The sequence below is a fragment of the Nocardioides sp. Root122 genome (assembly GCF_001425025.1).
In the GTDB taxonomy this organism is placed as follows: domain Bacteria; phylum Actinomycetota; class Actinomycetes; order Propionibacteriales; family Nocardioidaceae; genus Nocardioides.
Map to the genome: position 1 here is coordinate 1 of NZ_LMDE01000004.1, position 54685 is coordinate 54685.

Annotated in this window: 63 protein-coding genes (1 of these 63 cut by a window edge); 49 read left to right on the plus strand and 14 right to left on the minus strand. The window is 71.1% G+C overall.

Annotation, left to right across the window (positions count from 1 at the left end):
* Positions 1 to 137: 137 nt before the first annotated feature.
* Entirely contained in the window at positions 138 to 902 is a 765-nt protein-coding gene (gene trmB / locus ASC64_RS05690) for a tRNA (guanosine(46)-N7)-methyltransferase TrmB (protein ID WP_056906584.1), read from the plus strand.
* Here trmB and ASC64_RS05695 read toward each other — a convergent pair.
* Together ASC64_RS05695 and ASC64_RS05700 are read right to left on the minus strand one after the other, a co-directional pair.
* Positions 855 to 1241 carry a hypothetical protein gene (locus ASC64_RS05695; RefSeq protein WP_056906585.1) on the minus strand — a complete coding sequence of 129 codons (387 nt, stop codon included), beginning with the start codon at positions 1239 to 1241 and terminating at the stop codon, positions 855 to 857. The genes trmB and ASC64_RS05695 overlap by 48 nt on opposite strands.
* A gap of 39 nt (positions 1242 to 1280) precedes the next feature.
* On the minus strand, positions 1281 to 1991 hold the full coding sequence (locus tag ASC64_RS05700) for a tetratricopeptide repeat protein (RefSeq protein WP_056906586.1): 711 nt from the start codon (positions 1989 to 1991) through the stop codon (positions 1281 to 1283).
* A gap of 53 nt (positions 1992 to 2044) precedes the next feature.
* Between ASC64_RS05700 and ASC64_RS05705 the strand changes: the two genes are divergently transcribed.
* The 26 genes from ASC64_RS05705 (at position 2045) to ASC64_RS05830 (ending at position 17172) form a co-directional block, all read left to right on the plus strand.
* Positions 2045 to 2839, plus strand: coding sequence for an alpha/beta hydrolase family protein (locus ASC64_RS05705; protein ID WP_156385043.1), 795 nt, complete (start codon positions 2045 to 2047; stop codon positions 2837 to 2839).
* A gap of 376 nt (positions 2840 to 3215) precedes the next feature.
* Positions 3216 to 3524, plus strand: coding sequence for a 30S ribosomal protein S10 (gene rpsJ, locus ASC64_RS05710; protein WP_008360994.1), 309 nt, complete (start codon positions 3216 to 3218; stop codon positions 3522 to 3524).
* An 8-nt stretch (positions 3525 to 3532) separates the two neighbouring features.
* Positions 3533 to 4198 (plus strand): 50S ribosomal protein L3, encoded by a 666-nt coding sequence (gene rplC, locus ASC64_RS05715; protein WP_056906588.1) that lies wholly within the window; start codon positions 3533 to 3535, stop codon positions 4196 to 4198.
* 2 nt (positions 4199 to 4200) lie between these two features.
* Positions 4201 to 5091 (plus strand): 50S ribosomal protein L4, sunset domain variant, encoded by an 891-nt coding sequence (gene rplD, locus ASC64_RS05720; protein WP_056906589.1) that lies wholly within the window; start codon positions 4201 to 4203, stop codon positions 5089 to 5091.
* The gene (gene rplW / locus ASC64_RS05725) at positions 5088 to 5393 is read left to right on the plus strand and encodes a 50S ribosomal protein L23 (protein WP_056906590.1); all 306 of its coding nucleotides are present in this window, start codon (positions 5088 to 5090) and stop codon (positions 5391 to 5393) included. The genes rplD and rplW overlap by 4 nt, the downstream gene beginning before the upstream one ends.
* A 24-nt stretch (positions 5394 to 5417) precedes the next feature.
* Positions 5418 to 6254 carry a 50S ribosomal protein L2 gene (gene rplB / locus ASC64_RS05730; RefSeq protein WP_056906591.1) on the plus strand — a complete coding sequence of 279 codons (837 nt, stop codon included), beginning with the start codon at positions 5418 to 5420 and terminating at the stop codon, positions 6252 to 6254.
* A gap of 5 nt (positions 6255 to 6259) precedes the next feature.
* Positions 6260 to 6541: a 30S ribosomal protein S19 gene (gene rpsS, locus ASC64_RS05735; protein ID WP_056906592.1), complete on the plus strand. Its 282-nt coding sequence runs from the start codon at positions 6260 to 6262 to the stop codon at positions 6539 to 6541.
* Positions 6538 to 6972 (plus strand): 50S ribosomal protein L22, encoded by a 435-nt coding sequence (gene rplV, locus ASC64_RS05740; RefSeq protein ID WP_056906593.1) that lies wholly within the window; start codon positions 6538 to 6540, stop codon positions 6970 to 6972. Before rpsS ends, rplV begins: the two co-directional genes overlap by 4 nt.
* The gene (rpsC, locus tag ASC64_RS05745) at positions 6972 to 7787 is read left to right on the plus strand and encodes a 30S ribosomal protein S3 (RefSeq protein WP_056906594.1); all 816 of its coding nucleotides are present in this window, start codon (positions 6972 to 6974) and stop codon (positions 7785 to 7787) included. Before rplV ends, rpsC begins: the two co-directional genes overlap by 1 nt.
* Before the next feature lie 4 nt (positions 7788 to 7791).
* Complete coding sequence (gene rplP / locus ASC64_RS05750) at positions 7792 to 8211, plus strand: 50S ribosomal protein L16 (protein WP_056906595.1); 420 nt, start codon at positions 7792 to 7794, stop codon at positions 8209 to 8211.
* Complete coding sequence (rpmC, locus tag ASC64_RS05755; RefSeq protein ID WP_056906596.1) at positions 8211 to 8456, plus strand: 50S ribosomal protein L29; 246 nt, start codon at positions 8211 to 8213, stop codon at positions 8454 to 8456. The genes rplP and rpmC overlap by 1 nt, the downstream gene beginning before the upstream one ends.
* Entirely contained in the window at positions 8453 to 8722 is a 270-nt protein-coding gene (gene rpsQ / locus ASC64_RS05760) for a 30S ribosomal protein S17 (RefSeq protein WP_056906597.1), read from the plus strand. Before rpmC ends, rpsQ begins: the two co-directional genes overlap by 4 nt.
* Before the next feature lie 102 nt (positions 8723 to 8824).
* The gene (gene rplN / locus ASC64_RS05765) at positions 8825 to 9193 is read left to right on the plus strand and encodes a 50S ribosomal protein L14 (protein WP_056599693.1); all 369 of its coding nucleotides are present in this window, start codon (positions 8825 to 8827) and stop codon (positions 9191 to 9193) included.
* Between the two features lie 3 nt (positions 9194 to 9196).
* Positions 9197 to 9550: a 50S ribosomal protein L24 gene (gene rplX / locus ASC64_RS05770; RefSeq protein ID WP_056906598.1), complete on the plus strand. Its 354-nt coding sequence runs from the start codon at positions 9197 to 9199 to the stop codon at positions 9548 to 9550.
* A gap of 1 nt (position 9551) precedes the next feature.
* Entirely contained in the window at positions 9552 to 10115 is a 564-nt protein-coding gene (gene rplE, locus ASC64_RS05775) for a 50S ribosomal protein L5 (protein ID WP_056906599.1), read from the plus strand.
* Position 10116: 1 nt separating this feature from the next.
* Complete coding sequence (locus ASC64_RS05780; protein WP_011757321.1) at positions 10117 to 10302, plus strand: type Z 30S ribosomal protein S14; 186 nt, start codon at positions 10117 to 10119, stop codon at positions 10300 to 10302.
* Positions 10303 to 10371: 69 nt separating this feature from the next.
* The gene (rpsH, locus tag ASC64_RS05785) at positions 10372 to 10791 is read left to right on the plus strand and encodes a 30S ribosomal protein S8 (RefSeq protein WP_056599706.1); all 420 of its coding nucleotides are present in this window, start codon (positions 10372 to 10374) and stop codon (positions 10789 to 10791) included.
* Between the two features lie 34 nt (positions 10792 to 10825).
* On the plus strand, positions 10826 to 11368 hold the full coding sequence (gene rplF / locus ASC64_RS05790; protein ID WP_056906600.1) for a 50S ribosomal protein L6: 543 nt from the start codon (positions 10826 to 10828) through the stop codon (positions 11366 to 11368).
* Between the two features lies 1 nt (position 11369).
* Positions 11370 to 11753 carry a 50S ribosomal protein L18 gene (gene rplR, locus ASC64_RS05795; protein ID WP_056906601.1) on the plus strand — a complete coding sequence of 128 codons (384 nt, stop codon included), beginning with the start codon at positions 11370 to 11372 and terminating at the stop codon, positions 11751 to 11753.
* 46 nt (positions 11754 to 11799) lie between these two features.
* Positions 11800 to 12420: a 30S ribosomal protein S5 gene (gene rpsE / locus ASC64_RS05800; protein WP_056906602.1), complete on the plus strand. Its 621-nt coding sequence runs from the start codon at positions 11800 to 11802 to the stop codon at positions 12418 to 12420.
* Positions 12420 to 12602, plus strand: a complete 183-nt coding sequence (rpmD, locus tag ASC64_RS05805; RefSeq protein ID WP_056906603.1) for a 50S ribosomal protein L30 — start codon at positions 12420 to 12422, stop codon at positions 12600 to 12602. The genes rpsE and rpmD overlap by 1 nt, the downstream gene beginning before the upstream one ends.
* Before the next feature lies 1 nt (position 12603).
* Positions 12604 to 13044 carry a 50S ribosomal protein L15 gene (gene rplO, locus ASC64_RS05810; protein WP_056906604.1) on the plus strand — a complete coding sequence of 147 codons (441 nt, stop codon included), beginning with the start codon at positions 12604 to 12606 and terminating at the stop codon, positions 13042 to 13044.
* Positions 13045 to 13236: 192 nt separating this feature from the next.
* Complete coding sequence (secY, locus tag ASC64_RS05815) at positions 13237 to 14532, plus strand: preprotein translocase subunit SecY (RefSeq protein WP_056906605.1); 1296 nt, start codon at positions 13237 to 13239, stop codon at positions 14530 to 14532.
* Positions 14532 to 15107 carry an adenylate kinase gene (locus ASC64_RS05820; protein WP_056906606.1) on the plus strand — a complete coding sequence of 192 codons (576 nt, stop codon included), beginning with the start codon at positions 14532 to 14534 and terminating at the stop codon, positions 15105 to 15107. The genes secY and ASC64_RS05820 overlap by 1 nt, the downstream gene beginning before the upstream one ends.
* A gap of 8 nt (positions 15108 to 15115) precedes the next feature.
* Positions 15116 to 15940, plus strand: coding sequence for a type I methionyl aminopeptidase (gene map / locus ASC64_RS05825; protein ID WP_056906607.1), 825 nt, complete (start codon positions 15116 to 15118; stop codon positions 15938 to 15940).
* Between the two features lie 206 nt (positions 15941 to 16146).
* The gene (locus ASC64_RS05830) at positions 16147 to 17172 is read left to right on the plus strand and encodes a TerC family protein (RefSeq protein WP_056906608.1); all 1026 of its coding nucleotides are present in this window, start codon (positions 16147 to 16149) and stop codon (positions 17170 to 17172) included.
* Between the two features lie 18 nt (positions 17173 to 17190).
* On the opposite strand, the gene ASC64_RS05835 is transcribed toward ASC64_RS05830, so the two are convergent.
* From ASC64_RS05835 to ASC64_RS05845, 3 genes are read right to left on the minus strand one after another with little or no spacing between them, the layout of a single operon-like run.
* Complete coding sequence (locus ASC64_RS05835; RefSeq protein WP_056906609.1) at positions 17191 to 17898, minus strand: HNH endonuclease family protein; 708 nt, start codon at positions 17896 to 17898, stop codon at positions 17191 to 17193.
* Positions 17886 to 19292, minus strand: a complete 1407-nt coding sequence (locus tag ASC64_RS05840; RefSeq protein ID WP_056906610.1) for a serine/threonine-protein kinase — start codon at positions 19290 to 19292, stop codon at positions 17886 to 17888. The genes ASC64_RS05835 and ASC64_RS05840 overlap by 13 nt, the downstream gene beginning before the upstream one ends.
* Positions 19289 to 20428, minus strand: coding sequence for an FHA domain-containing protein (locus ASC64_RS05845; RefSeq protein ID WP_156385044.1), 1140 nt, complete (start codon positions 20426 to 20428; stop codon positions 19289 to 19291). The genes ASC64_RS05840 and ASC64_RS05845 overlap by 4 nt, the downstream gene beginning before the upstream one ends.
* A gap of 192 nt (positions 20429 to 20620) precedes the next feature.
* On the opposite strand from ASC64_RS05845, the gene ASC64_RS05850 reads away from it, so the two are divergent.
* The 11 genes from ASC64_RS05850 to rplQ all read left to right on the plus strand — a co-directional run bounded on the left by ASC64_RS05850 (position 20621) and on the right by rplQ (position 35656).
* A complete protein-coding gene (locus tag ASC64_RS05850; RefSeq protein WP_156385045.1) occupies positions 20621 to 26881 on the plus strand; it encodes an Ig-like domain-containing protein in 6261 nt (2086 codons plus the stop codon).
* A 49-nt stretch (positions 26882 to 26930) separates the two neighbouring features.
* Positions 26931 to 27902 carry an AAA family ATPase gene (locus ASC64_RS05855; RefSeq protein ID WP_056906613.1) on the plus strand — a complete coding sequence of 324 codons (972 nt, stop codon included), beginning with the start codon at positions 26931 to 26933 and terminating at the stop codon, positions 27900 to 27902.
* A 33-nt stretch (positions 27903 to 27935) separates the two neighbouring features.
* Positions 27936 to 29087: a DUF58 domain-containing protein gene (locus ASC64_RS05860; protein WP_156385046.1), complete on the plus strand. Its 1152-nt coding sequence runs from the start codon at positions 27936 to 27938 to the stop codon at positions 29085 to 29087.
* On the plus strand, positions 29084 to 31579 hold the full coding sequence (locus ASC64_RS05865; protein ID WP_156385047.1) for a transglutaminase-like domain-containing protein: 2496 nt from the start codon (positions 29084 to 29086) through the stop codon (positions 31577 to 31579). The genes ASC64_RS05860 and ASC64_RS05865 overlap by 4 nt, the downstream gene beginning before the upstream one ends.
* Before the next feature lie 205 nt (positions 31580 to 31784).
* On the plus strand, positions 31785 to 32006 hold the full coding sequence (gene infA, locus ASC64_RS05870) for a translation initiation factor IF-1 (RefSeq protein ID WP_056599768.1): 222 nt from the start codon (positions 31785 to 31787) through the stop codon (positions 32004 to 32006).
* A 31-nt stretch (positions 32007 to 32037) separates the two neighbouring features.
* Positions 32038 to 32151 carry a 50S ribosomal protein L36 gene (gene rpmJ, locus ASC64_RS05875; protein WP_004008316.1) on the plus strand — a complete coding sequence of 38 codons (114 nt, stop codon included), beginning with the start codon at positions 32038 to 32040 and terminating at the stop codon, positions 32149 to 32151.
* Between the two features lie 192 nt (positions 32152 to 32343).
* Positions 32344 to 32718, plus strand: a complete 375-nt coding sequence (rpsM, locus tag ASC64_RS05880) for a 30S ribosomal protein S13 (RefSeq protein ID WP_056599771.1) — start codon at positions 32344 to 32346, stop codon at positions 32716 to 32718.
* Positions 32719 to 32782: 64 nt separating this feature from the next.
* On the plus strand, positions 32783 to 33178 hold the full coding sequence (rpsK, locus tag ASC64_RS05885; protein ID WP_056906616.1) for a 30S ribosomal protein S11: 396 nt from the start codon (positions 32783 to 32785) through the stop codon (positions 33176 to 33178).
* A 28-nt stretch (positions 33179 to 33206) separates the two neighbouring features.
* Positions 33207 to 33815, plus strand: a complete 609-nt coding sequence (gene rpsD / locus ASC64_RS05890; protein ID WP_056906617.1) for a 30S ribosomal protein S4 — start codon at positions 33207 to 33209, stop codon at positions 33813 to 33815.
* A 122-nt stretch (positions 33816 to 33937) separates the two neighbouring features.
* Entirely contained in the window at positions 33938 to 34954 is a 1017-nt protein-coding gene (locus ASC64_RS05895) for a DNA-directed RNA polymerase subunit alpha (RefSeq protein ID WP_056599781.1), read from the plus strand.
* 99 nt (positions 34955 to 35053) lie between these two features.
* A complete protein-coding gene (rplQ, locus tag ASC64_RS05900) occupies positions 35054 to 35656 on the plus strand; it encodes a 50S ribosomal protein L17 (protein WP_056906618.1) in 603 nt (200 codons plus the stop codon).
* 53 nt (positions 35657 to 35709) lie between these two features.
* Here rplQ and ASC64_RS05905 read toward each other — a convergent pair whose 3' ends face one another.
* The 7 genes from ASC64_RS05905 to ASC64_RS22970 all read right to left on the minus strand — a co-directional run bounded on the left by ASC64_RS05905 (position 35710) and on the right by ASC64_RS22970 (position 40905).
* On the minus strand, positions 35710 to 36666 hold the full coding sequence (locus ASC64_RS05905; protein WP_056906619.1) for a ketopantoate reductase family protein: 957 nt from the start codon (positions 36664 to 36666) through the stop codon (positions 35710 to 35712).
* Positions 36667 to 36714: 48 nt separating this feature from the next.
* Positions 36715 to 37314, minus strand: a complete 600-nt coding sequence (locus tag ASC64_RS05910) for a dihydrofolate reductase family protein (RefSeq protein WP_056906620.1) — start codon at positions 37312 to 37314, stop codon at positions 36715 to 36717.
* Positions 37311 to 37889, minus strand: coding sequence for a TIGR03086 family metal-binding protein (locus ASC64_RS05915; RefSeq protein ID WP_056906621.1), 579 nt, complete (start codon positions 37887 to 37889; stop codon positions 37311 to 37313). The genes ASC64_RS05910 and ASC64_RS05915 overlap by 4 nt, the downstream gene beginning before the upstream one ends.
* Complete coding sequence (locus ASC64_RS05920) at positions 37889 to 38410, minus strand: SRPBCC domain-containing protein (RefSeq protein WP_056906622.1); 522 nt, start codon at positions 38408 to 38410, stop codon at positions 37889 to 37891. Before ASC64_RS05920 ends, ASC64_RS05915 begins: the two co-directional genes overlap by 1 nt.
* On the minus strand, positions 38407 to 38772 hold the full coding sequence (locus ASC64_RS05925; RefSeq protein WP_056906623.1) for an ArsR/SmtB family transcription factor: 366 nt from the start codon (positions 38770 to 38772) through the stop codon (positions 38407 to 38409). Before ASC64_RS05925 ends, ASC64_RS05920 begins: the two co-directional genes overlap by 4 nt.
* A 79-nt stretch (positions 38773 to 38851) precedes the next feature.
* Positions 38852 to 39886 (minus strand): thrombospondin type 3 repeat-containing protein, encoded by a 1035-nt coding sequence (locus ASC64_RS05930; RefSeq protein WP_156385048.1) that lies wholly within the window; start codon positions 39884 to 39886, stop codon positions 38852 to 38854.
* Positions 39883 to 40905, minus strand: a complete 1023-nt coding sequence (locus ASC64_RS22970; RefSeq protein ID WP_056906625.1) for a thrombospondin type 3 repeat-containing protein — start codon at positions 40903 to 40905, stop codon at positions 39883 to 39885. The genes ASC64_RS05930 and ASC64_RS22970 overlap by 4 nt, the downstream gene beginning before the upstream one ends.
* 82 nt (positions 40906 to 40987) lie before the next feature.
* On the opposite strand from ASC64_RS22970, the gene truA reads away from it, so the two are divergent.
* Both truA and ASC64_RS05945 read left to right on the plus strand, forming a co-directional pair.
* Complete coding sequence (gene truA, locus ASC64_RS05940) at positions 40988 to 41824, plus strand: tRNA pseudouridine(38-40) synthase TruA (RefSeq protein WP_056906626.1); 837 nt, start codon at positions 40988 to 40990, stop codon at positions 41822 to 41824.
* Positions 41817 to 42416: a class I SAM-dependent methyltransferase gene (locus ASC64_RS05945; RefSeq protein WP_056906627.1), complete on the plus strand. Its 600-nt coding sequence runs from the start codon at positions 41817 to 41819 to the stop codon at positions 42414 to 42416. The genes truA and ASC64_RS05945 overlap by 8 nt, the downstream gene beginning before the upstream one ends.
* Here ASC64_RS05945 and ASC64_RS05950 read toward each other — a convergent pair.
* Together ASC64_RS05950 and ASC64_RS05955 are read right to left on the minus strand one after the other, a co-directional pair.
* Positions 42413 to 43333, minus strand: coding sequence for a phosphotransferase (locus ASC64_RS05950; RefSeq protein WP_056906628.1), 921 nt, complete (start codon positions 43331 to 43333; stop codon positions 42413 to 42415). The genes ASC64_RS05945 and ASC64_RS05950 overlap by 4 nt on opposite strands.
* 53 nt (positions 43334 to 43386) lie before the next feature.
* Complete coding sequence (locus tag ASC64_RS05955) at positions 43387 to 44649, minus strand: cytochrome P450 (protein ID WP_056906629.1); 1263 nt, start codon at positions 44647 to 44649, stop codon at positions 43387 to 43389.
* Between the two features lie 124 nt (positions 44650 to 44773).
* Here ASC64_RS05955 and mgrA point away from each other — a divergent pair, with 124 nt between their 5' ends.
* The 9 genes from mgrA to ASC64_RS06000 all read left to right on the plus strand — a co-directional run.
* Positions 44774 to 45808, plus strand: coding sequence for an L-glyceraldehyde 3-phosphate reductase (gene mgrA / locus ASC64_RS05960; protein ID WP_056906630.1), 1035 nt, complete (start codon positions 44774 to 44776; stop codon positions 45806 to 45808).
* Positions 45805 to 47181: an FAD-dependent oxidoreductase gene (locus ASC64_RS05965; RefSeq protein WP_056906631.1), complete on the plus strand. Its 1377-nt coding sequence runs from the start codon at positions 45805 to 45807 to the stop codon at positions 47179 to 47181. Before mgrA ends, ASC64_RS05965 begins: the two co-directional genes overlap by 4 nt.
* 113 nt (positions 47182 to 47294) lie before the next feature.
* The gene (locus tag ASC64_RS05970) at positions 47295 to 48401 is read left to right on the plus strand and encodes a hypothetical protein (RefSeq protein WP_156385050.1); all 1107 of its coding nucleotides are present in this window, start codon (positions 47295 to 47297) and stop codon (positions 48399 to 48401) included.
* Between the two features lie 111 nt (positions 48402 to 48512).
* A complete protein-coding gene (locus ASC64_RS05975) occupies positions 48513 to 49250 on the plus strand; it encodes a hypothetical protein (protein WP_056906633.1) in 738 nt (245 codons plus the stop codon).
* A gap of 68 nt (positions 49251 to 49318) precedes the next feature.
* On the plus strand, positions 49319 to 51007 hold the full coding sequence (locus tag ASC64_RS05980; RefSeq protein WP_056906634.1) for an ABC-F family ATP-binding cassette domain-containing protein: 1689 nt from the start codon (positions 49319 to 49321) through the stop codon (positions 51005 to 51007).
* On the plus strand, positions 51004 to 52041 hold the full coding sequence (locus ASC64_RS05985) for a GNAT family N-acetyltransferase (RefSeq protein WP_056906635.1): 1038 nt from the start codon (positions 51004 to 51006) through the stop codon (positions 52039 to 52041). The genes ASC64_RS05980 and ASC64_RS05985 overlap by 4 nt, the downstream gene beginning before the upstream one ends.
* 101 nt (positions 52042 to 52142) lie before the next feature.
* Positions 52143 to 52733: a 2-oxoacid:acceptor oxidoreductase family protein gene (locus tag ASC64_RS05990; protein WP_056906636.1), complete on the plus strand. Its 591-nt coding sequence runs from the start codon at positions 52143 to 52145 to the stop codon at positions 52731 to 52733.
* On the plus strand, positions 52717 to 53979 hold the full coding sequence (locus ASC64_RS05995) for a transketolase C-terminal domain-containing protein (RefSeq protein ID WP_056906692.1): 1263 nt from the start codon (positions 52717 to 52719) through the stop codon (positions 53977 to 53979). The genes ASC64_RS05990 and ASC64_RS05995 overlap by 17 nt, the downstream gene beginning before the upstream one ends.
* Positions 53980 to 53987: 8 nt before the next feature.
* On the plus strand, positions 53988 to 54685 hold the 5' portion of the coding sequence (locus ASC64_RS06000; RefSeq protein ID WP_056906637.1) for a thiamine pyrophosphate-dependent enzyme. It continues 304 nt past the right edge of the window; the window shows 698 of its 1002 coding nt (coding positions 1-698); its start codon is at positions 53988 to 53990; its stop codon lies beyond the right edge, outside the window.

Consider the following 54685-nt stretch of genomic DNA (forward strand, 5'->3'; position numbering starts at 1 on the left):
CCAGCGCTTGACGATCCATAGGAGCGTCGAGCGAGCAAGCGCGACGAGCGAAGCGAGGCAGGTTGGGAGCGAGGAGGGAAGACGACGTCTTCAGGGGCGCCGAACACGCGCGAGCGGAGCGAGCGCAAAATGGCACTGTGAACGACGTCGTACGGCCTGCTCGCCCGCACCTCAAGCTGACCGAGGACGGGCGCCGCATGCGCGAGGTGCTGACGTACTCGCGTCGCGGCAGCCGGTTCACGCCGCGGCAGGCGGAGGCGTGGGCCGCCCACCACGCCGACTGGGTGATCCCCGACGAGGCCGTCGACCGCCCCGGCTTCGACCTCGCCGAGTGGTTCGGCCGGGAGGCGCCGCTGATCGTGGAGATCGGTCCTGGCATCGGCGAGGCGACGGCGGCCCTGGCGGCTGCCCGTCCCGACCACGACATCCTCGCGCTCGAGGTCTGGCGTCCCGGCATCGCCGACTCCCTCGGGCGGGTCGCGGAGGCCGGCGCCGACAACGTGCGGTTCTGCGCGGTGGACGCGGTCTGGTCGCTGGAGCACCTGGTCGCACCAGGGAGCCTGAGCGAGATCTGGACCTTCTTCCCCGACCCGTGGCGCAAGACCAAGCACCACAAGCGCCGCCTGGTGAACCCCGCCAACGCCGCGCTCGCGTCCTCGCGCCTGGTGCCCGGCGGCGCCTGGCGGCTGGCCACCGACTGGGAGCACTACGCCCAGCAGATGATCAGCGTGCTCGACGCCGAGCCGACCCTGGAGGGTGGACGGGTGGAGCGCTGGGACGAGCGCCCGATGACCCGCTTCGAGCGCAAGGGCCGCGACGTGGGCCGCGACATCACCGACCTGCTCTACCGCCGCTCAGTCGAGGGCCAGCCCCGCCTCGCGCAGGAGGTGCTCGAGCCGTAGTCGCTCGGCGTCGCGGTCGGTCCCCTCCGGCATCCCGCTCAGCGCGTTGGGCACCGCCAGGGCGCGCGCGGCCTCGCCGAGCAGGTCGTCGTACGCCATCGTGGTGCCGCGCCGGCGCGCCATCGTCGTGCCGGGAGCGGGGGCCAGCACCTGCGGACGCAGGCGGCGCAGCGACCGCGCGACGTCCTCGATCGCAGGTCCGGTCGGCCCGTCCGGGTGCGGAGCCACCCGGTCACGGACCCGACGCCAGGCCCGCTCGAGCTCGCGCTGGCACAGGAAGAGGCCGAACGCGATGCCGAGCATCAGCGTGCAGACGACGACAGCGACCACGCCGGCCATGCTCCGACGGTAGGTCCGTCGCTCGGGGGAGGCAAGGGGCTACCCGAGGAGCCCGAGCTCCTCGTCGACGTAGGGGTCGTGCTCCCCGGCGGCCTCCAGCTCCGCCTTCAGGGCACGCTGCATGGCCCGGGCCTCCTCGACCCGGCCGAGGTGGCGCAGCGACCACGCCACCATCCAGCGCGCCACCCGCATGCGCGACACGTCGCCGATGCGTCGACGTGCCTCGAGGGCGTCCTCGAAGGCGACCAGTGCCGCGGCGTGCTCACCGGCGTCGGCGTGCGCCATGCCGATGTTGTTGAGCAGGGAGGCGTCCCAGTCCCGGGCGGCGGGGTCGCTCGCGGACCGGGCTCGCTCGAGTGCGGCCTCGTGCGCCGCCATCCGGTCGGCCGGGTCGACCACCAGCGCGACCATGTGCAGCGCGTCGACCTCGAGCTCCTCGAGGCCGGCGGTGCGGGCCTCGGCCGCGGCCTCGTGGAAGAGGGGCAGCGCGGCGCCACCGTCGCCCGACGAGCGGAGCAGGCGTCCCCGTTCCAGGGCGACCCGCACCCGGGCGTCAGCGTCGGTGGGGGAGAGGCCGTCGAGGACGGCGTGCCCGTCGGCGTACTTCTCCTGGAGCCCCAGCGCGCGGGCGACCTGGGTGAGCGCCCGGCTCGCCACCGGCTCGTCCGACTCCTCGGCCAGCGCGCGGAAGCGCTGCTCGCTCCCCGCCGGGTCGTCGAAGTCCCACAGGGTGCGCAGCACGGTCGACATGCGCGAGAGCGTAGGACCTCGACCACTGCGCCCGCGCTTCCTATCCTCGTGCCGTGCGAGCGACCGGACGTGGGGGAGCGTGGGTGGCCGCGCTCGTCCTCGCGGCGACGGGCTGCTCGGCGGGGGAGCAGGAGCCGCCCCGGGGCGGTTCCGCGCCGGACCCGACCGCCGCGCTGCGCGAGCGCTGCCTCTCCGCCATCCCGGAGGACGCCGACCTCGAGGCCCTCACCCTCCCCGGCGCGAGCGGCGGGGACGTCGAGGCCGCCCGCATCGGTCCGCAGGAGAGTGCGACCGTCGCCGTCCTGCTGCCGCAGATCGGCGGCATGTGCGGCTGGGGTCGCTGGGCCCACGCCGCCGCGGAGGACGCGGGGATCACCTCCCTGCTGCTCAACCCGTGCGGCTACGGCGACACGGCGTGCACGGCGGAGGCCGACGCGGACCCGCTCAACGAGGTGGCCGCGGCGACACGGCTCGCCCGCCGGGACCTCGGGGCGGACCGCGTGGTCCTCCTCGGGACGTCGATGGGCGGCTCGTTGACGGTGATCGCCGCCGCGGCCGGCGCCGAGGTCGACGCGTGGGCGGACGTCAGCGGTCCGTCGTCGTGGGACGGTGTCGAGCTCGCCACGCTGGCCGACGACCTCCCCCGGACCGGGCTCGTGGTGATGGCGCCCAGCGACGGCAGGGCCGCCTTCGTCGACGCCCGCGCGCTCGCCCGGGCTGCTGGCGTACGCTTCCTCCCGGGCCGGTCGGGGCACGGCTGGGAGCTGCTCGTCGACCCGGTCGGCGGGTCCGTGACCCGCCTCGGACGGCGTCTGATGGCCTTCGCCACGGGTCGGCCGGGGGAGTGACCCACCCCGGAGCGGGCCGCCCGTGGTTCCGATTTGGCGTGGGCGCATCGGGTCTGTCAAGATGTTCCGGTTGCTCCGGCGGGTCGCCGGGGTGCGGCACACATCTTGACTTCTGAATCGCGTCTCCTTGATCGAGCCAGTCGTCTGCGTGCGTTGCACCGGGTCACATGGTGATCGGAGACCCGACCAGATCCGACAACCGTCGGGTGCCACCCAGAGCATCACCGCCTCCCTTCGGGGTCGTGTTGAGAGTCATCAGCGCGACACGCCCGACCGCGGGGGTCGGAGGGTGGAGGAGAAACAGGCGGCGCTCGCCCACCAGGGGCTGAGAGCCGAAACCAGACCAGGCGTACGAGATCGAAGAGGACAGGGACCTATGGCGGGACAGAAGATCCGCATCAGGCTCAAGGCCTATGACCACGAGGTGATCGACACCTCGGCGCGGAAGATCGTGGACACCGTCACCCGTACGGGTGCGAAGGTCGCCGGCCCTGTGCCGCTGCCGACCGAGAAGAACGTGTACTGCGTCATCCGTTCGCCCCACAAGTACAAGGACTCCCGCGAGCACTTCGAGATGCGCACCCACAAGCGCCTGATCGACATCATCGACCCGACGCCGAAGACCGTCGACTCGCTGATGCGTCTCGACCTGCCTGCCGGTGTCGACATCGAGATCAAGCTCTGAGGCGCGACATGGCTAAGACTTTCGAACGCAACGTGAAGGGCCTGCTGGGCACCAAGCTCGGCATGACCCAGCTCTGGGACGAGAACAACCAGGTCGTCCCCGTGACCGTGATCGCCGCGAGCACCAACGTGGTCACCCAGGTCCGCCAGCCCGAGGTGGACGGCTACAACGCCATCCAGGTCGGCTTCGGCGAGATCGAGGCCCGCAAGGTGAACTCGCCCGACGCCGGTCACTTCACCAAGGCCGGGGTCACCCCCCGCCGCCACCTCGTCGAGATCCGCACCGCGGACGCTGCCGCCTACACCGTGGGCCAGGAGCTCGGCGTCGACACCTTCGCCGCCGGCGAGGAGATCGACGTCACGGGCACCAGCAAGGGCAAGGGTTTCGCCGGTGTCATGAAGCGTCACGGCTTCCACGGTGTCTCCGCCTCGCACGGCGCGCACCGCAACCACCGCAAGCCGGGCTCCATCGGCGCCTGCGCCACCCCGGGTCGCGTGTTCAAGGGCACCCGCATGGCGGGCCGCATGGGCAACGACACGGTGACCACCCAGAACCTGACGGTGCACGCCGTCGACGCCGACAAGGGCCTGATCCTCCTGAAGGGTGCCGTTCCCGGCCCCAAGGGTGGTCTCGTGGTCCTTCGCTCGGCCGCCAAGAAGACGCAGGAGGCCTGAGCATGGCTGTCAAGACCGTCAAGGTCGACCTCCCCGCCGAGATCTTCGACGTCGAGGTCAACATCCCCCTGATCCACCAGGTCGTCGTGGCCCAGCAGGCTGCTGCGCGTCAGGGCACGCACGCCACCAAGACCCGCGGCGAGGTCCGCGGCGGTGGCCGCAAGCCCTACAAGCAGAAGGGCACCGGCCGCGCCCGTCAGGGCTCGACCCGCGCTCCGCAGTTCGCCGGCGGTGGCACCGTCCACGGCCCGCAGCCGCGCAGCTACGACCAGCGCACCCCCAAGAAGATGAAGGCCGCCGCCCTGCGCGGTGCCCTCTCCGACCGGGCCCGCAACGACCGCGTCCACGTGGTCGACGCCCTGGTGTCGGGTGACAAGCCCTCCACCAAGGCCGCACTGGCCGCGCTGACCTCGCTGACCGACCGCGTGGGCTACCTCGTGGTGCTCGAGCGCACCGATGCGATCACCTGGCTCTCGCTGCGCAACGCGCCCGAGGTCCACATCGTCGCCGTCGACCAGCTCAACACCTACGACGTGCTCAACGCCGACGACGTGGTCTTCACCCAGGGTGCCTACGACGCCTTCGTGAACGGCACCAGCGTCGGTGGCGCCTCCGCCGCCCCGGCCGCCAAGGTCGAGAAGACCTCCACGGTCGAGGAGACCCCGGCCCAGGCCGACGACTCCGCCGACGAGCCGGTCCTCCCCGAGGGCGCCAAGGCGCCGCTCAAGAGCGGCAAGAACCCGAAGGGCTACGAGGTCCTCGGCCAGCAGGCCGGCACCTACCTCGTCGAGGGCGACGCCGGCTACGACGTCACCGCCGGTGACTTCTGGTTCAAGTCCGTCGAGGACGCCGAGGCTGCCGGCCTCACCCGTGCCAAGGAGGACGACAAGTGAGCACCCTGCACAAGGACCACCGCGACATCCTGATCGCCCCGGTCGTGTCGGAGAAGAGCTACGGCCTGCTCGACGCCAACAAGTACACCTTCATCGTCCACCCGGACGCCAACAAGACCGAGATCAAGATCGCGGTCGAGAAGGTCTTCGACGTCAAGGTCACCTCGGTCAACACGATCAACCGCCAGGGCAAGACGCGTCGCACCCGCTACGGCATGGGCAAGCGTCCCAACACCAAGCGCGCGATCGTCAGCCTCGCCGAGGGTCACCGCATCGACATCTTCGGAGGTCCGGTCTCCTGACCGGGCTCCTGAATAGGAACTGATATGGCTATCCGCAAGTACAAGCCGACCACTCCGGGCCGTCGTGGCTCGTCCGTGGCCGACTTCGTCGAGATCACCCGGACCACGCCGGAGAAGTCGCTGACGCGCCCGCTGCCCAAGAAGGGCGGCCGCAACAACCAGGGACGCATCACCACGCGTCACCAGGGTGGCGGTCACAAGCGCGCCTACCGCGTCATCGACTTCCGTCGCTACGACAAGGACGGCGTGCCGGCCAAGGTCGCTCACATCGAGTACGACCCCAACCGCACCGCTCGCATCGCGCTGCTGCACTACGCCGACGGCGAGAAGCGCTACATCGTCGCGCCGAAGGACCTGACCCAGGGCACCGCCGTGGAGTCCGGCCCCAACGCCGACATCAAGCCCGGCAACAACCTGCCGCTGCGCAACATCCCGGTCGGTACGACCATCCACTGCGTGGAGCTGCGTCCCGGCGGCGGGGCGAAGCTCGCCCGGTCCGCCGGCAACTCCGCCCAGCTGGTCGCCCGTGAGGGCAGCCGCGCCACGCTGCGCCTGCCGTCGGGCGAGATGCGCTTCGTCGACGTGCGCTGCCGCGCCACCGTCGGCGAGGTCGGCAACGCCGAGCAGTCGAACATCAACTGGGGCAAGGCCGGCCGCATGCGCTGGAAGGGCAAGCGCCCGACCGTCCGCGGTGTCGTCATGAACCCGGTGGACCACCCGCACGGTGGTGGTGAGGGCAAGACCTCCGGTGGTCGCCACCCGGTCTCCCCCTGGGGCAAGCCCGAGGGCCGTACGCGCAAGCGCAAGGCCAGCGACTCCCAGATCATCCGTCGTCGCAAGTCCGGCAAGGGTAGGAAGTAACCGACATGCCTCGTAGCCTCAAGAAGGGCCCCTTCGTGGACGGCCACCTCCAGAAGAAGGTGGACGCCGAGAACGAGAAGGGCTCGCACAACGTCATCAAGACCTGGTCCCGCCGGTCGATGATCGTGCCCGACATGATCGGCCACACCATCGCCGTGCACGACGGTCGCAAGCACGTCCCCGTCTTCGTGACCGACTCGATGGTCGGCCACAAGCTCGGGGAGTTCGCCCCGACCCGCACCTACCGCGGGCACGTGAAGGAAGACCGGAAGGGACGCCGTCGATGAGCACCACCGAGCGCAGCCGCACCAGTGCGCGCCGCGAGTCGCTGCTCGGCGACCAGCCGGGCGCGTTCGCCAGCGCACGCTACGTGCGGATCACCCCGATGAAGGCCCGCCGTGTCGTCGACATGGTCCGCGGCCTCCAGGTCGACGAGGCCCTGACCCTGCTGCAGTTCGCGCCGCAGGCCGCCTCCGAGACCGTCTACAAGGTGCTGGAGAGCGCCGTCGCCAACGCCGAGACCACCGAGGGGCTCAACCGGGCCGACCTGGTGCTCAGCGTCGCGATGGTCGACGAGGGTCCCACGATGAAGCGCTGGCGCCCGCGTGCCCAGGGCCGCGCGACCCGTATCAACAAGCGCACCAGCCACATCACCCTCGCGGTGCAGCCGGCCGACGCGCTGACCACCAAGCAGGGCAAGAACGGAAAGGGTGCCTGATGGGCCAGAAGATCAACCCGAACGGCTTCCGCCTGGGCATCTCCACCGACCACAAGAGCCGTTGGTACGCCGACAAGCTCTACAAGTCGTACGTCGGTGAGGACGTCGCCATCCGCAAGCTGCTCTCCAAGGGCATGGAGCGGGCTGGCATCTCCAAGGTGGAGATCGAGCGCACCCGTGACCGCGTCCGTGTGGACATCCACACCGCGCGTCCCGGCATCGTCATCGGTCGCCGCGGCGCCGAGGCCGACCGCATCCGCGGCGAGCTCGAGAAGCTCACCGGCAAGCAGGTGCAGCTGAACATCCTCGAGGTCAAGAACCCCGAGATCGACGCGCAGCTGGTCGCCCAGGGCGTCGCCGAGCAGCTCTCGGGCCGCGTGCAGTTCCGCCGCGCGATGCGCAAGGCGATGCAGACCTCGATGCGCTCGGGTGCCAAGGGCATCCGGATCCAGTGCTCGGGTCGTCTCAACGGCGCCGAGATGTCGCGCACGGAGTTCTACCGCGAGGGCCGCGTGCCCCTGCACACGCTCCGCGCCGACATCGACTACGGCTTCTACGAGGCCCGCACGACCTTCGGTCGCATCGGCGTGAAGGTCTGGATCTACAAGGGCGAGGTCGCCGGCACCCGTGCCGAGCGCCAGGCCCAGCAGGCTGCCCGCGCCGGTGCTCCCGGTCGCGGCGGTCGTCCCAACACCCGTGGCGGTGACCGTCCGAGCCGTGGCTCGCGCGGCGACCGCGCTCCTCGCACCGAGGGCGCTGAGACTTCAGCGGCTCCGGTTGCCGAGGCGGCACCGAGCACCGGACAGGAGGCCTGACCTCATGTTGATGCCCCGTCGCGTCAAGCACCGCAAGCAGCACCACCCCAAGCGCCGTGGTACTGCGAAGGGCGGCACCTCGCTGGCCTTCGGTGACTTCGGCATCCAGGCGGTCGAGGGTCACTACGTGACCAACCGACAGATCGAGTCGGCCCGTATCGCCATGACCCGTCACATCAAGCGTGGTGGAAAGGTGTGGATCAACATCTACCCCGACCGTCCGCTGACCAAGAAGCCGGCCGAGACCCGCATGGGTTCCGGCAAGGGCTCCCCCGAGTGGTGGGTGGCCAACGTCAAGCCCGGCCGCGTCATGTTCGAACTCTCCGGTGTCGACGAGGTGACTGCTCGTGAGGCCATGCGCCGCGCGATGCACAAGCTCCCGATGAAGTGCCGGTTCATCTCCCGTGAGGCCGGTGAATTCTGATGGCTACCAAGCTGAACGCCCACGAGCTCGACGAGCTCAACGCCACCGACCTGGAGGCGAAGCTCCGCGAGGCCAAGGAGGAGCTGTTCAACCTCCGATTCCAGGCGGCCACCGGCCAGCTGGACAGCCACGGCCGGCTCCGCACGGTCAAGAAGGACATCGCCCGTATCTACACGGTCGTCCGCGAGCGCGAGCTCGGGATCCGCAGCACCCCGGGCGCGAACAACGAAGAGGCGAAGGCATGAGCGAGAACGCAGTCGAGCGCAACCAGCGCAAGGTCCGTGAGGGCCTCGTCGTGAGCGACAAGATGGACAAGACCATCGTCGTCGCTGTCGAGGACCGCGTGAAGCACGCCCTCTACGGCAAGGTGCTGCGCAAGACCTCGCGCCTGAAGGCGCACGACGAGACCAACCAGTGCGGCATCGGCGACCGGGTCCTGATCATGGAGACCCGTCCGCTGTCCGCCACGAAGCGCTGGCGGCTCATCGAGGTCCTCGAGAAGGCCAAGTGACCTGAGGCCCATCGGCCTCGAGCTCCATTTCCACACATCAGTTCGGCCAGGCTCGCTCTCCGCTGAGAGGGCGAGAACCAGCTCGACAACCAGGAGAAACCAATGATCCAGCAGGAGTCGCGACTCAAGGTCGCCGACAACACCGGTGCGAAGGAGATCCTCTGCATCCGTGTTCTCGGTGGCTCTGGCCGTCGCTACGCCGGCATCGGTGACGTCATCGTCGCCACCGTCAAGGACGCGATCCCCGGTGGCAACGTCAAGAAGGGCGACGTCGTCAAGGCCGTGGTCGTGCGCACCGTCAAGGAGCGTCGCCGCGCCGACGGTTCCTACATCCGCTTCGACGAGAACGCCGCCGTCATCCTCAAGAACGACGGCGAGCCGCGTGGCACCCGCATCTTCGGCCCTGTCGGCCGCGAGCTGCGCGAGAAGCGCTTCATGAAGATCATCTCGCTCGCGCCGGAGGTGCTCTGAGACATGACGAAGAACATGAACATCAAGAAGGGTGACACCGTCAAGGTGATCGCCGGCAAGGACAAGGGTGCCCAGGGCAAGGTCATCTCGGTGCTCCGCGAGGAGGACCGCGTGATCGTCGAGGGTGTCAACCTCGTCAAGCGCCACACCAAGTCCGTGCAGCAGACCAACACCACCGGCGGCATCATCACCCGCGAGGCGCCCATCCACGTCTCCAACGTGATGCTCGTCGAGGACGACGGCGTCACCCGCGTCGGCTTCCGCCGCGACGAGGTCACCAAGCGCCGTCCCGACGGCTCGACCTACGCCGCCAGCCGCTCGGTCCGCGTGTCCCGCAAGACCGGCAAGGAGATCTGAGATGGCTGAGACCACCACCGAGATTCCGCGTCTGAAGGCGCGCTACCGCGAGGAGATCGTCCCCGCGCTGCGCACCGAGTTCGAGATCGCCAACATCATGCAGGTCCCCGGCCTGGTGAAGATCGTGGTCAACATGGGCGTCGGTGAGGCTGCTCGCGACTCCAAGCTGATCGAGGGCGCGATCCGCGACCTCACCGCGATCACCGGTCAGAAGCCGGCCGTCACGAAGGCCCGCAAGTCCATCGCGCAGTTCAAGCTGCGCGAGGGCATGCCGATCGGCGCGCACGTCACGCTGCGCGGTGACCGCATGTGGGAGTTCCTGGACCGCCTGCTGTCGCTGGCGCTGCCCCGCATCCGTGACTTCCGCGGCCTCTCGCCCAAGCAGTTCGACGGTCGCGGCAACTACACCTTCGGTCTCACCGAGCAGGTCATGTTCCACGAGATCAACCAGGACCGGATCGACCGGTCGCGCGGTATGGACATCACCGTCGTGACCACCGCCACCAACGACGACGAGGGTCGGGCGCTGCTCAAGCAGCTCGGCTTCCCGTTCAAGGAGAACTGACATGGCGAAGACTGCGCTCAAGGTCAAGGCCGCCCGCAAGCCGAAGTTCGCTGTCCGCGGCTACACCCGCTGCCAGCGCTGCGGTCGCCCCAAGGCCGTCTACCGCAAGTTCGGCCTGTGCCGCATCTGCCTGCGGGAGATGGCCCACCGCGGCGAGCTGCCCGGCGTCACCAAGTCCTCCTGGTAATCACCTCACACACGTTGAAGGTCCCCAGGCCGTGTGCCTGAGGAAACCACGACGAGAAAGAACCACATCATGACGATGACTGACCCGATCGCAGACATGCTCACGCGTCTGCGCAACGCCAACCAGGCGTACCACGACGTGGTGTCGATGCCTTACAGCAAGATGAAGGCCGGCCTCGCGGAGATCCTCAAGCAGGAGGGCTACATCACCTCCTACGACGTCGCCGACAACGTCGACGCCGAGGGCGAGCCCGCCGTCGGCAAGACGCTGACCGTGACGCTGAAGTACGGCCGCAACCGGGAGCGCTCGATCGCCGGCGTGCGCCGCATCAGCAAGCCCGGCCTGCGTGTCTACGCCAAGAGCACCAACCTGCCCAAGGTCCTCGGTGGACTCGGCGTCGCGATCATCTCGACGTCGCAGGGACTGTTGACCGACCGTCAGGCGAACCAGAAGGGCGTGGGCGGCGAAGTCCTCGCCTACGTCTGGTGACCCGGACCTACTGAGACCAGGAAGAGAGAGAAGCATGTCGCGCATTGGCAAGCTCCCCATCGCGGTCCCGTCCGGTGTCGACGTCGCGATCGACCAGTCGCTGGTGACCGTCAAGGGCCCCAAGGGCACCCTGTCGCACACCATCGCCGCGCCGATCACGGTCGCCAAGGGCGAGGACGGCATCCTCGAGGTGCAGCGTCCCAACGACGAGCGTGAGAGCCGCTCGCTCCACGGCCTGACCCGCACCCTCATCAACAACATGGTGGTGGGTGTCACCGAGGGCTACGAGAAGAAGCTCGAGATCGTGGGCGTGGGTTACCGCGTCCTGCCGAAGGGGCCGACCCAGCTGGAGTTCCAGCTCGGCTACTCGCACCCGATCATCTTCGACGCCCCGGAGGGCATCACCTTCACCGTCGAGGGCCCCACCAAGCTCGGTGTCGTCGGCATCGACAAGCAGCTGGTCGGCGAGGTTGCGGCCAAGATCCGCAAGCTGCGCAAGCCCGAGCCCTACAAGGGCAAGGGTGTTCGTTACGCCGGCGAGCACATCCGCCGCAAGGTCGGAAAGGCCGGTAAGTGACATGGCGATCTCGCTGAGCAACAACAAGCACACCGCGAACCGCGTCCGTGCGCGCCTGCGTCGTCAGGCGCGTGGCCGCAAGCGGATCCACGGCACTGCCGAGCGTCCGCGCCTGGTCGTGACCAAGTCGGCCAAGCACCTCTCGGTGCAGGTCGTCGACGACCTGCAGGGCGCCACGCTGGCCTACGCCTCCACCATGGAGGCCGACGTCCGTGGCACCGACGGTGACAAGACCGCCAAGGCCAAGCGCGTCGGCGAGCTCGTCGCCGAGCGGGCCAAGGCTGCGGGCATCGAGGACGTCGTCTTCGACCGCGCCGGCAACAAGTACCACGGTCGCATCGCGGCCCTCGCCGATGCCGCCCGCGAGGGCGGATTGTCCTTCTGATCGCCTCACGCGACCAGAGAGAGAACTTAGATATGGAGCACATCTCATGAGCGGAGCCCAGCGCGGACAGCGCAGCGGTGGCTCGGGCGACCGTCGCGGACGCGACAACGGTCGTGGCCAGGCCGAGAAGTCTGTCTACATCGAGCGAGTCGTGGCGATCAACCGAGTCGCCAAGGTCGTGAAGGGTGGTCGTCGCTTCAGCTTCACCGCCCTCGTGATCGTCGGTGACGGCGACGGCCTGGTCGGCGTCGGCTACGGCAAGGCCAAGGAAGTCCCCGCGGCGATCGCCAAGGGTGTCGAGGAGGCCAAGAAGCACTTCTTCAAGGTCCCCCGCATTCAGGGCACCATCCCGCACCCGGTCCAGGGCGAGAAGGCCGCGGGCGTCGTCCTGCTGCGTCCCGCCGCTCCCGGTACCGGCGTCATCGCCGGTGGCCCGGTGCGCGCCGTGCTCGAGTGCGCCGGCATCCACGACGTGCTGAGCAAGTCGCTCGGCTCGTCCAACCAGATCAACATCGTCCACGCGACCGTCGAGGCGCTGCGGATGCTCGAGGAGCCCGAGGCCGTGGCTGCTCGCCGCGGCATGCGCGTCGAGGACGTCACCCCGGCCGCGCTGCTGAAGGCGCGCGCCGAGGGCCAGCTCGAGGCGACGGCGGGGGTGCAGCAGTAATGGCACAGCTCAAGGTCCAGCAGAAGCGCGGCCTGGTCGGCATCAAGGCCAACCAGCGCGAGACGCTTCGTTCCCTCGGTCTGAAGCGGATCGGCGACGTCGTCGTGAAGGAAGACCGCCCGGAGATCCGGGGCATGATCAACACTGTCCGTCACCTGGTGACGTTCGAGGAGGTGGAGTGACATGACGCTCAAGCTGCACCACTTGCGTCCCGCTCCGGGTGCCAAGACCGCCAAGACCCGTGTGGGTCGCGGTGAGGGCTCCAAGGGCAAGACCGCCGGCCGCGGTACCAAGGGCACCAAGGCGCGCTACCAGGTCCCGGCTGCCTTCGAGGGTGGCCAGATGCCGATCCACATGCGCCTGCCCAAGCTGAAGGGCTTCAAGAACCCCTTCCGCGTGGAGTTCCAGGTCGTGAACCTCGACCGCCTCGGGGAGCTCTTCCCCGAGGGTGGCGCCGTGACCGTCGCCGACCTCGTCGCCAAGGGCGCGGTCCGCAAGGGCCAGCCCGTCAAGGTGCTGGGCCAGGGCGACATCTCGGTCCCGGTCCAGGTCAGCGTCGACGCGTTCTCGGCCTCCGCCAAGGAGAAGATCGAGGCCGCAGGCGGCACCGCGACCGTGGCGTGACGCCGCACACTCGCATCATCCGGTGAAGGCCTGGCCGCACAGTGGGAACTGTCGGCCGGGCCTTCGTCGTTAGCGGGGGAGCGGGTCGCTCCAACGACTTGTTAGGCTTCCCCGGGCCCTCCGCCGTACGACGGTGAGGGTCCCTCGTCCGCCCGCCCCACCAGGCCGGGCACCCTTACGAAAGAGGAACCAGTGCTAGGCGCCTTCGCCAACGCTTTCCGGACTCCGGACCTGCGGCGCAAGCTGCTGTTCGTCCTGCTGATCGTGACGATCTTCCGGCTCGGCTCTCAGGTGCCCACCCCGGGTGTCCACGTGGCCAACGTCCAGGCCTGCATCAGCGACCTGGAGGAGGGCGGGCTCTACAGCCTGATCAACCTCTTCTCGGGTGGTGCGCTGCTCCAGCTCACCATCTTCGCGCTGGGGATCATGCCCTACATCACGGCCTCCATCATCCTGCAGCTGCTCGTCGTGGTGATCCCGCGGCTCGAGGCTCTGAAGAAGGAGGGCCAGGCCGGCCAGGCGAAGATCACCCAGTACACCCGCTACCTCACGCTGGGCCTCGCGGTCCTGCAGGCCACCGGCATCGTGGCCCTGGCGCGCAACAAGGCCCTGCTGCAGGGCTGTGACCGCGACCTGCTGCACGACGACGGCACGATGACCTTCCTGGTCATGGTCATCACCATGACCGCCGGCACCGCGGTCATCATGTGGCTCGGCGAGCTCATCACCGACCGCGGCATCGGCAACGGCATGTCGATCCTCATCTTCACCCAGGTCGTCGCCACCTTCCCGGCGTCGCTGTGGAGCGTCCAGACCTCCAAGGGCTGGGTCGTGTTCAGCATCGTGATGATCATCGGACTGGTCCTGGTCGCAGCCGTCATCTTCATCGAGCAGGCGCAGCGCCGCATCCCGGTGCAGTACGCCAGGCGCATGGTCGGCCGCAAGATGTTCGGCGGAAACTCGACCTACATCCCGCTCAAGGTCAACCAGGCCGGCATCATCCCGGTCATCTTCGCCTCGTCGCTGCTCTACCTGCCCGCGATGGCCGTGCAGTTCAACCCGGACAGCAAGAACCCGGTCCTGGACTTCATCGGCACCTACCTCGTCGGTGGCGATCACCCGCTCTACATGCTCATGTACTTCCTGCTGATCATCTTCTTCACGTACTTCTACGTCTCGATCACCTTCAACCCAGTCGAGGTGGCGGACAACATGAAGAAGTACGGCGGCTTCATCCCCGGGATCCGGGCGGGCAAGCCGACCGAGGACTACCTGTCCTACGTCCTGTCCCGCATCACGTTCCCTGGAGCTCTCTACCTCGGCCTGATCTCGTTGGTGCCGCTCATCGCGTTCGCGATGATCCAGGCCAACCAGAACTTCCCGTTCGGCGGCACGTCGATCCTCATCATGGTGGGTGTCGCGCTCGACACGGTGAAGCAGATCGAGAGCCAGCTCCAGCAGCGCAACTACGAAGGATTCCTGCGTTAATGAGACTCATCCTCATGGGCCCGCCGGGGGCGGGCAAAGGCACCCAGGCCCGGTTCGTCGCCGACCACTTCGGCGTGCCGGCCATCTCGACCGGTGACATCTTCCGCGCCAACGTCTCCCAGGGCACCCCGCTCGGTGTCGAGGCCAAGCGCTTCATGGACGCCGGCGAGTACGTCCCGGACGAGGTCACCAACCACATGGTGCGCAACCGGATCGACGAGCCCGACGCCGCGCCGGGCTTCCTGCTCGACGGCTACCCGCGCACCCTGGCCCAGGTCACCGAGCTCGACGGGATGATCGGGTTCACCGGGCACCAGCTCGACGCAGTGGTCGTGCTGACCGTCGACCCCGAGGAGCTCGTCCAGCGCCTGCTCCAGCGCGCGCAGACCGACGGCCGCGCCGACGACACCGAGGACGTCATCCGGCGCCGCCAGGAGGTCTACGCCGAGCAGACCGAGCCGCTCATCGGGGTCTACCGCGAGCGGGGCATCCTCATCGAGGTCGACGGGATGGGCGAGGTCGACGAGGTGACGGCCCGCATCTTCGCCGCGCTCGACGAGATCCCGCAGAGCTGAGCGGCCCCATGGGCTTCCGCGACCGCGGGATCGAGATCAAGACCCCCGAGCAGATCGACCTGATGCGCGTCGCCGGACGGCTCGTGGGGGAGACCCTCGAGCTGCTCCGGCAGGCCACGGGTCCGGGCGTCACCACGCTCGAGCTCGACACCCTCGCCGAGACCCACATCCGCGACCACGGCGGCATCCCGTCGTTCAAGGGATACAGCCACCCGCCGTTCCCGGCCACGATCTGTGCCTCGGTCAACGACGAGGTCGTCCACGGCATCCCCGGACCCCGCGTCCTGGCCGAGGGCGACGTGATCTCCATCGACTGCGGCGCGATCGTCGAGGGGTGGCACGGCGACGCGGCGATCACCGTCCCGGTGGGCGAGGTCGCCGACGACGTGCGCGAGCTGCTGCGGGTGACCGAGGAGTCCCTGTGGCGCGGCATGGCCGCGGCGCGGCTCGACGGCCGGGTCACCGACATCAGCCACGCGATCGAGACCTACGTCCGCTCGCAGGGCCGCTACGGCATCCTCGAGGACTACACCGGGCACGGCATCGGCACCGAGATGCACATGCCCCCCAACGTGCCCAACTACGGCCGCCGCGGCCGCGGCCCCTCGATCGTCGAGGGCCTCGCGCTGGCGGTCGAGCCCATGGTCACCCTCGGCAGCAAGCACACCGAGCTGCTCGAGGACGAGTGGACGGTCGCGACGGTCGACAGCTCCATGTCGGCCCACTTCGAGCACACCTTCACCGTGACCCCGCAGGGTGCCTGGGTCCTCACCGCCGTCGACGGTGGCCGGGCGCGGCTCGCGGAGCTGGGCGTCCCATTCGGCGGACGCTGACGCCGATTTCACCCACCCCCCACCGGGCGTGACAGACTGGCTCGGCTGGAGGGGAGTATTTCCCCGCGGTGGTGTCGTCATCACGGTGTCCGCGCGAGCGGCGCCCGGTGCCACTGGTTCGCCCTGACGTGCGAGCGGAAGAGACCTCCGGTTTCCGTGCTGTGCGCGGACACCGAACTCATCCTCACCCCCCAAGGAGCATCAGCGTGGACGTCCCCACCTGGGTCTGGATCGCCACCGCCGTGGTGACCCTCGTCGTGTTCACCTTCGACCTCGTCGTGATCGGCCGCAAGCCGCACGAGCCGACCATGAGGGAGTGCGCGACCTACCTGTCGATCTACGTCGGGTTGGCGGTCCTGTTCGGGCTCGGCGTCTGGTACGCCGCCGGCGGCACACCCGCGCTGGAGTTCTTCTCGGGCTGGCTGGTCGAGTACTCGCTCTCCATCGACAACCTGTTCATCTTCATCATCATCATGGCCAAGTTCGCCGTGCCCCGCGAGCTGCAGCAGTACGCCCTGATGATCGGCATCGTGATGGCGCTGGTCATGCGCGCCATCTTCATCGCCGTCGGCGCCACCGCGATCAACAACTTCAGCTGGGTCTTCTACCTCTTCGGGCTGTTCCTGGTCTACACGGCGGTCAAGCTCGCCAAGGAGGGCGCCGAGGACGAGGACGACGAGTTCGAGGAGAACCGCGTCGTCGCCTTCATCGAGCGCCGCTTCCCGGCCACCTCGGAGTGGCACGGCGAGAGCCTGGTCGTGAAGCAGGGCGCCCAGCGCATGATCACCCCGATGTTCATCGTGATCATCACGCTCGGCACCACCGACCTGCTGTTCGCCCTGGACTCGATCCCGGCGATCTTCGGCATCACCAAGGAGCCCTACCTGGTGCTCACGGCCAACATCTTCGCGCTGATGGGCCTGCGCCAGCTCTACTTCCTCATCGGTGGCCTGCTCGAGCGGCTCATCTACCTGTCCTACGGCCTGGCGTTCCTGCTCGCCTTCATCGGGGTGAAGCTGATCCTGCACGCCATGCACGAGAACGAGCTGTCGTTCATCAACGGCGGCCACCACATCTCGTGGGCGCCCGACATCCCGATCTGGCTCTCCCTGGTCGTCATCCTCGCCACGCTGGCCGTGACGGCGGTGCTGTCGCTGTGGGCCTCGAGCCGCATGTCGCCCGAGGAGCAGGACGCGGCCACCGGCCCCCGCCGCGACTGGGAGGACGACTGACCCGCCGCAGCGGGTCGCTCAGCAGGACCGGGCGACGAGCCGCACGGCGTCGGCGTCGGCCGTGGTGAGGGGCAGGTCCCACGCCACGGCCACCCGGACGTACAACGTGGCGTAGGTGCAGCGGTAGCGCCGCCACGCCGGCAGCCAGTCGGCCGGCCCATCGGCCTCCTTGGCCTGGTTGGCGCTCGCCGAGACCGCGAGCAGCTCGCGGCGTACGTCGTTGGCAAACGCGGTGCGCCGTCGCGGGGTCCATGCCCAGGCGCCGCCGTGCCACGCGCGCGCCAACGGGTAGACGTGGTCGATCGAGATGACGTAGCCGTCGTCGCGCCACGTCATCCGCTCGCCGGTGTAGGGGTCGCGCAGCCGCGCCTCGTAGATCCGGCACCTCGACCCCCACCGCATCTCGATGTCCGTCATCTGCAGGAGCAGGACGTCCTCGCGGGTGGTGCAGCCGTTGTGGCCCTTCGGCCCGTCGTGGTCGTCGGTCCAGGGCTCGCCGAAGACGCAGCCGCCGGGGTCGCAGTCGCGGTCGTAGCCGGGGTGGTGCTCGATGTCGGCCACGACGCGGGCCCGGTCGAGCAGGTCGAGGACACGGGCCCCGCCCGGCGCGGGTCCGCTCACCCGGTCGAGAGCGGTCACGGCAGTGGCGGGTGCCGACAGACCGAGCGGGGCGAGCAGGCCGACCAGGCCGACCAGGATCGCGCAGCGGGCGATCAGGACACGCACTGGTTCACGGTGGGGGAGTTGTCGGAGCCACGTGTCATCCGCAGCTCGAGGCAGACGGCCTGGTCGGTGCGGACGAGGACGCTCGTCTTCTTCGTGGTGGTGTAGGCGCCGGTGTCGTCGCGGAAGTAGGTGAACGAGTCACCCTTCTCGGGCGGGACCGAGGTGTTCCACTCGAACAGCACCCCCCGGGGAGTACGACGACCGGTCAGTGTGGGCGCCTCGGTGAGCACGTCGGGCACGAGCGGCGAGGGCGTCGTCGAGCCGCTCGGCACCACGACGCCGGGGTCCTCGTCCGGGCCGCCGCCGAGCACCACGTAGCCGAGGAGGGCCGCCAGGACAGCCACGGCGACGCCGGCCCACACGAGGCGGGACGTCCCGCCGGCCGCCTCGTCGCCGTCCTGGGCGGCGGGGGCCGGGTCCTGGGCGGCGATGCGGCGGGGCCCGCTGGCCGAGATCACGGTCACCGGCTTCATCGCGGTGGCGTCCTCGGGAGCCTCCGGCACCTCCGGGGACGCGACCGACGCGTCGGGGCGGTCCCCCTCGACCGCGACCGAGGTGCGCGCCCAACCGGCGGCCGACTCGATGCGCTGCAGCGCCCGGGCCAGCTCCAGGGCGCTCTGCGGCCGGTGCTCGGGCTTCTTGGCCAGGCACTGCTGCAGGAGGCGGTCGAGGGCCGGTGGCACGTCGGGCCGCTGCGTGGCGGGCGGCGCGGCGTGCAGGATGCGGGCGCTCAGGGCGCGCGTGGAGTTGTCACCGGAGGGGATCGAGAAGGGCGAGCGTCCCACCAGCAGGTGCCAGATGGTGGCACCGAGCGAGTAGACGTCCGAGGCCACGGACCCGTTGGACCGGCCGTCGAGCAGCTCCGGCGGCGACCAGGGGTAGGAGATCCGGACGTCGTTGTCGCCCTCCACGTCCGCCATGTGGCCGGCGATGCCGAAGTCGGTGAGGGCGGGCTCGTGGTAGGTCGTCACGAGGACGTTGCTGGGCTTGATGTCGCGGTGCAGGATCCCCGACCGGTGGGCCGTCTCGATCGCGCTCGCCAGCTTGATGCCGGTCGAGACCGCGTCGACGGGCGCCATCGGGTTCGAGCGCACCCGGACGCCGAGGTCCGGCGGCGGGCAGTAGCGCATGACCAGGAACGGACGTCCGCCCTCGGCGGTGACCCCCGCCGTGATCACCGAGACGATGTAGGGGTGGTCGGCGAGGCGGGCCATGGCGTTGGCCTCGGCGGTGAAGAGGTACTTCTCGCGGTCGGTGAGGGGCACGTCGGGGCGCACGACCTTCACCGCCACCCGCTGGCGGGGCCACTGCTGCTCGTAGAGGAAGACGTCGGCGAAGCCACCGCTGCCCAGGTGCTCGACGAACGCGAACCCGGGGATCTCCGGGGCGCTCACCGGGCAACAGCCCCCGTCTCGAAGCGGACGGCATAGACGTGCGCCATGTCGAGGACGGTACCGGGCTCGAGGACGTACGCGTCGCCCGGGCGCATCCGCTGGGGCTCGCGACCGGGTGGGGCGATGGTCGTGCCGCCGCGACTGTCGAGGTCACGGGCCACGACGTCCCACCCGTCGAGCTCGACCTGCAGGTGGCGTCGCGACACGAAGGAGTGGTCCTTCGGGAGGTGCACGAGGTGCGGCCAGTCGGTGCTGCCCTCCGCAGGCGCGGGCTTGCGGCCGAGGACCACTCCGCGGTCCAGCGGCACCACCTCACCCGTGGGCAGGCGCAGGCCGCCGAGGGCGGGACGCTCGACGCGCCGCGGCTCCTGCGGTGCGACGCGCTGGTGGCAGACCCGGCACTGCGGGGAGACGGGCGGGGTGAGGTGGCCCAGGGGGCAGCTGACCGCCAGGACCGTCGGCACGCTGGCCTGGGCCAGGTGCGCGGGCCGGTGGCTGGTGGCGCCGTCGTGGTCGTCGGCGGAGGAGCTGTGCGGCTCGGAGGGCTGGCGGATGGTGGTGTGGGTGCCCTCCTCGATCCGCGCGACCATGAGCGGATCCGGCTCGGACGTGTCCGGAAGTGCCCCGGTGTCCTCGGCGGGCCGCAGCACGCGGGTGCGCGGCGGCGGGCCGTCGGGGCCCTTGGCGGCGAGGATGTCGGCCGGGATCCCGTCGATGAGCGCGCCGGAGGGGGATGGCGCCTCGACCTCCTGGGCGTGCGCGACCGGGGCCGTGCGGACCGAGAGCGGCTGCAGCTCGACCCGGTCGGCGCCGACGACACCGCCGACGAGGCGGCGCGTGGACGGAAGGCGCCCGGGGTCGCCGCCACCGTCGAGGCTGAGCACCCGGGACGGACCGGCGAGGCGGACGTGGCCGGTGCCACGTGACAGCGTCGAGGAGGCGCCGGAGGTGAAGTCGGCGATTGCGAGGGCAGGCGGGTCGCCGTCGAAGTGCTTCTCCACGATGGCCATCACCCGTTCGACGACGGGTGAGCCGGACGGTGCGGTCATCGACAGGACGTCCCAGATGTCCTGGACGACCTGCTCGTCACCGGGGTCGGTCAGCAGCACCCAGTGGGCGCCACTGCCGAGAAGCACGCCGTCCCCTGCGGCGTACCTCGCTTCCACGATCAACGTCGGCTCCCCTCGTCCACGCCCACTCGTCCATCATCACCCATCACGGCGTCGCGACGCACGCCGTCCCGACTTGTCCGAACCTTGACCCGATACATACCCTCCTGCTGGGTGACTGCGGCGGGCGCACTCATTCGTGGGCCAAGGGGGGCTGGCGTGACACGGACGTCGTTCGTGCGTCGACACCGCGCGGGCATCGCATCAGGTGCCGCGCTGGCCGTCGCCGCGTCCGCCCTCGTCGCCTACGCGATCACGGCCGACGGCTACAAGGCGCACGAGGCCGACCTCAACGACGGTGGCGTGTGGGTCGTCAACGGCGCCAAGGGCTGGTCGGGCCGGATGAACAAGCCGATCAACCAGCTCGACGGCGTGGTCCCGACCCAGGACGGCAAGGCCCGCCTCGACGTCGTCCAGGACGGCGCCGCAGTGGTGACCCTCAACCTCGACGCCAGCCGCGGTCAGGCGATCGAGACCACGCGGCTGGAGTCCCAGGACGGCGGCTCGGCCGCGGTCCCGAGCATCGGCCACGTCGCCATGGGTGGCGGCACCCTCGCCAGCGTCGACGCCGAGACCGGTGAGGTCTGGGCGGTCCGCTACGACGAGCAGGTCGGGCGGCCCGTGATGAGCGCGGTCGACCGCCAGGCCGACCCGGTCGCGAAGGCCGGCAAGGACGCGGCGCTCGCCGTGGCGCAGGACGGCACGGTCGTCGTCACGTCGGCCGACGAGGGCACGGTCACCACGATGGCCCCGAAGGGTGCCGCGCTCGGCAAGCCCGAGTCGCGTGACCTGCCCCGGGACGCCGGTCAGGTCAGCGCGGTCACCACCGTCGGCGACCGCGTCGTCACGCTCGACGCCCGCGCCGGCGTGGTCCGGGTGCTCGACGGCGCGACCGTCGCGGTCCCGCCGGACAGCGAGCTCCAGCAGCCCGGCCCCGACGCCGACGCCGTGCTGGTGGGTGCGCCCGACGGCCTCCTCAGCATCGACCTCGGGTCCGGCGACGTGACCACGGTGTCGTCGCGGTCCGGCACGGCCGTCGCCCCGGTGCGTCTCGGCGCCTGCGTCTTCGGCGCCTGGTCCGGCGGCCAGGGCGCGGTGACCGTGCAGTGCGGGTCGGAGATCGTCACCGACGAGGCGCTGGGCGGCGACGCGACGCGCCTGGCCTTCCGCGTGAACCGCGGCGAGATCGTCCTCAACGACGCCGTCAGCGGCACCGTGTGGGACGTGCAGCAGGAGCACCCGGTCAAGATCGACAATTGGGAGGCCTTCACCTCGAAGAAGAAGGACGACGAGGAGGAGGACAAGGACGAGAACGAGAGCCAGGCCGACAAGCGACCGCCGCAGGCCAAGCCCGACTCCTACGGCGTGCGTGCCGGCCGCACCACGGTCCTCCACCCGCTCGACAACGACTCCGCGCCCGACGGCCGCCTGCTCAGCATCGTCGACGTCGACCAGCCCACCGGGGGAGCGCGGGTCGAGATCAGCCCCGACGGCCAGACCCTCGTCCTGCAGATGCCCGACGACGGCCGCGCGGCGAGCTTCCAGTACTTCATCGACGACGGCCGCGACGGCCTCTCCGCCCACGCCGCGGTCACCGTCGACGTGCGCGCTCCCGGTGCGAACGAGGCGCCCACGCTGCGCGCGGGCTACCGCAAGCCGACCTACAAGGTGCCGCACGGCGGCGCGCTCGACGTCCCCGTGCTCGCCGACTGGCGCGACGACGCCGACGGCGACACCCTCCTCCTCGACTCCGCGCAGGCCGTCGGTGGGGAGGAGACCGGAGCGGTCGCCCGCACCACCGCCGACGGCAGGATCCGCTTCAGCGCCCCGACCGCGAAGGCCGACGGGCAGCAGCTGGTGCGGGTCGAGTTCGCCGTCACCGACGGCAACTCGGCTGCCGTCAAGCGCTCCATGACGTTCCAGGTCCAGGCGCCGCTGGACCAGAACTCCTTCCCGCCGACCGCCGAGCCCGACGTGGTGCGCGGCGAGGCCGGCAAGCCGATCAAGATCCGTCCGCTGCTCAACGACCTGCCGGGTTCCGACCCGGCGACCCCCAACGCCGAGCTCAGCCTGGGCGGCAAGGTCCCGCAGCAGCCGGGCGCCACGATCGTCTCCGACCTGGACGCTGGGACGCTGACGTTCACCGCAGACCGTCCCGGCACCTACTTCCTCAACTACGACGCCGGCTACGGCAACGCCGACCTCGACCAGGGCACGATCCGCGTCGACGTGAAGCCGCGACCGAAGCGGTCCGCGGACCCCATCGCGATGCCTGACACGCTGACCGTCTACGGCCAGGCCCCCGGCGTCGTCGACGTGCTCGCCAACGACCTCGATCCCGCGGGCGGCCTCCTCGTCGTCACGCGCGCCTCGGCAGACCGCGCCGGCCAGCTCGACGTCGCCATCATCGACGGCCGCTGGCTGCGCATCTCGGCGGTCCAGCCCGAGCTCAGGCCCATCACCCAGACCGTGTCCTACACCATCAGCAACGGTCCGAGCGCCGGCGTGCAGGGCGAGGTGGTGGTCACCCAGCGGCCCGCGCCCGCGGACAACACGCCCATCACCGTGGCCGACAAGGTCGTCGTACGGGCCGGCACCGCGGTGTCCGCCCCGGTGCTCGACAACGACGTCTCGCCGTCGGGTGACCGGCTGACCCTGGTGAGCGACCTCGTCGCGGCGGAGGTCCCCGGCGAGCTCGACGTGGTGGCGCCGATCGACGTCACCGGCGACGTCGGCAAGGCCTTCGTGTCGGGCCGGATGGTCCGCTACGTCGCGCCCGACCGGATCGCCGAGCGCGACACCTTCACGGTCCGCTACGTCGCGCAGAACCTCGACGGCAAGCGCGCCCTCGGTCGTCTGCTCGTGACGATCGTGCCCGCCGACGACCCCAACGACCCACCGGAGCCGCCCACGCTGGAGGGCCGCGTCGTCTCCGGCGACAAGGTCAAGATCCGCGTCCCGTCCGTCGGCGTCGACCGCAACGGCGACCCGGTGACGGTCACCGGCATCACGGCCGCACCACGGCTGGGCCGCATCGTCTCCTTCGGCGGCAACTTCCTGGAGTACCAGGCCTACCCGCGCACCGTCGGCACCGACGAGTTCAGCTACGCGGTGGTCGACTCCCAGGGCGCCTTCGCGACCGGCACCGTGCGCGTCGCGGTCGTCGGGCTCAGCCAGCCCCAGCCCCCGCTCGCCGTCGAGGACCGCCTCACCGTCGAGCCCGGGCGCACCGCGACGTTCGACCCGCTCGCCAACGACTTCGTCGCCCCTGGCGACGTCGTCGACGTGAACCTGCTCAGCGCGCCCGAGGGCGTCAGGCTCGACCCCAAGACCAACCTGGTGAGCGTGCGGGCGCCCGGCGACCTCGCGGCTCCGCCCGTCGTGATCCGCTACAGCATCACCAACGGGCTGAGCGAGTCACGGGCGACGATGACGCTCGAGACGGCCGACGACTACAACAACCCGCCGATCGTCTACGACGCGTTCGGTCGCGCCGGCGACAGCGGCAGCGTGGTGGTCGACGTGCTGGAGGGCGCCTACGACCCCGACGGCCCGGCGCAGGACATCGAGGTCGTCAGCGTCGGCGGCAGCGCCAGGGTCCTCGACGGTGTCGAGGTGCGCGCCGACCGCGGTGCGGCGCCCCAGGTCCTGCCGTTCCAGGTGCGCGACGGGGACGGGGCGGCCGCAGCCGCCTCGGTCTACATCCCCCCGACCGGCACCGGCCTGCCGTCGGTGCTCCCGGACGCGCTGATCGAGCTCGACCCCGGCGAGACCGCGAGCGGCAGGATCACCGACTACATCGAGGCGCCCGAGGGGGCCGACGTGCGTCTCGCGTCCGGCCGGCGCTCCTACGACGCCACGCCGACCGCGCTGACCGCGGGCCCGGACGGCGACAACCGCTTCTCCCTGACGGCACCCGCGTCCTTCCGCGGCCCGGGCGCGCTGCTCGTCGAGGTCACCACCGCGACCGACGAGAGCGGCAACGAGGACACCACCACCACCGCTGACGGTGCGACCGTGGTGCTCTCGATCCCGGTCTACGTCGGCGACGACAAGCCGTCCCTGGAGTGCCCATCGACGGTGCTGCCGATGTCGGCAGGCCAGCGCCTGGCCCTCGACATCGCCACCTTCTGCACGGTCTACACCGACGACCCGCGCGACGCCGCCGGCCTCAGCTTCGCCGCCGAGTGGAGCGAGCCGCTCGAGGGTCTCGACGTGGGCAGCCCGGACGGCTCGGTCGTGGCCGTGACCGCGGCCGACACCGCCACCGAGGGCGGCGAGGCGGTGCTGTCGGTGCGCGCAGGGGACAGCAACACCGAGGAGGTCCGCTTCCGGCTCGCCCAGGCACCTCCGCCCACCTTGGCGCCGATCAAGGTCGACACCATGGAGGCGGGCCAGACCCGCACCTACGACGTCGGCGACTACCTCACGGGCGGGGTGGCCGACCCCGACCCCACCATCCTCTCGGTCGACAGCACCGGGAACTCCGGTGTCCGGGCGAGCTTCGAGGGCAGCAGGCTGACCCTCACGGCCGCCAAGGACGCACGGGGCGTGCAGGCCGGCTTCCGCATCGTGGTCAGCGACATCTCCTCCGACGACCCGCCGGCATCGCGCCGCGCCGAGGGCCAGATGCAGTTCCAGGTGGTCGGCACCCCGTCGCCGCCGGGTGAGCCACGTCCCTACCGGAACTCCGACGAGGTCGGGACCGTGACGATGTCGTGGGCGCCGCCGGACGACGACGGCGGAGCGCCGGTCCTCTACTACTGGGTGCGCGAGGAGCGGTCCGGCGACAAGCAGCGCTGCGACACCAACGAGTGCGTCTACCGCAACCTGAAGTCGGGGTCCAACTACAGCTTCCGGGCTGCGGCGGTCAACCGGGTGGGCCAGAGCGAGTGGAGCGGCCTGTCGAAGTCGGCGCAGGCCGACACGGTGCCCGGCCGCGTCCAGGACATCCGGATGACCGACCGCGGTGACGGCACGATCACGTTCGCGTGGGACAAGCCGTCGACGAAGACCTCGAAGATCCTCGACTACACCATCACCTGGATCGGCGGGCAGGCCGTGGTGGGCGGCGAGCAGACGTCGTACACGGCGTCGGGGCTGAACAACAACGAGAAGTACGTCTTCACCGTGAAGGCGCACAACAAGACCGGCTACTCCCTCCCGCGCTCGTCGCCGGAGATGCAGCCCATCGGCACCCCGCCCGCGCCCGCGGCGCCCGTCGTGACCGACCTCGAGGCCGGCGCCAACCAGACCAACGTGCGCATCACGTGGCAGCCCGTGCTGGCAGAGGGTCCCGCACCGACCCTCTACACGGTGACCTACTCCAACGGCCAGACCACCACGGCCGTCCCCGGGTGCCAGAGGATCGCCTCGGTGACCTGCACCCACGCGGGCGTCCCCTACGACGGCCTGATCTACACCTACCGGGTGACGGCCGCCAACATCCAGAACCGGTCGCAGCCCAGCGACGGCACCTCGATCGAGGCCGTGGGCCGTCCTGCTGCGTGGGGCGCCTTCCAGGTCTACGGCACCGGCAACAACCAGGAGGCGGAGATCCAGTACACCGTCCCCGAGTCTCGCGGTGCCACGAGCAAGGTGGACATCCTGGTGGGCGGGCTGGTGCAGAAGTCCTTCGACCAGCAGACCGGTCCCCACACGGAGCGCTTCCCAGTGCCCAGCAACGAGCAGCCCTACCCGGTCCAGCTCCGGGTGTGCAACGAGAACGCTCCCGCCGGCTGCACCCTCAGCGGCCAGCAGAACGTCCAGACGTTCGGCCCGCTGGGCGGCATGCTCGACGACCTCGGCGCGCCGTCGGTCAACGGCAAGTCGCTGACGTGGACCATCACGGGCAGCAGCAACGGCGACCCGGCGGTGCTCGACATCTCGATCAACGGCTCACTGGCGCAGACCGTCAACCTGACCTCCGTCGGACGCTTCTCCCAGTCGTTCACGACCTCGACGAGCAACTACGAGCAGGACGTCAGCATCTCGGTGACGCTCCGGGACACCTCACCGGGCAACCGCGGGACGGACAGCTCCTCACGCCGCGACCAGAGCGGACCGCCACCACCGCCGGCGATCACGCTGGGGCGCAAGCCCTGCAGCGACAGCACCGACAGCACGGCCGCCGCCTGCACGTTCAAGGGCAACGCGGAGGGACCCCTCCTGACCGGCTGCACGAGCGCGACCTGCGGCTTCCTCGTCATCGGCACCACCGACATGAACCGCCGCTACAGCTGCAGCATCACCAACACGGTGCAGGGGGACACCTCGCGCAGCTTCGACACCAACGGGCAGCACACCACGGACGTCTACTACCGCGTCGGCATCGTCACGGTGACCTGCGACGAGACCGGCGGCAACCGTGAGGCCGGCTCGACCACCCGGGAATGGAAAGACCTTCCGGTGATCCCGTGATCCTGCGATCCCGCGATCCCGGCCCCAGCGCCACCTACAGAGGAGCAGCATGACGATCAGCCCCGAGCAGGCCGAGTGGTTCAAGTCCACCTTCGACCAGCTCACCGACAACATGGAGAAGGCCGTCCTCGGCAAGCGCCACGTGGTGCGGCTCGCGCTGACCTGCTTGCTCTCCGAGGGCCACATCCTGCTCGAGGACTTCCCGGGCACGGGCAAGACGATGCTGGCGCGGGCGCTCGCCAACACCGTCCAGGGCAGCCACGCCCGCATCCAGTTCACGCCCGACCTGCTGCCCTCCGACGTCACCGGCGTGACGGTCTACGACCAGCACAAGGGCACCTTCGAGTTCCACCCCGGTCCGATCTTCCACACGATCGTGCTGGCCGACGAGATCAACCGTGCCTCGCCGAAGACCCAGTCCGCACTGCTGGAGGTCATGGAGGAGGGCCGCGTCACCGTCGACGGCGTCGCCCACCCGGTCGGCCGCCCGTTCCTCGTCATCGCCACGCAGAACCCCATCGAGCAGGCCGGCACCTACCGCCTCCCCGAGGCGCAGCTGGACCGCTTCCTGATGAAGACCTCGGTCGGCTACCCCGACCGGCAGGCCACCGTCGAGCTGCTCAACAACGCCGCGGTCCGTGACCGCGCCGCCCTGGTCACGCCCGTGATCACCGCGGCGACCATCGCGCAGATGAGCGGCCTGGCCGACCAGGTCTACGTCGACCCGGCCGTGATCGGCTACGTCGCCGAGCTGGCCGAGGAGTCTCGCCGCCAGCCGCACGTGAAGCTCGGCCTCTCGGCCCGTGGCTGCCTGGCGTTCGTGCGCGTCGCCAAGACCTGGGCGGCCGCCGACGGGCGCGACCACGTGGTCCCCGACGACATCAAGGACCTCGCCGAGCCCGTGCTCTCGCACCGCCTGCTGCTCGACGCCGAGGCGCAGTTCAGCGGCGTGGACGTGCAGACCGTGATCTCGCGCCTGCTCGACGCCGTCGCGCCGCCGACCGACCGCGTGGGGGCCTAGGCCTTGAGGCAGCGGTTGAACGATGCGCTCGAGGTGATCAAGCCGATCGGCTGGCTCGTCCTCGGGCTCGGACTGGGCGCGGCCCTGCTCGCCACGTTCACGGCATGGCGCGAGCTCGCCGTGCTCGGCACCGCATGCCTGCTCCTGCTCGTCCTCGCCGTGCCGTTCCTCCTCGGCCGCACCTCGGTCTCGGTCGACCTGCGGCTCCAGCCCGAACGGGTCGCGGCGGGGGAGTCGGTGGCTGCCGGCGTGCTCGTCGTCAACCGTGCCGCCTCCCGCCTCGTGCCGACCACCCTCGAGGTCCCGGTCGGCTCGGCCGTCCACCGCTACGGCATCAGCTCGCTGGCGCCCGGAGCCACGCACGAGGAGTCGTTCACGATCCGCACCGAGCGGCGTGGGGTGATCGCGGTGGGGCCCGCGATGACCCGCCGCGGCGACCCGGTCGGCCTGTTCTCCCGCGACATGGTATGGACGCCCGTCCGTGAGGTGCTGGTGCGCCCGCACCTGATCCCGATGGAGTCGCTCGGTGCCGGCCTGCTGCGCGACCTCGAGGGCGTCTCGACCGACGCGGTCAGCCAGAGCGACCTCGCCTTCCACGCGCTGCGCGAGTACGTCCCCGGTGACGACCTGCGGCACATCCACTGGCGCTCCTCGGCCAAGGTGATGGCCTCGACGGGCGAGTCGGCGCTGCTCGTGCGCCAGTACCTCGACACGCGTCGCAGCCACGCGACGATCGTCGTCGACGACCAGCCCTCCGCCTGGGCGGACCCCGAGGACTTCGAGACCGCGATGGCGGTCGCCGCCTCGATCGCCGTGCGCGCGGTCCTCGACGAGTTCGACGTCTCCTTCGTGTGCGGTCGGCACGCCTCGACCGGGTCCGACGGCCACCTCGCGCTCGACGCGGTGTGCCGCGCCGAGCTCGGCGACCGCGGCCTCGTCGAGTCCGGGCGCCAGGCAACCTCGCTGGCCCCCGACACCAGCCTGGCGTTCTTCGTCGGCGGCAGCGGCACCGAGTTCACCGACCTGCTGCGGTCGGCCGCCGCCTTCCCGCCCGAGGTCCGCCGCTTCGGGATCGTCGTCGACCCGGCGGGCACCAGCCGCGTCACCGAGACCGGTGGCCTGCCGGTGCTGCACCTGGCCGCCAAGGAGGACCTCGGCGGCCTGCTGAGGTGGAGCGTGCGATGAGGCTCGGTCCACGGCGTCCCGCCTCGTCCGCTCCGGGCCACGCGACCGGCACGCGCACGCGGGTCCGCGCGCACCCGCTGCTGCCCGACCGGCACTCGTGGGTCGACATCGTCTTCACGCTGGCACTGGCCGGCGTCGCGCTCAGCGCGTTCGGCTCCTCCTTCACCGGGTCGTCGTACCTCCTGGTGGGGATGCTCGGCGCGCTGGTCGCGGTGGTCGTGACGCACCTGACCCGCGCCGCCGGCTGGCCGATCGTGTCGGCCGTGGTGATCTGCCTGGCGGTCTTCTTCCTTCTCGGCGGCCCGCTGTGCCTGCGATCGCTCGGCGACGCCTCGGTGCTGCCGGGCGCCTCCACGCTGGGGCGCGTGGCAGACGAGGCGATCTTCGGGTGGAAGGACCTGCTCACCACGCTGCCCCCCATCGACGGCGACGGTCCGCTCCTCGTGCTGCCGTGGCTCGCGGGCATGGTCGCCGGGCTGGTGGGGCTGGGGCTGGCGCACCTGCCCGTGCGCCGCGCCTGGGTCGCGGCAGCGCTTCCGGTGGTCGGCATGACCGTGGTGCTCTGCGGCGCCATCGTGCTCGGCGTACGACACCCGCAGTCCCTGCTGCTGCAGGGCACCGTCTTCGCCGGCCTGGCCCTTGCCTGGCTGGCCCAGCGGGCTCGCCGCGCCAGCGCCGCGGTGCAGGGCGGCAGCACGTCCTACGTCCGGGGCGCCGGGGCCGTGGCCATGCTCGCCCTCGCGGCAGGCCTGGCCTTCCCGGCCAGCGCCTGGATGGCGGGCACCGACGCCGACCGCACCGTGGCCCGCAACTGGGTGGAGCCGCCGTTCGACATCGGGCGCTACCCCTCGCCGCTGGCCGGGTTCCGCAAGTACATCAACCTCCAGGGCCGCGACGACCCGAGCAACGTCTACGACAAGACGCTGCTCGAGATCCAGGGCGTGACCCCCGGCACGCTGGTGCGCTTCGCGACCATGGACCGCTACGACGGCATGGTGTGGGGCGCCAGCGACAACGCCCTGCCCGGTGCCGCCGACGACTCCTTCCAGCGTGTGTCGTCCACGATCGACAACCCGGTCGAGGGCAAGGAGGTCGACGTGACGGTCACCCTCGGCGAGGGCTGGTCCGGCGTCTGGCTGCCCACCGTCGGCGCGCTCCGGTCGATGCACTTCGAGACTGCCGACGCGCGTGCCAAGGCCGAGGTCTTCCGCTACAACCTCGCGACGTCGACCGCCGTCGTGCCCAGCGGCCTCCGGCCGGGTGACCGCTACTCGTTCACCGCCGTCGAGCCCGAGGACGAGCTGTCGCCCGAGACCGTCGGCTCTGCCGCGGTGACCTCGCTCCCGCCTGGCGCCGCGTTCATCCAGGGACCCACCGAGAAGTGGACGGAGCAGGCCGGCAGCGACCCGATGGACCGCGTGTTCGCCGCCGCCGAGCACCTGCGCTCGGAGGGCAAGTACTCCGACGGCGTGGGCCGCACCGAGCGCATCTACGTCGGGGGCCACAGCGTGTGGCGGCTCTCCGACGAGTTCGTCAACGCCCCGCAGATCGTCGGCAACGACGAGCAGTACGCCGCCACGATGGCGCTGATCGCCAACGACATCGGCGTCCCGGCCCGCGTCGTGCTCGGCGCCGCGGTGCCCGAGGACGGCCGGGTGATGGGTCGGGACGTGTCGGCGTGGGTGGAGCTCCGCGCCGCCGACGGCTCGTGGCGCACCCTGCCCACCGATGCGTTCATGTCGCGCACGCCCCCGGCCGACCAGGTGCCGGAGACCAACACCCCGATGTCGGGCACGGTCATCCCGCCGCCCAACCCCATCCCGCCGCCGTCCGACGCGGGGGAGCAGAGCGACGCCGACCTCAAGGAGCGCAAGGCCACCCGCAAGAAGGCCGAGGAGGACGAGGGCCTGATCCCCGGCCTGCCGGGGTGGGTGGGTGCCGTGGTGCGCTACGTCGGCCTGCCGCTCCTGCTCGCGGCCCTGGTGCTCGGCGCCATCGTGGCCTTCAAGGCCTGGCGCCGCCACCGCCGCCGCAGTGCCGACTCGCCGTCGGCCCGCTTCGTGGGCGCGTGGCGCGAGCTGGTCGACCACGCCCGCGACCTCGGCCAGGTCGTGCCGCTCGGCCCCACGGTCACCCGGCGCGAGCAGTCGGTCGGCATCGTGTCCGGTGAGGCCGGTGTCCTCGCCCGCCGCGCGGACAGCTTCGTGTTCGGGCCCAGCGCGCCCGAGGAGGCCGCCGCGACCACCTACTGGGAGTCGATCGACGCCGAGCGACGGGCCATGTCGCGCGGGGTCGGCCGCTGGCAGCGGATCCGGGCCGCGGTGAGCCTCCGCTCCCTGCGGCGCACGGCTCCCCGGAGCACGCGCCGCGCCACGCCCGACGCGGGGGAGCAGCCCGCCGCGGAGCCCGCCGCCCGCAGCGGGAAGGTCGCCGCGGCCCTCGGCCGGCTGCGCGGCCTCGCTGATTGGCGTTCTCGAGGCACGCCTGACTAAACTGGTGCGTCGGCCCAACGTGGGCTGTGTTTCGTGGTGCCTCGCGGCTGCCCGGAATCACCACCGACTCGTCCAGCGTGACGCTCAGGTGCGTGCCCGGGAAGAGGTTCCCGGATCCGCACACGAGGTCCACCGGCCACCTCCGAGCAGGAGCCGGGCGGTTCCCGGGCCACGGTAGACAACGAGACAACAGATTGTGGAGGACATGCCGAAGAAAGAAGGCGTGATCGAGATCGAGGGCACCGTCGTGGAGGCCCTTCCCAACGCCATGTTCCGTGTGGAGCTGGCCAACGGGCACAAGGTGCTCGCGCACATCAGCGGCAAGATGCGACAGCACTACATCCGGATCCTCCCCGAGGACCGGGTCGTGGTGGAGCTCTCGCCGTACGACCTCACCCGGGGTCGGATCGTCTACCGGTACAAGTGACCAGCCAGCCGAGTAGCAAGGAATCGTTGACATGAAGGTCAACCCCAGCGTCAAGCCCATCTGTGACAAGTGCAAGGTCATCCGCCGTCACGGCCGGGTCATGGTCATCTGCGAGAACCCCCGCCACAAGCAGCGGCAGGGTTGATCGTCCGGCTGGCTCTGCCGGCCGCACGATCCAGCACGACCAGCAACAACTGAATCACCACACAACGTGATCGCTAGGCCAGGCACCGCCTGACCGAAGTCACCTCCGGAGCACTGGCCGGAGCCCACCCGAGGCGGGATGGGACGCGACACGACCAGAAACCACTGCGAGAACAGACAAGGAACCCGCCACATGGCACGCCTCGTTGGAGTGGACCTCCCGCGCGACAAGCGCATCGAGATCGCTCTCACCTACATCTACGGCATCGGCCGTACCCGCGCCCAGCAGCTCCTGGCCGCCACCGGCGTCGACCCGAACGCCCGGGTCCACACGCTCGGTGACGAGGAGCTGGTCAAGCTTCGCGACGAGATCGAAGCCAACTTCAAGATCGAGGGTGACCTCCGGCGCGAGGTCCAGGCGGACATCCGCCGCAAGATCGAGATCGGCAGCTACCAGGGTCGCCGCCACCGCATGGGCCTCCCGGTCCGCGGTCAGCGCACCAAGACCAACGCGCGCACCCGCAAGGGCCCCAAGCGCACCGTCGCCGGCAAGAAGAAGGCGAAGTGATCGGCGCCCTGCGCTGATCACCGTCATCGAAGCTTCCAGACCAGACCTCATCAGGAGTTACTGAATGCCTCCCAAGAGCCGCGCGACCAAGGTCCGCCGCAAGGAGAAGAAGAACGTCGCCCAGGGCGAAGCCCACATCAAGAGCACGTTCAACAACACCATCGTCACGATCACCGACCCGACCGGTGCGGTGATCTCGTGGGCCTCTGCCGGCACCGTCGGCTTCAAGGGCTCGCGCAAGTCCACCCCGTTCGCCGCGCAGATGGCTGCAGAGGCCGCCGGCCGTCGCGCCATGGACCACGGCATGAAGAAGATCGACGTCTTCGTCAAGGGTCCGGGCTCGGGTCGTGAGACCGCCATCCGTTCGCTGGGTGCCATCGGCCTCGAGGTCGGCACCATCCAGGACGTCACGCCCACCCCGCACAACGGATGCCGGCCGCCCAAGCGCCGCCGCGTCTGACCCGAGACTGAGAAAGAGAGACTGAAACATGGCCCGCTACACCGGTCCCATGACCCGCAAGTCGCGCCGTCTCGGTGTCGACCTCGTCGGCGGCGACGCTGCCTTCGAGAAGCGTCCCTACGCCCCCGGCCAGCACGGCCGCGGTCGCATCAAGGAGTCCGAGTACCTCCTGCAGCTGCGTGAGAAGCAGAAGGCTCGCTTCACCTACGGCGTGATGGAGAAGCAGTTCGTCCGCTACTACAAGGAAGCCAGCCGCCGCCAGGGCAAGACCGGCGACAACCTGCTGCAGCTCCTCGAGTGCCGCCTCGACAACGTGGTCTACCGCGCCGGCTTCGCCCGGACGCGTCGTCAGGCCCGCCAGCTCGTCGTGCACGGCCACTTCCTGGTCAACGGCAAGAAGGTCAACATCCCGTCCTTCCAGGTCTCCGACCACGACATCATCGACGTGCGCGAGAAGTCGCTGGAGATGACCCCGCTGATCGTGGCTCGCGAGACCCACGGCGAGCGCGTCGTCCCCGCCTGGCTCGAGGTCATCCCGTCCCGGATGCGCATCCTCGTGCACCAGGTCCCGATCCGGGCGCAGATCGACGTCCCGGTCCAGGAGCAGCTCATCGTGGAGTACTACTCCAAGAAGTGACCCACTGTCGGTGGTCGTCCAGCGGACGGCCACCGACACCGCTCTTCCAACTTCTCTTCTCCGCCAACCTCACATGGTTCGGATCCGTCAAATAGTGGGTGGATCCGGAAAGGAAAAACTCCGTGCTCATCGCTCAGCGCCCTACCCTCACGGAAGAGACCGTCGACGAGTTCCGCTCGCGGTTCGTCATCGAGCCCCTGGAGCCCGGCTTCGGCTACACGCTCGGCAACTCGCTTCGCCGTACGCTGCTCAGCTCGATCCCCGGTGCCTCCGTCACCAGCATCAAGGTCGACTCCGTCCTGCACGAGTTCTCGACCATCGAGGGCGTCACCGAGGACATGACCGAGATCATCCTCAACCTCAAGGGCATCGTCGTCTCCTCGGAGCACGACGAGCCGGTGGTGATGTACCTCCGCAAGTCCGGTGCCGGTGACGTCACCGCCGCGGACATCACCCCGCCCGCCGGTGTCGAGGTGCACAACCCCGAGCTCAAGATCGCCACGCTGTCCGACAAGGGCAAGCTGGAGATGGAGCTCGTGGTCGAGCGTGGCCGCGGCTACGTGTCCGCGGTCCAGAACAAGGGTGCCGACAACGAGATCGGCCGCATGCCGGTCGACTCGATCTACAGCCCCGTGCTGAAGGTGACCTACAAGGTCGAGGCCACCCGTGTCGAGCAGCGCACAGACTTCGACAAGCTCGTCATCGACGTCGAGACCAAGCCGTCGATCCGTCCCCGCGACGCGATCGCCTCCGCCGGCAAGACGCTCGTCGAGCTCTTCGGCCTGGCCCGTGAGCTCAACGTCGAGGCCGAGGGCATCGACATCGGCCCGTCGCCCGTCGACGAGCAGCTCGCCGCCGACCTGGCCCTCCCGGTCGAGGACCTGCAGCTCACGGTCCGCAGCTACAACTGCCTCAAGCGCGAGGGCATCCACACCGTGGGCGAGCTCATCTCGCGCTCGGAGCAGGACCTGCTCGACATCCGCAACTTCGGTGCGAAGTCCATCGACGAGGTGAAGGCCAAGCTCGTCGAGATGGGTCTCTCGCTCAAGGACAGCGCTCCCGGCTTCGACCCGCACGCCGCCCTCGCCGCCTACGGCGACGACGACGACGATGCGTTCATCGAGGACGAGCAGCTCTGATCTCCTCCGGCCTCCGGGCCGGACGTCACGAAACCGACCGGCTCCCTGCCGGTCGTCTACCCGGGTACCTGACACGGCCCGAGAGAAAGAAGGCACCACATGCCCAAGCCCAAGAAGGGCCCCCGCCTCGGCGGAAGCCCGGCCCACCAGCGCCTGATGCTCTCGAACCTGGCGACCGCCCTGTTCGAGCACGGCCGGATCACCACCACCGAGACCCGTGCGCGCCTGCTGCGCCCGGTCGCGGAGAAGCTGATCACCAAGGCCAAGCGTGGCGACCTGCACAACCGTCGTGAGGTCCTCAAGACCGTCCGCGACAAGTCGGTCGTGCACACGCTGTTCACCGAGATCGCTCCGACCTTCTCCGAGCGTCCCGGCGGCTACACGCGCATCACCAAGATCGGCCCCCGCAAGGGCGACAACGCCCCCATGGCGGTCATCGAGCTGGTGACCGAGGCCTACAGCCCGAAGGCGCCGTCGACCAAGAAGACCGAGGCTGCTGCCGCTCCGGTTGCCGACTCCACGCCGGCCGACGAGCCCGTCGAGGACAGCGCCACCACCGACGCTGCCGCCGAGCACGAGGCTGCCGCTGAGGAGCACGAGGCCGCGGCCGAGGCGCACGAGGCTGCCGCTGAGGCGCACGAGGCTGCCGCCGAGGCGCACGAGGCTGCCGCCGAGGCTGCCGAGGACGACTCGAAGGCCTGATCCACGCATCATCACGAGGCCCGTCACCCCATGGGGTGACGGGCCTTCGTGCGTCACAGGATCGCCAGCACCTCGGCGGCGTCCAGGCTGCGTGGAGCCCCGCCGGCGGCGGCGAGACGCCGGGTCGCCGCCACGACGGCGTCGTTCACCGGGGTGCGTACGCCGGCGAGGCGGCCCTGCAGCACGACCTCGCCGCTCAGGTAGTCGATCTCCGAGTCGCCGGTGCCGCGCGCGAGGCTCTGCCAGGTCGAGCCGCCGCCGCGCTCGAGGTCGGGCCGTCGCTGGAGGATCGAGCCGCGCCGGGCGGTGTCGTCCTCGGCGCTGACGACCGCGAGCCCGGCAGCCGCGAGCACCGCCTCGCCCTCGGCCAGTGCCCGCTCGGCGAGCTCGTCGGCCGCGGCACCCTGGGCGAACGAGGCGTCGACCCCGTTGCCGAGGTTCGTCAGCAGCTTGCGCCGCTTCCACGCGAGGATGTCGTCGCGCTCCTCGCATGCGATGCCGGCGGCGAGCAGGTCGGCGCGGACCGCCGCGGTGGTGGCGTCGGTGCCTCCGGGGATGCGCCCGATGTCGAGGATGGCCGGGGTGGGGTGGCACGCGGCCACGACGACGCCGGGCTCGAGGTGCGAGGCCGGCAGCATCACGCACACGGCGTACGTGCGGGCGAAGAGGCGGAGCGCGGCCACCTCAGTGGCGATGCCGTTGGTGGCGCACACGACCGGGGTCTCGGCGGGCGCGTGCCGGCGTAGGTCGTCGAGCGCGACGGCCGCCTGGTGCGACTTCACGGCCAGCACCACGACGATGTCGCCGGTCCAGTCGACCTCGGCGGCGGTGTCGGTCGCCGCTGCCTCGACGGTGTTCCGGCCGTCGCCGGCGTCGAGGACGAGCCCGCGGTCCCTGATCGCGGCGAGGTGGGCACCACGGGCGACCAGCGTGACGGGATGGCCGGCGCGGGCGAGCGTGCCGCCGACGACTCCTCCGACGGCGCCCGCGCCGTAGACGACGTACTGCATGCCGTCGACACTACGAGGAAGGCGGCGCCTGTCAGGTGGCAGGTCGGCTCAGCGGCAGACCTTGAAGCGCAGGTGGAGGACGCGGTCGCCCTGGATCACGACGTGGGGGTCGTCGAGGAGGTGCTGGGCCTTGTTGGCCCCGAAGAAGGGCTTGCCGGTGCCGAGCACGACCGGCGCGACGTCCATGGCCACCTCGTCGACGAGCCCCAGGGCGAGGGCCTGTCCGCCGACGTCGCCCGCCGCCACGGCCACCACCCCGTCGCCGGCGAGCTCCCGCGCGGTGGCGACCGCGGCCGTCAGGTCGTCGACGAAGTGGTACGACGCCTCCGGGTGCCACCCCTCGGGCCTCGGACGGTGGGAGACGACCACCACGTGGTCGCCCGCGGGCGGCCTGCCCTCCCACCCGTTGGTGATGTCGAAGAGGTGCCGACCGATCACCGTGCAGCCGATCTCGTCCCACATCGGCCGGACGTAGTCGTAGGACGTTCGCGACACCCGCAGGCCACCGGGCTCCGGGTCGGCCATGTCCTGGGCGGAGAGGGGGTGGTCGCCGTTGAAGTACCAGTCGAAGAGCGGCCCCGGGTCGTCGTGCGGGTCCGCGATGAACCCGTCCACCGAGACCACGTTGTGCATCACCACGGTGCTCATCGTGTGCCTCCGAGGTCGGCACGCCAAGCGGGGTCGCGACCGATGAAGCCCATCAGGCGGTCGACGACGGGTGCGTCGTCGGGCACCGGGACCGCGGGGCCGTACTGGCCGGAGTCGCGGAGCATCGCCTCGATGGGCTGCATCCCGGCGAGCATCCGCGCGGCCTGGTCCTCGTCGAGGCCGGGGTCCTGGCCGCCGGCACGGGCGAGGTCCCACGAGTGCATGAAGACGTCGGCGGTGTAGAACTGGTCGACGGCGTCGGCCAGGCGGTGCGTCCCGGCGTAGGGATGGGTGAACGACTCGTCGCCGCGCTCCTCGACGAGCGCCTGCACGGCGTCGGCCTGGTGCTGCCACGCGCCGATCGGGTCCTCGGCGGCGGGCGGTCCGGACGGCAGCTCGATGCCGCCTGCGGCCAGGAAGCCGGGGAACCACCCGACGAGGTGCTCGACGACGTCGCGTGCGGTCCACCCCGCGACGGGGGCGGGCGCCGACCAGTCGGGTGTCTGCGCGACCAGCCGGCCGAAGTCCCCGGCCACCACTGCGTGCCGGTCGGCCGGGGCCTCCGGGAGGGCCATCAGAGCGTGCCCCCGGTGAGGAGCCGGTCGAGGGCGGCGTAGCCCTCGTTGACGCCGACCTCCATGCCGCTGCGCAGCCAGGCGTCGCGGTCCTCGAAGGAGTCGCAGAGGCTGACGGCGTGCAGCCGGGTGCGGCCGTCGCCGAGGTCCTCGAAGGTCATCGTCTCGAGGGCGACGCCGTCGGGCATGCCCTCCCACGTGAAGGTCTGCACGATGCGGTCCTCGCGCACGGTGTGGAAGCAGCCGCGGAAGGACGTCACGAACTCCTCGCGGCCGTCGCTGCCGCGCGCCGAGTAGCTCCAGCTGCCGCCGTCGCGGGCGTCCCAGTGCGTGATGTCGGCGCCGATGTCGGCCGGCCCGATCCACTGGGAGAAGACCTCGGGATCGGTGTGCGCCCGGAACAGCTGGGCCGGGGTGGCGGCGAAGTCGCGCCAGATGTGGATCGCGGGGATCGTCTCGTCGGCCTCGATGGCGGCCTCGGGGTAGCGGGTCGTGGTGTCGGTGGACTGCGCGGTGGTCATGATGCGGTTCCTTCCTGCGGGTGGGCAGTGCTCGGGTCGTCGGCGTCCTGCATCCGTGCGAGCACGGCGTCGAGGGCGGTGTAGCGCGCCTCGGCCTGTCGGCGGTAGCGCTCGATCCATCGGGTCATCAGGTCGAACACCTCGGCTTCCAGGTGCACCGGCCGGCGCTGGGCCTCCTTGGTCCGGGTCACCAGACCCGCCTCCTCGAGCACCTTGAGGTGCTTGGAGACGGCCTGGAGGCTGACGTCGTAGGGCGCTGCGAGGTCGTTGACCGTGTGGTCGGCCTCCGTCAGCCGGGCCACCATGTCGCGTCGGGTGGGATCGGCGAGCGCGGCGAAGACGCGGGAGAGCTGGTCGGTCACGGGCACCTTCCTCAACTGATCGGTTGAATAAAAGGTAGGCGCGCCGCGCCTCTGTTGTCAACCCATCGGTTGAACAAGGTCAGTGCCGCGGGACCCGGACCTTCCGCGAGACGGCCTTGCCGCACTCGGCCTGCCCCGGGCTGTAGGAGGACGACACCGTGACGCGGTAGCGCGCACCGCGGGGGACCTTGAAGCGGTAGCGGCCCGCCACCGACGCATCCACGGCCAGGAGCTTGGTGTCGCGGTGGACGCGGACCTTCCACAGCGTGATCCGGGCGCCCGCCTCGCACGCCGCCACGGGGGAGGAGACGGTGGCTTGCAGCCGCTTCCTGCCGTCCAGCCAGCGCAGCTTCGCCGTGCGCGGGGCGGTGGGGCAACCGGTGGGGGTGCTCGAGGCGACCGTCGGGCACCCGTCCGCCGCCTCGGCCAGGCCGTCGCCGTCGGAGTCGAGGTCGCACGCGTCGCCGAGCGCGTCGTCGTCACGGTTGGACTGGTCGGCGTTGGGGGTGGTCACGCAGTTGTCCACCTTGTCCTCGACGCCGTCGCCGTCGGTGTCGCAGGTGGCGTAGGTGAGGGTGAGGGAGAAGCTGCTCAGCGTGCCGCCAACCGTGCTCGAGTAGTTGAGGACCCAGAGGCTCCAGGACCCGACGGCCGGGAAGTCCTCGAGACCGCTCGCAGGCGTCGCGGGGAAGTAGGTCCCGGGCCCGTTCGTGGCGCCCGACACCTTGCGGGTGCCTGCCTCGTCGTCGAAGGTGTAGGTGCCGGTCAGGGCGCCGCCGGTGGCCATGCCCCGGTTGAGCGTCTGCACCGAGGGGACGAGCGCGCCCCCGGACTTCGGGCCCAGCAGGTGCACGCTGAGGTCCTGCGCGGCAGCGAAGTCGATCGTGTAGCTGATGTCGAGGTCGACGACCTGACGGCTGTCGGCGACCTCGATCGTGAACGGGTTCCACGAGTGGTCCTTGCCGGCGTCCGGGCCGACCCGGATGGGGCCGCCGGTCCGGGAGTAGGTCACCGTGCACGGCTGGGGGGCCGCCTCGGAGGAGCCGGTGAGCGCGATCGACGCGGTCGGTGCCAGGAGGAGCAGGACCAGGGCTCGCACCAGCCGCCGGGTCATCGCACCCGCTCCGTGTTCGACCGCGCCGCACCGCACTCGGCCTGGCCGGCGGCGTACGAGCTCGCGATCCTGAGGTAGTAGCGCCCGGCCCGACGTGGCGCCTTCGCGCGGTAGCGCCCCGACGCGTCGGTCTCGGCGACGAGGAGCCTGGTGTCCTTCCCCCGCTTCACCCGCCACAGCGAGGCCTCCGCGCCGGCCCGGCAGCCGGGCGCGTCGGAGCGCACGACGAACGTGAGCCTCCGCTTCTTCTTGCGGAAGTGGAGGGCGGCCTTGCGCCCCACGGACGGGCAGCCGCTGGTGGTGGCCGCCGCAGTGCCGGGGCAGCCGTCGACGGTGTCGGCGAGCGCGTCGCCGTCGGTGTCGAGGTCGCAGGCGTCGCCCACCGAGTCGCCGTCCATGTTGGCCTGGTCGGGATTGGCAGAGGTGAGGCAGTTGTCGCCGGCGTCGGCGACGCCGTCCTTGTCGGCGTCGCAGTCGAGCGTCAGCGTCAGCGTCACGTTGCCCCACGACCCCGTGTGCTCGGAGGTGTTGGTGACGAAGAAGCGCCAGCGTCCGGCCGCGACCCCTCCGTCGAGCTCGGCGGCGGCGCGTCGCGGCCGGTAGCGGCCGGAGGGCGGGCTCACCGCGGCGAACGGGGAGGACGCTTCGTCATCGATGACGAAGACTCCGGCGATCGGTCCTGTGGCGCCCTCCGCGGTCGACCGCGGGGCGTTGTTCGCCGACTGCGGGTTGTCGAGGGAGAAGGCCAGGCCGGCGGCATCGGGGCTGACGGACACCTCGAACCCGTAGTCGACGTCCAGGACCACCCGCTGGTCCGGGACCTCGATGTCCACGAAGTCGACCGAGTAGCCCGCGGGTGCGTAGACGGGTGGGACCGCTCGCATCCCCGGTGTCGAGTACGTCGTCGTGCAGGTGGCGGGTGCGGCCTGTGCGGTTTCCGTGGTGGCGGGGAGCGCGAGCACGGTCGCCGCCGCGGTGAGGACGGCGAGGGCGCGGCTGAGCAGGCGGGACGGGTTCATGGCGGGGCCAGCCTAGGTAATGGATCCGTCGCCGGACACCCGTCGTCCGAAGCAGGTCCGGCGGGCCGCCTAGGATCGGGGCGTGCGCCTGCGGATCGACTGTGCCTACGACGGCGCCGACTTCTCCGGCTGGGCCGCCCAGCCCGGGCTGCGTACGGTCCAGGGCACCCTCGAGACCGCCCTCGCCACCGCGCTCCGCGTGTCGGACGTGCGGGTCACCGTGGCGGGCCGTACGGACGCCGGCGTCCACGCACGGGGCCAGGTCACGCACCTCGACGTGGACCACGACGTGGTGGTCGCCTCGGCCGGGCGCTCCAGCGACCCGCCGCTCGACGCCCTGGCCCGCCGGGTCGACGGGATCCTGCCGCCCGACCTGCGCGTGCGCCGGGTCAGCGAGGCGCCGGCCGGCTTCGACGCCCGCTTCTCCGCGACCTGGCGCCGGTACGCCTACCGCATCGCCGACGCGCAGTCGCTCGCCGACCCGCTCGTGCGCGGCTTCGTGCTGACCTGGCCACGCCACCTCGACGTCGAGGCGATGAACCAGGCCTCCGCGCCGCTGGTCGGCCTCCAGGACTTCGCCGCCTTCTGCAAGCAGCGCGAGGGCGCCACCACGGTGCGCACCCTGCTCGACCTGGTGTGGCGCCGCGACGACGCCGGCCTCGTCGTCGGCGACGTCCGCGCCGACGCGTTCTGCCACAACATGGTCCGGGCACTGGTCGGCAGCCTCATCGCCGTCGGCGAGGGCCGCAAGCCCGTCGGTTGGCCGGCCGAGGTGATGGCCGGTCGGCGCCGCGATGCCGGCGTACGCGTGGTGCACGCCCACGGCCTCACCCTCGAGGAGGTCGGCTACCCCGACGACGCTGAGCTGGCCGCCCAGGCCGACCGAGCCCGAGCCCGACGAGAGGCGATCGATGCCTGAGCACTACTTCTCCGCCGACCCCGGCGTGCCCTTCGAGCGGGAGAGCTTCACCGCCGGGCTGTGGGGCCACGAGCTGACGATCGAGACCGGGTCGGGCGTGTTCAGCCGCGGCCACCTCGACCACGCCACCGCCGTGCTGTTCAAGGAGCTCCCGCCGCCGCCGCAGGGCCAGTTCCTCGACCTCGGCTGCGGCTACGGCGTCATCGGGCTGGCGATCGCGAGGGCGGTGCCGCTGGCCAACGTCACCGCCGTCGACGTCAACGAGCGCGCGCTCCTGCTCGCCAACGACAACGCCCGCGCCCTCGGGCTCGACTCGCGCTTCGTGGCGTGCCTGCCCGAGCAGGTGCCCGGCAACCAGGTCTTCGACGAGATCTGGTCCAACCCGCCGATCCGCATCGGCAAGGAGGCGCTCCACGAGCTGTTGCTGACGTGGCTGCCGCGGCTCGCGCCCGGCGGCCGGATGGTGATGGTCGTCGGGAAGAACCTCGGTGGAGACTCGCTCCAGCGCTGGCTGACCGAGCAGGGCTGGCCCACCGAGCGGCTCGCCAGCAGCAAGGGCTTCCGGGTGCTGGAGACGCGCCGCCCCGCCTAGGGCTTGCCGTCCAGGAACATCTTCAGCCGCGTGTGGGTGCTGCCCGGGTCCTGGGGCAGGTGACCGTTGACCGCCCGGCAGACCCACCCCAGCCGCATCGCGAGCCGGGCCACCTCGCGGAGCTCGTCGAGATCGCGGCCGTAGTGGTCGGCGTACGGGCTCAGGTACGCCGTCAGGTGGGGCTCGAGGTCCTCGGAGTCCTCCTCGTCGTCGACGCCCCACGAGATCACGCCCTCGAGGGTGACGGCGAGGGTGAAGAACGGGTGCGAGACGCAGGCGTCGCCCCAGTCGAGCACCTGGTGCACGCCGGTGCCGAGGAAGACCTGGCCGTCGTGGAGGTCGTCGTGCTGCACGGTCTCGCGGATCCCGAAGGCGCCCAGCCGGTCGCACAGGTCCCGGACCTCCTCCGGTCCGGGCAGCCGCGGGTCGGCGTCGGTCAGTCCCACCAGGAGGGCGGCGTACGAGCCGGGGAGCGTGTGCAGACGGCAGTCGGGCAGGCCGAGGGCCAGGAGGGCGTCGACGTCGTCCTCGCAGGCGATCTGGACACGGGCGTAGGCCGCGAGGACGTCGTGCCACCGCTCCAGGCTGCGCTCGTCGGCGATGACGTCGCGCAGGCGGGGCCCGGCGTCCGCGAGCAGCATCCAGCCGGTGCGGGGGTCGTGGGCGAGGGGTGGCGGGACCCGGCCGTCCGACCGGCCGGCGACCAGCTCGAGGACCACGGCCTCGTGGGCCATCGCCTCCTCGTTGGCCTTGAACCACACCGCACTGCTGTCGGTGGGCACCCGCATCACCGTCGACCAGGCGGTGACGTGCGGCTGCTCGACCTCCCCGGTCCGCGTCAGGCCGAGCGCCGCGAGCTGCTCGTCGATCCACGTCTGCGCCTCGGCCACGAACGCCGGCTCCCGCCACCTCTCCATGCCGCAGATTCCAGCGGGTCCGGCCGTGTGGAGCAACGGATTTCGGCGCGCGGTCACCCGAGGCGTACGGGCAGCCGCTCCACGCCGTGCACGATGGCGAGCTCGGTGAAGCGCAGGTCGGCGGGGTCGCACGCCAGCGACAGGTCGGGGAAACGGCGGGCCAGGGCGACCAGCGCGGTGCGCAGCTCCATCCGGGCCAGCTCGGCGCCCACGCAGCGGTGCAGGCCGTGGCCGAACGCGAGGGTGCCGGCCGCGGCGGCGGTGGGGTCGAACTGCTCGGGGTCGACGCGGTGGGCGGGGTCGCGCTCGGCGCCGGTCAGCGAGATGAGGACGATGTCGCCGGGCTGGACCGCCTGCCCGCCGATCGTGACCGCGTGGCGCGCGATCCGTGGGAACGCCATCTGCACCGGACACACGAAGCGCAGCAGCTCCTCGACGACGCGGTCGACCTCCGCGGGCTCGCCGCGCTGCAGCGTCGCCCAGGACTCCGGGTGCTGGAGCAGGACCCACGTGCCGAGCGACAGCATGCTCGCGCTGGTCTCGTAGCCGCCGAGGAAGACACCGTCGGCCAGACCACCGAGCTCGACGTCGTCGAAGTCGGCGCCGTGGTCGGCGACCATCCGGGAGACGAGCCCGTCCGGCAGGTGCGGGTGGCGGCGCTCGTCAGCGACCAGGTCGATGAGGAACCGGCGCGTGCCGGCGGCGGTGTCGAAGATGCCCGCCCCGGCGTCGCGCAGGTCGAACCGTGCGGCACCCTGCGCGCGGAACGTCCGCCGGTCCACGGCGGGCATCCCGAGCAGGTCGCAGATGACACCGAAGGGGACCTGGAAGCCGAACCGTTCGACCAGGTCGACCTCGGGACCGTGCGCCTCCATGTCGTCGAGGGCGGCCGCCACCACGCGGTCGATGTCGTCCTGGAGCTCAGCGAGGCGGCGGCGGGTGAAGTACGGCGTGAGGACACCGCGCAGTCGTCCGTGGTCGGGCTGGTCGGTCATGCCCAGCCCGCCGATCCGCTCCGCCGGGGTGCGGTCCTGGCGGCCGATGATGCCGCGCACGTCGTTGGCGTAGGCCCCGGAGTCGGCCAGCACGGCCCGGGCGACGTCGTAGCCCGTGACCAGCCAGACCCGCGTGCCGAGCAGGCTCGCGAACCGCACCACGTCACCGCGCTCCCGCGTCGTCGCCAGGCGGGCGATGGGGTCGACGCCGTCGCGCTGCAGCGGGAACCGGATGCTCGCCGGCACCCGGCGGACGTAGGGGACCCGGCGCGCGGTCGACAGCGCGATCCTGAACGCGGTGCCGCGCAACGAGGTCGTCATGACTCCAGTGCACCGCTGTTGGCCGTCCGGCGCCATCGGGATTCACCCCGGAACTCACTCAGGTCCACATCGGGGACACCCCCGACTGCCCCCGCCCGCTGGGGGCAGACGGCAGGATGGCCCCATGGCCTACGAAGCAGCCTCCGACAGGTATGACGACGCCCGCGGCATGCACTACCGCTTCACCGGGAGGAGCGGCCTCCGGCTGCCCGCGCTCTCGCTCGGCCTGTGGCAGAACTTCGGCACCGACCGTCCGGAGGAGACGCAGCGCGCGATCCTGCGCCGTGCCTTCGACCGCGGCGTGACCCACTTCGACCTCGCGAACAACTACGGCCCGCCCTACGGCCGCGCCGAGGAGAACTTCGGCCGCTTCCTCAAGGACGACTTCAGGCCCTACCGCGACGAGCTGGTGATCTCGACCAAGGCCGGCTGGGACATGTGGCCGGGTCCCTACGGCCAGGGCGGCGGCTCGCGGAAGTACGTCCTAGCCTCGCTCGACCAGTCGCTGGCGCGCCTCGGGCTCGACTACGTCGACATCTTCTACAGCCACCGCTTCGACCCCGACACCCCGGTCGAGGAGACGATGATGGCGCTGGACACGGCGGTGCGGTCCGGGCGAGCGCTCTACGCCGGCATCTCGTCGTACTCCCCGACGAAGACGCAGGAGGCGGCCGCGATCGCCCGGGACCTCGGCACCCCGCTGCTGATCCACCAGCCGTCCTACAACATGCTCAACCGCTGGGTCGAGGACGGGCTGCTCGACGAGCTCGAGGAGCAGGGAATGGGCTGCATCGTCTTCAGCGCCCTGGCCCAGGGGCTCCTCACCGACCGCTACCTCCACGGTGTGCCGACCGACTCGCGCGCGGCGCGTGCGGACTCGACGCTGACCGGCCTCGACGACGAGGTGCTCGAGCGGGTGCGTGGGCTCGACGCCCTCGCCGAGCGGCGCGGCCAGAAGCTCGCCCAGCTCGCCCTGCAGTGGGTGCTGCGCGACGAGCGGGTGACCAGCGCGGTGATCGGCGCCTCGAGCGTCGAGCAGCTCGACACCAACCTCGACGCGCTGTCGTTCCCGCCGCTCACCGACGACGAGCAGGCCGAGATCGACCGCTACGCCGTGGAGTCGGGGATCAACCTCTGGGCGAAGCAGACCGAGGAGTGAGCCCGCACCCCACGCGTGTCGTCGTCGTCGGCGCGGACGCCGCCGGGATGTCGGCAGCCCACCAGGCGCTGCGCACGGCTCGCCGGACGGGTCGCGACCTCGCGATCACGGTGCTCGACAAGGGCTCCCACACGTCCTACAGCGCGTGCGGGATCCCCTACTGGATGGCCGGCGAGGTCGGCAGCGGCGACGACCTGGTGGCGCGCACCGCCGACGAGCACCGGGCGGCCGGGATCGACCTCCGCACGGGCGTGGAGGTCGTCGCGGCCGACGTGGACGCACGCACCGTGACCACCGCCGCGGGTGAGGTCCTGGGCTACGACGAGCTGGTCGTGGCCTCGGGTGCACCGGCCGTGGTGCCCGACTGGGCGCGGCGCGCCGACGGCTCGCTCCACGACGGCGTCGGGGTGGTGAAGACGCTCGACGACGGTGCCGCTTGGCGCGAGCGGTTCGCGGCCGTCGGCGACGGCGCCCACGTGGTCGTGGTCGGGGGCGGCTACATCGGCGTGGAGGTCGCTGAGGCGGCCCTGCGGCACGGCTTCGGCGTCACCGTCATCACGCGCGGGCGCGGCATGTCGATGCTGGAGGACGAGATGTCCGAGCGGGTCAACGCAGCCCTGGTGGAGGCGGGCGCCGAGCTCGTGCTGGGGGCCGAGGTGACCGGGCTCGACCTCGACGGCGACACCGTGACCGGCGTGCACTGGGACGGCGGCAGCCGGGAGGCCGACCTGGTGGTGGTCGCCGTCGGGATCCGCCCGGCCACGCAGTTCCTCGAGGGCACGGGTGTCGAGCTGACCGAGGGCGGGGCGCTGCGACCCGACCCGCACGGCCGCGTCGCCGAGCACGTGTGGGCAGCCGGCGACTGCTGCGAGGTGCGGCGCCGGCTCGACGGGGCGTGGGTCTTCCGCCCGCTCGGGACGTACGCCACCAAGCACGGGCGCGCGCTCGGTGACAGCCTTGCCGGTGGCTCGCTGAGCTTCGACGGGATGGTCGACACGGCCATCACCCGCGTCTCCGTCGGCGAGGTGCACCTCGAGATCGCGCGCACCGGGCTGTCGCGCGCCGACGCCGAGGCCGCCGGGCACGACCCGGTCGCCCTGCTCACCGAGGGCACCACCGCCAGTGGCTACATGCCCGAGGCCGACCCGGTCGCGATCTGGGTGCTGGCCGACCGCACCACGCGGCGGCTGCTCGGCGTGCAGGTGGTCGGCGGGCGCGGTGCCGGCAAGCGCATCGACACCGCGGCCGCCGTGCTGTGGGCGGGCGGCTCGGTCGACGACCTGGCCTGGATGGACCTGTCCTACGCACCGCCCTTCGCCACCGCGTGGGAGGTGCTCCAGGTGGCCGCGCGGCGGGTGGCCGAGCGGCTCTGAGCGAAAGACCTGCCTGGGGGTGAGGAGGGTCTCGCCAACGGCTGCGCGGCGACCTACGTTGGGAGACCGTCCGATCCGGACGGACCCACCGTCAGCACACCAAGGAGATCCCTGTGAGTAGACACCTCCGGTGGTCCGTGGCCCTCGGCGCCACGGCCCTGCTCCCGCTCGGCGTCCTCGCCCCGGTCGCGACCGCGACCGCCGCGCCGAGCAGCGCGACGACCCAGTCACGGCACGAGCTGGTCGAGATCCCGGCCAAGGCCGCGCTCCGTGACGCCGTCGCTCCCAGCGAGTGCACGTCGACGCTCCTCGACGACTACATCGACGGCGTGTTCAACGCGATGACCGACGAGCAGTTCACGTTCCTGGTGCAGCACCAGGACGCCCTGCTGTCCGTGCCGACCTACGACGCCCTCTTCTTCGGCACCGCCGGCGACGCCGACCACGCGCTTGGCGACCACGCCCACCAGCTCACCAACACCTTCCGCGACCTCAGGAAGTTCTGGAGCGACGTCGAGCTCGACGACATCCAGCTGATGGCCATGCACGGCGACGTCCTGCTCGACGCGGACCGGATCGCCGACACGCTGACCCTGATGGTCCAGACCGGGGAGCTCTACCCGATGACCCCGGCGGAGATCACGCAGGAGGCCGAGACGGTCGCGGCCTTCATGCAGTCGCAGGGCGACTTCTACGACAACCCGCTGTGGACCCTCAACGCGTTCGCCTTCAGCGGCGACGGCGAGAGCGACCCGGTGGTCGCCGCCCTGCCCGACAAGCTGGTCTTCGGTGACGGGATCCTCGACGCCTACGACGCCATCGGCCTCGGCGACGTCGGCCCGCGCGTGATCATGGCCCACGAGACGGCCCACCACGTCCAGTACGAGCTCGGCACCTTCGACTCGGGCCCGACCGACCCGTCTGCGGCGACTCGTCGCACCGAGCTGATGGCCGACGCGATGGCGTCGTACTACGCGACCCACAAGAAGGGGCTCGCGCTCAACCGCAAGCGGGTGGCCGACGCGCTGCTGAGCTTCTACACGGTCGGTGACTGCCAGTTCTCCAGCCCGGGCCACCACGGCACCCCGCTGCAGCGCCAGCGTGCCGCCGACTGGGGCGCCGACCTGGCCGCCGCGGCCAAGCCGCGCAGCTACGTCCTGCCTGCGGAGACCGTGACCGAGATGTTCGACGCCGCGCTGCCGGGCATCGTCTCGGGCTGACCGCACCACCGCACGAGCACCGCCCCCGGCCCGCACGGCCGGGGGCGGTGCTGCGTCGGGCCGGCACGGAAATCAGGGGCGTAGGCGGACCTGCTCGGTCAGGATGTCGGCATGGACCTCGAGATCGTCACCCTGGCCGAGCGGCCGCAGCCGTGGGACCTCTTCTGGGACATGGAGACCTCCTGGCCCGAGTTCATGAAGCACGACCCGATCGGCAACTCCTACTACGCGTGCCTCGAGGAGTACTTCCTCGAGTGCGTCCTCGTGGCACTCGACGACACCGGCCGGATCGTCGCGAAGGCGTTCAGCGCACCGTTCCAGCTGCCCGACGGCGACCTGCCCGACAACGGGTGGGACTTCGCGCTCCGCAACGCCCTGCTCACCCGGATCTGGGGCGAGGAGCCCAACGCCATCACGGCCGCGGAGATCGCCATCGAGCCCGCGCTCCAGGGCACCGGCCTGTCGGGCGTCATGCTCGCTGCGCTGCGGGACAACGCGGGGCGGCTCGGCTTCGCGGAGCTGCTCGCCCCGGTGCGCCCCAACGGCAAGACGGACGTCCACGAGCCGATGGCGGCGTACGCCTTCCGCACCCGCGACGACGGGCTGCCGGTCGACCCGTGGCTGCGCGTGCACGTGCGAGCCGGCGGCGTGATCGACCGCGTCGCACCGCGCTCGATGGTCATCCCGGGCACCGTGGAGGAGTGGCGCGAGTGGACGGGCCTGCCGTTCGACACGACAGGTCCGGTGGAGGTGCCCGGCGCGCTGGCGCCGGTGATGTGCGACGCCGAGCACGGCACCGCGACCTACGTCGAGCCCAACGTCTGGATCCGCCACCGCACGGGCGCCTGAGCCCTCACCACCGCGCCGTCCCGATATCCCCGCGACGCGGGGCGGGGTGGCTTGCGAGAATCCTCGGCGTGGGACACGTGGACGTTGCCGGTGTGAAGTACGAGCTGCCCGACGGGCGGGTGCTGCTCGACGACGTCAGCTTCCGCGTCGGCGACGGCCAGAAGGTCGCGCTGGTCGGCGCCAACGGGGCTGGGAAGACGACGCTGCTGCGCATCGTCACCGGCGACCTGACGCCCCACGCGGGCGTGGTCACCCGGTCCGGCGGCCTCGGTGTGATGCGCCAGTTCGTCGGCCACGGTGGCGGCGACGAGACCGTCCACGACCTGCTGCTCAGCGTCGCGCCGCCACGCGTGCGCAGTGCGGCCGAGGCCGTCGACGCCGCCGAGCTGGCCCTGATGGACACCGACGACGAGGCAACGCAGATGGCCTACGCCACCGCGCTGGGGGAGTACGCCGACGCCGGCGGCTACGACGTCGAGGTCACGTGGGACGTCTGCACGACCGCCTCGATGGGGATGTCGTTCGACCGGGCCCGGCACCGGCTGCTCAGCACGCTGTCGGGTGGTGAGCAGAAGCGGCTGGTGCTGGAGTACCTGCTCCGCGGCCCCGACCAGGTGCTGCTGCTCGACGAGCCGGACAACTACCTCGACGTGCCCGGCAAGATCTGGCTCGAGGACCGCATCCGCGAGTCCCCCAAGACCATCCTGTTCATCAGCCACGACCGCGAGCTGCTCAACAACACCGCGACCCGGATCGTCAGCGTCGAGCTCGGCAGCGCGGGAAACCTGGTGTGGACCCACCCGGGCGGCTTCGCGAGCTATCACGAGGCGCGCAACGACCGCTTCGAGCGGCTGGAGGAGATGCGCCGGCGCTGGGACGAGGAGCACGCCAAGATCAAGGCGCTGGTGCTGCGGCTGAAGATCAAGTCCGAGTACAACGACGGGATGTCCTCGCAGTACCGCGCAGCCCAGACGCGGCTGAAGAAGTTCGAGGACGCCGGGCCGCCGACCGAGCAGCCCCGCGAGCAGCAGGTGACCATGCGCCTCAAGGGCGGCCGCACCGGCAAGCGCGCGGTGGTGTGCACGGACCTCGAGCTCACGAACCTCATGAAGCCCTTCGACCTCGAGGTCTGGTACGGCGAGCGGGTGGCCGTGCTGGGCTCCAACGGCTCCGGCAAGTCGCACTTCCTGCGGCTCCTGGCCGCCGGCGGCAGCGACCCCGACGTCGAGCACCAGCCCGTCGGCGTACCCCCGGCGCCGGTGGCGCACACGGGCAGCGCCAAGCTCGGCGCGCGGGTGCGGCCCGGCTGGTTCGTGCAGACCCACGAGCACCCCGAGCTGCTGGGGCGGACGCTGCTGGAGATCCTGCACCGCGGTGACGGCACTCCGAACGGGCGCACCGGGATGGGCCGCGAGGCCGCGAGCCGCGTGCTCGACCGCTACGAGCTCGCCCACGCGGGCGAACAGCGGTTCGAGTCGCTCAGCGGTGGCCAGCAGGCCCGCTTCCAGATCCTGCTGCTCGAGCTCTCCGGCGCCACGCTGCTGCTCCTCGACGAGCCGACCGACAACCTGGACGTGCAGTCCGCCGAGGCGCTCGAGGCAGGCCTGGAGGCGTTCGAGGGCACCGTGCTGGCGGTGACCCACGACCGGTGGTTCGCCCGCGGCTTCGACCGGTTCCTGGTCTACGGCGCCGACGGGGAGGTCTACGAGTCCGAGGAGCCGGTCTGGGACGAGGGCCGGGTGAGCCGGGCGCGATGAGCACCTCATCACCGGGGCTCGAGGTCCGTGCGCTCGACCCGTTCGACGACGCGGCGGTCGACGCCTGGCACCACGTCTACCTCGTCGCACACACGCACGAGCTCGGCGAGGCGGCGACGGCGTGGCAGCTCGAGGAGCTGCGCGCGATGCTGCAGGACACGGGCACCCGCGCCCGGAGCCTCGGCTGGGCGGCCGTCCTCGACGGCGAGACGGTGGGTGCGGGCTGGATGCGCACGCCCCTGCTCGACAACCTCGAGCTGGCCGAGCTGGACGTTCACGTGCTGCCCGCCGCCCGGCGGCGCGGGATCGGCTCGGCGCTTCTCGCCCGGCTGGAGTCCGAGGCCGCCGACCGCGGCCGACGCGTGCTGACCGGCCTCGCGTCGTGGGCCTACGACGCCGGGTCGACCGGCACGGGCGCCTCCGGTCCGGAGTTCGCCCGGGCGGTCGGCTTCGACCTGGCCCTCTCGGAGGTCCAGCGCGAGCTGGCCCTGCCCGTGCCCGCCGCGGTGCTCGACGACCTGTCGGGGTCGGCGGCCCGCGCCCACACGGCGTACGCCCTGCGGTCGTGGTCGGGCCCCGTGCCGGACGACCTCCTGGAAGGTTGGGCCCGGCTGACCTCGACGCTCGTCACCGAGGCGCCGATGGGCGACCTCGACGTCGAGCAGGAGACGGTGAGCACCGACGCGGTCCGTGAGCAGGAGGCGCTGCTCGAGCGGCAGGGGCGCACCAAGTACAACACCGTCGCGCTCACGCCCGACGGCGACGTGGTGGCCTACTCCGACCTCGCGATCACGATCCACGAGCCCGGCCGCGCCTACCAGTGGGGCACGCTCGTCGACCCCGCCCACCGCGGCCACCGGCTCGGGCTGGCGGTCAAGGTCGCCAACCTCCGGCTGCTCCAGTCCGAGCGCCCCGACGTGGCACGGCTGACGACCTACAACGCCGAGGTCAACCGGCACATGGTCGGGGTCAACGAGGCGATGGGCTTCCGGCCCGTCGCGCGTCTGGGGGACTTCCAGAAGAAGCTGGCCTGACCCGCTGGCAGACCGGCTCAGGTCCCGACGTGATCGGGACGAACGGCCCTGACCGGCGCCCTGCGCCCCGGCCTAACCTCCGGGAGACGGAGGAGGCGCAGGTGTTTGCCGTACGGATTCATGGCAGGGGCGGGCAGGGGGCCGTGACGGCCGCCGAGCTGCTGTCCGTGGCCGCCTTCGACGAGGGTCGTCATGCGCAGGCCTTCCCGACCTTCGGCTCGGAGCGGACCGGGGCGCCGGTCGTCGCCTTCTGTCGCATCGACGACCGGCCGATCCGGCTCCGTGAGCCCATCACCGACCCGGACGCACTGATCGTGCAGGACGCCACGCTGCTCCACCAGGTCGACCTGTTCGCCGGCCTGCGACCCGACGGCTACCTGGTGCTGAACACGTCCGCGACGCTCGAGTCGCTCGGCCTGGCCGAGCTGGTGGACCGCCTCCCTGCGGGGCACGTGCTCACCGTGCCCGCCACGGAGATCGCGCGGCAGCAGGTCGGGCGTCCGCTGCCCAACGTCCCCCTGCTGGGGGCCTTCGCCGCGCTCACGGGGCAGGTCTCCCTGGCGGCCGTCCTGGACGCGGTGCGTGCCCGCTTCCCCGGTGACCTCGGTGAGCGCAACGTGCGCGCCGCCGAGACCGCCCACGACCTCGTCCGCCTGTCCGTGAGGAGTGCCGCCGATGCTCCGTCAGCTTGAGGGATCGCAGGCAGTCGCCCGCGCCGTGACGCTGTGCCGCCCGCAGGTGATCGCCGCCTATCCCATCTCGCCGCAGACCCACATCGTGGAGTCGTTGTCCGACCGCGTCCGCACGGGGGAGCTGGAGGCGTGCGAGTACATGATGGTCGAGTCGGAGTTCGGCGCCATGTCCGCCTGCATCGGGGCCTCCGGCGCCGGCGTGCGCACCTACACGGCGACGTCGAGCCAAGGGCTCCTGTTCATGGCCGAGGCCTTGTTCAACGCCTCGGGGCTCGGCCTGCCCATCGTGATGACGGTCGCCAACCGGGCGATCGGCGCGCCCATCAACATCTGGAACGACCACTCCGACGCGATGTCCATGCGCGACTCCGGCTGGATCCAGCTCTATGCCGACTCCAACCAGTCGGCGGTGGACCTCCACGTGCAGGCCTACCGGCTCGCGGAGTCGCTGTCCGTGCCGGTGATGGTGTGCATGGACGGGTTCATCCTCACCCACGCCTTCGAGGAGGTCGACCTTCCCGAGCAGGAGCAGGTCGACGCCTTCCTCCCGCGGTTCCGCCCCCAGCAGGCCCTCGACCCCGACGACCCCCTGACGATCGGCGCCATGGTCGGGCCCGAGGCCTTCGCCGAGGTGAAGTACCTCATGCACGTCAAGCAGATGGCGGCCCTCGACGAGATCCCGATGATCGCCGACGACTTCCGCGAGGCCTTCGGCCGGGCGTCCGGGGGGCTGCTGCAGCCCTACCGCGTGGAGGGCGCGGAGACCGTCGTCGTCGCGCTCGGGTCGGTGCTGGGCACGATCGAGGACGTCGTCGACACGATGCGCGACGAGGGCGTCGCCGTCGGCGTGCTCGGCATCACCTGCTTCCGTCCCTGGCCGGTGGACGAGGTCCGCGAGGCGCTCCGCGGCGCCCAGCGCGTCGTCGTGGTGGAGAAGGCGTTCGCCGTGGGCGCCGGTGGCATCGTCGGCCAGAACGTCCGGGACGCCGTACGCGGCTCACCGGTGCAGGTGTACGACGTCGTGGCGGGCCTCGGCGGGCGGCCGATCACCCGGGCGTCCCTGCGCGGGCTGCTCGACGACGTCCTGGCCGACCGGGTCGACCCGGGACGCCTGTACTTCCTCGACCTCGACCACGAGCTCGTGCAGCGCGAGCTCGAGCGCGCCCGGCACGGCGAGCGGCCCGGACCGCACGCGGAGAACATGCTGCGCGCCCTCGGCACCGTCGCGTCCGGGGCCTACGAGTAGAGGCGGCCATGGCATTCCAGGAGATCAAGCTCTACCAGACCGGCACCTTCGTGGCCGGCAACCGGCTGCTCGATCCCGAGCAGCGCTCGGTGCAGGCACGGACCGGCCGCTCCAACTCGATCACGTCCGGCCACCGGGCGTGCCGCGGCTGCGGCGAGGCCCTCGGCGCGCGCTACGTGCTCGACGCCGCCATGCGCGCCACGGAGGGGAAGCTGGTCGCGGTGAACTCCACCGGCTGCCTCGAGGTGTTCTCCACGCCGTACCCCGAGTCGTCGTGGCAGCTGCCGTGGCTCCACTCGCTCTTCGGCAACGGGCCCGCCGTCGCCGCCGGCGTCGCGGCAGCGCTGCGGGCGCAGGGCCGGGAGGACATCAGGGTGGTCGGGCAGGCGGGTGACGGCGGGACGGTCGACATCGGGTTCGGCACGCTGTCGGGACTGTTCGAGCGCAACGACGACGTCCTGTTCGTCTGCTACGACAACGAGGGCTACATGAACACCGGCGTCCAGCGCTCCGGAGCCACCCCGCCCGCCGCCACGACCGCCAACACCAAGGCGCTGGGCGACCATCCGGGCAACGTGTTCGGCCAGGGCAAGAGCGTCCCGCTGATCGCGATGGCCCACGAGATCCCCTACGTCGCCACGGCGACGGTCGCCGAGCTGCGCGACCTCGAGTACAAGGTCGAGAAGGCGATGACGTTCCGCGGGGC

What these genes read in the sequence shown, in the direction of transcription:
- ASC64_RS05695 (WP_056906585.1), bottom strand. Translation starts at nt 1,241, where the DNA reads ATGGCCGGCGTGGTCGCTGTCGTCGTCTGCACGCTGATGCTCGGCATC.
- rplD (WP_056906589.1), top strand. Translation starts at nt 4,201, where the DNA reads ATGGCTGTCAAGACCGTCAAGGTCGACCTCCCCGCCGAGATCTTCGAC.
- rplX (WP_056906598.1), top strand. Translation starts at nt 9,197, where the DNA reads ATGACGAAGAACATGAACATCAAGAAGGGTGACACCGTCAAGGTGATC.
- ASC64_RS05985 (WP_056906635.1), top strand. Translation starts at nt 51,004, where the DNA reads ATGAGCACCTCATCACCGGGGCTCGAGGTCCGTGCGCTCGACCCGTTC.
- rplE (WP_056906599.1), top strand. Translation starts at nt 9,552, where the DNA reads ATGGCTGAGACCACCACCGAGATTCCGCGTCTGAAGGCGCGCTACCGC.
- rpmD (WP_056906603.1), top strand. Translation starts at nt 12,420, where the DNA reads ATGGCACAGCTCAAGGTCCAGCAGAAGCGCGGCCTGGTCGGCATCAAG.
- ASC64_RS22970 (WP_056906625.1), bottom strand. Translation starts at nt 40,905, where the DNA reads ATGAACCCGTCCCGCCTGCTCAGCCGCGCCCTCGCCGTCCTCACCGCG.
- ASC64_RS05945 (WP_056906627.1), top strand. Translation starts at nt 41,817, where the DNA reads ATGCCTGAGCACTACTTCTCCGCCGACCCCGGCGTGCCCTTCGAGCGG.
- rpsS (WP_056906592.1), top strand. Translation starts at nt 6,260, where the DNA reads ATGCCTCGTAGCCTCAAGAAGGGCCCCTTCGTGGACGGCCACCTCCAG.
- ASC64_RS05820 (WP_056906606.1), top strand. Translation starts at nt 14,532, where the DNA reads ATGAGACTCATCCTCATGGGCCCGCCGGGGGCGGGCAAAGGCACCCAG.
- rpsK (WP_056906616.1), top strand. Translation starts at nt 32,783, where the DNA reads ATGCCTCCCAAGAGCCGCGCGACCAAGGTCCGCCGCAAGGAGAAGAAG.
- rpsQ (WP_056906597.1), top strand. Translation starts at nt 8,453, where the DNA reads ATGAGCGAGAACGCAGTCGAGCGCAACCAGCGCAAGGTCCGTGAGGGC.
- ASC64_RS05955 (WP_056906629.1), bottom strand. Translation starts at nt 44,649, where the DNA reads ATGACGACCTCGTTGCGCGGCACCGCGTTCAGGATCGCGCTGTCGACC.
- ASC64_RS05995 (WP_056906692.1), top strand. Translation starts at nt 52,717, where the DNA reads ATGCTCCGTCAGCTTGAGGGATCGCAGGCAGTCGCCCGCGCCGTGACG.
- rpsD (WP_056906617.1), top strand. Translation starts at nt 33,207, where the DNA reads ATGGCCCGCTACACCGGTCCCATGACCCGCAAGTCGCGCCGTCTCGGT.
- rpsE (WP_056906602.1), top strand. Translation starts at nt 11,800, where the DNA reads ATGAGCGGAGCCCAGCGCGGACAGCGCAGCGGTGGCTCGGGCGACCGT.
- rpsM (WP_056599771.1), top strand. Translation starts at nt 32,344, where the DNA reads ATGGCACGCCTCGTTGGAGTGGACCTCCCGCGCGACAAGCGCATCGAG.
- rplN (WP_056599693.1), top strand. Translation starts at nt 8,825, where the DNA reads ATGATCCAGCAGGAGTCGCGACTCAAGGTCGCCGACAACACCGGTGCG.
- rplP (WP_056906595.1), top strand. Translation starts at nt 7,792, where the DNA reads ATGTTGATGCCCCGTCGCGTCAAGCACCGCAAGCAGCACCACCCCAAG.
- ASC64_RS05700 (WP_056906586.1), bottom strand. Translation starts at nt 1,991, where the DNA reads ATGTCGACCGTGCTGCGCACCCTGTGGGACTTCGACGACCCGGCGGGG.
- ASC64_RS05910 (WP_056906620.1), bottom strand. Translation starts at nt 37,314, where the DNA reads ATGAGCACCGTGGTGATGCACAACGTGGTCTCGGTGGACGGGTTCATC.
- rplB (WP_056906591.1), top strand. Translation starts at nt 5,418, where the DNA reads ATGGCTATCCGCAAGTACAAGCCGACCACTCCGGGCCGTCGTGGCTCG.
- mgrA (WP_056906630.1), top strand. Translation starts at nt 44,774, where the DNA reads ATGGCCTACGAAGCAGCCTCCGACAGGTATGACGACGCCCGCGGCATG.
- ASC64_RS05780 (WP_011757321.1), top strand. Translation starts at nt 10,117, where the DNA reads ATGGCGAAGACTGCGCTCAAGGTCAAGGCCGCCCGCAAGCCGAAGTTC.
- ASC64_RS05905 (WP_056906619.1), bottom strand. Translation starts at nt 36,666, where the DNA reads ATGCAGTACGTCGTCTACGGCGCGGGCGCCGTCGGAGGAGTCGTCGGC.
- rpsH (WP_056599706.1), top strand. Translation starts at nt 10,372, where the DNA reads ATGACGATGACTGACCCGATCGCAGACATGCTCACGCGTCTGCGCAAC.
- map (WP_056906607.1), top strand. Translation starts at nt 15,116, where the DNA reads ATGGGCTTCCGCGACCGCGGGATCGAGATCAAGACCCCCGAGCAGATC.
- rplR (WP_056906601.1), top strand. Translation starts at nt 11,370, where the DNA reads ATGGCGATCTCGCTGAGCAACAACAAGCACACCGCGAACCGCGTCCGT.
- ASC64_RS05865 (WP_156385047.1), top strand. Translation starts at nt 29,084, where the DNA reads ATGAGGCTCGGTCCACGGCGTCCCGCCTCGTCCGCTCCGGGCCACGCG.
- rplQ (WP_056906618.1), top strand. Translation starts at nt 35,054, where the DNA reads ATGCCCAAGCCCAAGAAGGGCCCCCGCCTCGGCGGAAGCCCGGCCCAC.
- infA (WP_056599768.1), top strand. Translation starts at nt 31,785, where the DNA reads ATGCCGAAGAAAGAAGGCGTGATCGAGATCGAGGGCACCGTCGTGGAG.
- rpsJ (WP_008360994.1), top strand. Translation starts at nt 3,216, where the DNA reads ATGGCGGGACAGAAGATCCGCATCAGGCTCAAGGCCTATGACCACGAG.
- ASC64_RS05950 (WP_056906628.1), bottom strand. Translation starts at nt 43,333, where the DNA reads ATGGAGAGGTGGCGGGAGCCGGCGTTCGTGGCCGAGGCGCAGACGTGG.
- ASC64_RS05930 (WP_156385048.1), bottom strand. Translation starts at nt 39,886, where the DNA reads ATGACCCGGCGGCTGGTGCGAGCCCTGGTCCTGCTCCTCCTGGCACCG.
- rpmC (WP_056906596.1), top strand. Translation starts at nt 8,211, where the DNA reads ATGGCTACCAAGCTGAACGCCCACGAGCTCGACGAGCTCAACGCCACC.
- rplO (WP_056906604.1), top strand. Translation starts at nt 12,604, where the DNA reads ATGACGCTCAAGCTGCACCACTTGCGTCCCGCTCCGGGTGCCAAGACC.
- rpmJ (WP_004008316.1), top strand. Translation starts at nt 32,038, where the DNA reads ATGAAGGTCAACCCCAGCGTCAAGCCCATCTGTGACAAGTGCAAGGTC.
- rplF (WP_056906600.1), top strand. Translation starts at nt 10,826, where the DNA reads ATGTCGCGCATTGGCAAGCTCCCCATCGCGGTCCCGTCCGGTGTCGAC.
- ASC64_RS05975 (WP_056906633.1), top strand. Translation starts at nt 48,513, where the DNA reads ATGGACCTCGAGATCGTCACCCTGGCCGAGCGGCCGCAGCCGTGGGAC.
- rplV (WP_056906593.1), top strand. Translation starts at nt 6,538, where the DNA reads ATGAGCACCACCGAGCGCAGCCGCACCAGTGCGCGCCGCGAGTCGCTG.
- rplC (WP_056906588.1), top strand. Translation starts at nt 3,533, where the DNA reads ATGGCTAAGACTTTCGAACGCAACGTGAAGGGCCTGCTGGGCACCAAG.
- ASC64_RS05855 (WP_056906613.1), top strand. Translation starts at nt 26,931, where the DNA reads ATGACGATCAGCCCCGAGCAGGCCGAGTGGTTCAAGTCCACCTTCGAC.
- rpsC (WP_056906594.1), top strand. Translation starts at nt 6,972, where the DNA reads ATGGGCCAGAAGATCAACCCGAACGGCTTCCGCCTGGGCATCTCCACC.
- ASC64_RS05920 (WP_056906622.1), bottom strand. Translation starts at nt 38,410, where the DNA reads ATGACCACCGCGCAGTCCACCGACACCACGACCCGCTACCCCGAGGCC.
- ASC64_RS05915 (WP_056906621.1), bottom strand. Translation starts at nt 37,889, where the DNA reads ATGGCCCTCCCGGAGGCCCCGGCCGACCGGCACGCAGTGGTGGCCGGG.